This is a genomic window from Thiohalorhabdus sp. Cl-TMA, from assembly GCF_041821045.1.
Taxonomy (GTDB): domain Bacteria; phylum Pseudomonadota; class Gammaproteobacteria; order Thiohalorhabdales; family Thiohalorhabdaceae; genus Thiohalorhabdus; species Thiohalorhabdus methylotropha.
The window spans coordinates 109,390-166,220 of the sequence record NZ_JBGUAW010000004.1 but is presented as its reverse complement, the minus strand read 5'-3'; the positions used below and the strand labels follow the sequence as shown (position 1 = coordinate 166,220).

Genomic DNA, 56,831 nt, shown 5'->3' with positions numbered 1-56,831 from the left:
ATCAAGGACGCAGTGGTGGGCTACGACTTCGGTCCCGCCAATGTCCAGGTGGGTATGCGCAAGACCCCCATCGGCATGGACTTCAATACCTCCGGCAAGAAACTGGACATCATCAAGCGCGGTATGGAGAAGGACTATGTCCTTGAGCGTACCAATGGCGCTTATGTTTTCGGTAATGCTTCGGGGGTCGGTTACGCCGCCTTTATCGGGAATCCGGCCACCCGTAGTGGGGCTGTGGATGAAGACCGGTCCGTAAACGATGCGGGCAACTTCGGCGAGACTAATTCCTATGGTGGTCGCCTGGACTACAGCATGGGCAAGCTGCTGTATGCTGAGATCTCCTATGGGATGAGCGCAGCTACCGATACGGTTAATAATGCCGAGGACTACAGCGTCTTCGACATCGGCGTGAAGTCCATGCCGATGCCCGGCTTGACCCTGAAGGCCGAGTACTTGGATGCCTCTAACGTGGATAACGTGGACAGCCGCGACCAGACTGTGTGGTTTGCCCATGCCGGTTATGAGTTCACCCCGATGGTCGAGGGTGTGGTCCGGCACTATAACTCCGAGCATGACCCCGCTTCCGGAAGCTCCTCCACCGTGAGCGAAACCTGGATCGGCGCCAACTTCTTCCTGAATCCGGAAGTGCATCACGAGGCCCGGATCCAGCTGTTCTACGCCATGGCAGGCGGCGACACCAAGGATTCGGACTACGGTGGCGGAAACTCTGCAGGTGATTTCCACCGCATCAAGGGTGCCCAGTACAACGCCGACGACGGTGATTATGATGGTGCTATCTGGGCCATGTTCCAGACCAGCTTCTAAGTCCGCTTAGTAAGCGTTGGAATGAGAAAGGCCGGCCCTGCGGGGCCGGCCTTTTCTGTTGGCTGGTCCGTGGGTGGATTTCACGATTAGCCCGCTTTTCCCTCCGCCAGGACTGGTAGGATGGGAACCGGCTCGCAAACAAGTTTTTCTCATTCATTCCATGACTAGCCTTTGTCCTAAGCCTTCCGCCGTGTCGCTTCCCGTTTGAACGCACCGCGTAACCCGCCTGATTTTCACTCCTTTGGCTATGGTTTTGTCCGGACCGGTCGAGGCGCTCCGGCCAGTCAATTGCGTCGCAAATGATGGGGACAAGTGGCCACCGATCTGGCAGGATTGTCGGTCCTCGGTCCGGGAAAGCATCCTTTTTAATGAAAGTAAGCGCTTACAATGTATTGGTACGGCTGGCGGCGCTGCCGGCGGTCGGTTATACCCTGTGGCGGGCGAACCGGGACGGCGGTGGCCGGTATTTTCGGCAGCGCCTTGGCCGGGATGCACCCGAGGGGCCCTTCGATTACTGGCTGCATTGCGCTTCCGTGGGGGAGGTGCGGGCGGCGGCGCCCCTGGTACGGGCACTGGCGGAAGGAACGGCAAGCCTCCTGGTCTCCACGGCCACGCCCACCGGCGCGGATGCGGCCGAGAAGGCGTTCCCGGAGGGCGTGGTCCATGCCTATCTGCCCCTGGACCTCCCCGGCGGTGTTCGGCGCTTTCTGGATCAGGCCTGCCCCCGCCAGGCTTTGGTGGTGGAGACGGAGCTCTGGCCGAACCTGTTCGCCGCCTGCGAGCGGCGCGGAATCCCCCTGACGATCGTGAACGGACGCCTTTCCCCGCGGACCATGGAGGCGCCCGCCTGGCTTCGTCGGGCCTACCGTACGGCGCTCCGGTCCGTTGCGGAATGCCTGGCCCGTTCGGAGGAGGACGCCGAGCGGTTCCGGGGGCTGGGGATGCCGGACCAGCGGATCCGGGTGCTGGGGAACCTTAAATTCGCCCAGATGGCGGATCTGCAGCGGGAGGCCGAGGTGGATCGCCTGCTGGAACGGCCCTATGTGCTGGCCGGGTCCACCCGGGAGGGCGAGGAAGCGATGCTTTCCCGGCTATGGAAGCGGGTCGGGGATGCGGAGCGGCTGCTGGTTATCGCCCCCCGCCACCCGGAACGCCGGGAGGCGATTCTGCGGGAGCTCGCGGAGGTGACGGAAAAGGTGGCGGTGCGCAGTCGGGGCGAACCGGTTGCCCGCGATACCGAGGTCTATCTGGCCGATACGCTCGGTGAGCTCACCGGTTTCATGGCGCATGCGGATCTGGTGTTCCTGGGCGGCTCTCTGGTGCCGAAGGGCGGGCACAATCTCCTGGAGCCCGCGGCGCTGGGCAAGTTGGTGGTCGTGGGACCGTATATGGAGAATTTCGCCGAGGAGACCCGGCTGCTGCTCGAGGGGGGGGGTGCGGTTCAGGTGGCCGACGAGGCCGAGCTGGAGGTCGCTCTGGACAGGCTGCTTGCCAGCCCGGAGGCCCGGGAGCGGATCGGTGGGGCCGCCCGGGCGACGGTAACGGCCAATTCCGGCGTCCTGGCCGATTACGTGGCGGCGGTCACGGGCTCCCGGGAGACGATCGGTCAGTCCTCGTAGCCGTATCGCTGGGCCATCTCCCGGATCTCCTGGGCCAGGGCCTCGTCTTCCCGGTAGAGGTCGTCCCAGGTGAAATCCCCGTGCCGGCGGGTGTTGCGCTTGCCCATGTTGGGTATGGGCTGCTCGGGGATGCCGATCTGCCGGCAGAACTCCGGGAAGATGTCGCGCAGCTCCTCGAGCTGGTATCGCCAGTCCGCTTTTTCCTCGATCAGCTTGTTCCAGCCGATCCACGACCGCATGCACAGCTTCAGGGGCTGATTCTTGTGCACGGTCTCCTCGGGAATATCCACGTGCTTCTTGATGTGATCGATGGTCAGATCGAAGAGCGTGGTGGAGGAGGCGATGACCTTCAGCGGATGGCGGACCTGATGGATGACCTTCGCGAAATCCTGGTCCAGCTTCATCTTGCGGAAGTACCGGTATTCGAAGACCCCAGGCATGGCGTGCTTCCAGGAGGAAACGAAGCGGGTCTTGCGGCCCAGGCTGTGTCCTTCGTAGCTGGTGGGATACCCCATCCGCTTCAGCATCTTGGCGGTGAACTTGGTCCCCGACCTGGGGTGGCCGGTAATCAGAATGCGCTCGGGACTCTCCTGCAAGGGTCTTCTCTCCGATAACGTAAGGCGAAGCACCGGATTTTCCCGGAATCCGAAAGGAGCCGCAAGGGATTTCCCCTACATTCGAGGATGCCCCATGGGGCCAGGGCCTTTATAATTCCGGGCAGCCAAGGCTTGATCCTTTTCATGGAAAGTCCATCTCCTGACTACCTCCAGGCCCATGACCAATAGCCACACCGTCTCTTCCCCGCCGCGGAGCCTCTGCATCGTCCGCCTTTCGGCAATCGGCGATGTCACTCATGTGGTACCCGTAATCCGCACCCTTCAGCATTACTGGCCCGAAACGGCCCTGACGTGGGTGGTGGGCAAGGTGGAAGCCGGCCTGGTGGGCGACCTCCCCGGCGTGGAGGTGGTTCCCTACGAGAAGGGGGGCGGGCTCCGCGAGCTACGCAGGCTGCGCAGCCGCTTGAGCGACCGCCGCTTCGATTTGCTGCTCCAGATGCAGACGGCGCTGCGGGCCAATGTGGCCGGGCTGGGTGTCCGCGCGGATACCCGGCTCGGCTACGATCCGGGGCGCTCCAGGAACGGGCACGGCCTGTTCGTCAACCGCCGCATCGCGCCCAATCCCCGGCGCCACGTGCTGGACGGGCTCTTCGATTTCCTGCGGGCAATGGGGATCCGGGAACGGGACCTGCGGTGGGAGATCCCCGTGCCCGAGGAGGCGCGTGCCTTCGCCGCGGAGCACCTTCCGGGGACGGCGCCGGTGCTGGCCATCAACCCCTGCTCCAGCGTGCGGCCCCGGAACTGGCGGAACTGGTATCCGGAACGGTACGCGGCGGTGGCCGACTACGCGGTCCGGGAGCACGGCATGCAGGTGGTGCTCACCGGCGGACCGTCGCCCCAGGAGCAGGCCTACGGCCAGTCCGTGGCCGACGCCATGGCCCATCAGCCCGTCAATCTGGTGGGCCGCACCTCGCTTAAGCAGCTGCTGGCCGTGCTGGAGCGCTCCCGGGCGCTCGTGGCCCCCGATACTGGTCCGGCGCACATGGGAACGGCCGCCGGGATCCCGGTGATCGGTCTGTTCGGTACCTCCAATCCGTACCGGACCGGTCCGTATCTCAGTCAGCAATGGGCGGTGAACCGGTATCCCGAGAACCTGGCCCGGTTCGCGGACACCAGCGTGGAGCAGGCCGCCTGGGGGCAGCGGGTGCGGCATGCCGAGGCGATGGGAGCGATCGAGGTGACGGATGTGACCGCCAAGCTGGATGCGGTCATGGCGCATTCCGGGGAAGGGGCGGTGCAGCCGGCCTGTGGGCCGGGCAGCTCCGCCGCGCGGGAGAATGAGTAAGGGGTCGGAATCGATGAAGGTGGTGTATGTTACCGGGCTCGGGCGGAGCGGGACCACGCTGCTGGACGTCCTGCTCAACGCCCACAGCGGCATGGCCGGGGTTGGAGAGGTCCACAAGCTCCGCAAGTTTGCCAGGCTGCAGCGTCAGAAGAATCCGCAGAGCACGGACCGGATCGGCAATTCCTGCGCGTGCGGCGCGGAGGACATCTGGCAATGTCCCTTTTGGACGGCGGTCAACACCGAGCTGGAAAAGCGGTACGGCCGGAAGCTGGACGATCTGGATCTGGAAGCCGCCGATGCGGAAACGTTCCGGCGGGACAATCTGGAGCTGTTCTCCGCGGTGGCCGCCTCCAAGGATGTGGACTACGTGGTGGATTCCTCCAAGCGGGTTACCCGCCTGCGCCACCTGCTCAAGCACCCCGACCTGGAAGTATTGCCCATTCACGTGATGCGGAACCCCAAGGGCCGGGCCAATTCGGTGCGGCGGCGCAAGGGGCAGGTTTTCAGGCCGACCTTCCAGTACTCCTACCGCTCCCTGCGGCTATTCGGTCTCCTTTTCGATCGGCCCCACCTGGTGGTGCGCTATGAGCGGCTGGCCAGCGAGCCCGAGGCCGAGATGCGGCGGATAATGGAATACCTGGGGCTGGCGTTCGAGCCCGCGCAGGTCAGCGACTGGGCCAGCCAGGACAACCATAATCTGGCCGGAAACGGGGTGCGTACCGCCCAAAGCAGCGAGATCGCCCTGCGGGAGACCTGGCAGGAGGATCTGGGTCGGGGCAGTCGGCTGGGCATCGACCTGCTGGCGGTGCCCGGGCGGGTACTGAACTGGCTCAAGGAGCGGCGCTGGCGGGGGGTAACGAAAGGCGCCTCCTCCGCCTGACCTTTATTGGGGGCCAGGAGTCTGTTGCAGAAGGGTGGTATGTAGCTGGGACTACTGCAGACTCGGCATCCGTCGGGGCGGATCTTCACAACAGACCGAATCAAGAGACACCGGTTATCCCGAATACCCCTCCAATGTTGCTCAGCGGGAATCGTGGGAGCGGCCTCCGGCCGCGACATCGGGGGGGCGTACCCCCGGATGAAGGCTAACCCCCTACTGGGCGGAAGCCACAGTCCCGCTGCCTAAAGTGCCCATTCCCGCCTCTTCAATCGAAGGTATAGCCCAGGTTGTCGATGTCGGGCCGAAAGTGCTTATCGATGAGGCCGTACGCGTAATCGGTGTAGTAGGTCCGGTAGTCGGTGCGGTTCTTGGCCTGGCGCTTGTGGGGCAGCTCCGGGATCTTGGGCAGCCCGATGCGCCGGCACGCCTCGTAGTAGTCTTCCCCCAGGTTCTCGTACCGCCCCAGGAAGTCCACGATCTGGTTGCCGTTGAAGTCCATGAGCGAGTGCCATTGCGGCTCCGTGGAAGCGTCAACGATGTAGTGGTAGGGCCGCTTCGGATCTTCCAGCTTCCAATAGAGGAAGGCGTCGAAGTCGTCGATGCCCTCGAGCAGGTGCGGGCGCTCGCGGCTGATGTGGTACCAGGAGCTTACCTGCAGGTCCCAGGGGTTGCGCACGAAGGCGAACTTGAACAGGGACTCGAAGATGTCCTTGGGCAGCATCTCCTGGGCGGTGATGGCCTTTGCGTGGCGGGGTATGCGGACGCCGATGCGCCGCTTGGTGAGTCCGCTCAGCTTGCGGCAGAGAAACTGGGGATAGAAATAGGGGTCCCGCCACCGGTAGCCGTCCAGAGCGGTACGGACACTGGTGCCGCCCGTCTTGGCGAGGTGGACGAACAGGAAACGGTAGCGGTACGAGTACAGCATGGCGGGCGGTCTCCTTGGTGCGGTGCCCGAATGGCCAAGCGTGCTGTCCGGCCGGAAAGCGGTGAGCCTACCATGCCCGGGCCCGGTCTTCAGCCCGCGTCCGGGACGCCCAGCACCTCGAGGTAGCGACGGGCGCTTTCCGTATCCCGGTACCGGTCGCCTCCGCTGCGCAGGAATTCCGGGGAAAGGGGTGCCCGCAGCGTCTCGGCCATGGCCTCCGCCAGCGCCGGCGCATCCCCGACCGGAACCAGAGCCCCGTAACGCCCCTCCTCGAGGATCTCCCGGGGCCCGCTGGGGCAGTCCGTGGCCACCACCGGGGTACCCAGGGCCAGCGCCTCGGTAAGGGCATTGGGGGAGCCCTCCCAGGCAGAGGAGAGGGCGAAGAGGTCGGCGCGCTGCATATACGGATACGGATTGGCCGCGAAGCCGGGAAAGTCCACCAGCCCGGAGATGCCGAGCCGGGCCGCCATCCCCTCCAGCTCGGCCCGGTCCCGGCCCTCTCCCAGCACCACCAGCCGGGCGGACTGCTCCTCCGTGAGCCGGGCGAAGGCCCGGAGCAGTGTCGGGAAATCCTTCTGCCGGCTCAACCGGCCAACGCCCAGGATGAGCGGGGGATCCTTCTCGCCCTGGTCCCGGAGCCACGGGTGCTCCGGGATGGGGCGGGCGCGCTCCTCTAGGTCTGGTGTAACCACCGGGTTGGGCAGCACCTGGATGGCTCGGCGGGGAAGCCCGGTTATGGCCGCAGTGTCCTCGGCCACGCCCGCGGAGACGGCGATCACCGCATCCGCCTTGTGGTAGGCCCGGCGCATGGGCACCGTGCGTGCCCACTTGCGCAACCGGGAGCGTCCCTCCAGGGAGCGGGAGAGGTTGTTGCCCAGGCGCACCGCGATCCGGGTGGATACGCCGGCAATGCGGCGCGCCCGAAGGGCGATCCGGTTCGCCCGGTCCTTGGCGGCCAAGAGGGCCGCCGGGCGCTCCCGGCGCAGGTAGCGCACCAGCGCCGGGAGGCTGGACCAGGTATGCCGGGCTTTGAGGTCCACCACGCGCACGCCCTCCGGTATCCGGGTGGCGTGGCCGCCCTCGACGCGGATCCTGACCAGGTCCACGGGGAAACCCAGTCGGGCGATGGCGCCGGCGAGGTTAACCATCATGTGCTCGACTCCGCCGTCCCCGGAAAAGGACAGGAAGATAGCGATGCGTCGGGACGGGGCTCCGCTCACGGCGCGTAGCCGAATGCCTGGAGCCGGTCGGACCGGGCCTCCGCGAAGGCCCGCAGCTCCGGCGAGGAGCGGTAGGCGAAGGCACGCTCTGGATCCAGGTGGCCGGTGATTGCGCGTATCCGGTCCTCCCCGGCCTCCAGTCCGCAGAATTCGGCAACCCGGGCGAATTCACGGACAGGATCCTGGAGGAAGGATTCGTAGACCAGGGACAGGCCCTGGACCCCCAGGCTGGCCATCTGCGCCCGGCCCTCAGCGAGGTATTCCTCCCACAGCTCGAAGGCGCGCTCCCGGCTGGCCAGCCGGGGGGTGTCGAGCAGGTCCGTCTTCTTGGAAACGAACCGGTACAGGAATCGGCGCCGGCGGAAGTGCTCCTGGGTGCGCTTCTGCGATCGGGCGCGGCGTACCGCCAGGCTTTCGGCGATATCCACCCCGTGCCGCTCCATGTGGATCACCCGCGCTTCGGGGAACAGGTCCAGCCACAAGGGGAGGGTGAAGGTGCTGCGGGGATCCTTCCAGCCCCAGAGGCGCTTTCCGGCCGGTTGGAAGGGTAGGATCCCGGTCGCGCCCCAGTAGCCCAGGGACCGGGGGCCTTGGAGGCTGGCTTTCAGGTATTCGCGGGCAAGCTGCCGGGACGGTTCGTCCTCCAGGAGCTCATGGATCGGCTGGGGATGCGTCCAGGAGCCCCCGGCCTGGGCCAGGAGCCACCGGTTCAGGGTCCGGAAGTAGAGCGCCTCCTCGTTCTTGCCCAGATTGCGGCCGATGTACACCCCGGCCTTCCGGAGGAGTCCGGCCAGCATGCTGGTTCCGGAGCGGTGCATGCCGATTACGATTATGGGCCTGGAAGGGAGCATGAAAGCCTATTCGTCGGCAGAAGTGCGGGAAGAAACGGTTGCAGGAGAGGCGGGAGCGGCTACCTCGCCGAGGACCTCAAGGAGATGGTCGGTGGCGGCCTCCGCCTTGAAGCGGTCCGCGGCCTCTCGGAGTATCGCGGGGGGAGTAGGGCTGTCCAGGCCTTCCCCGATTGCCGTGGCCATTTCCTGGGCATCCCCCATGGGAACGAGGCGGCCGTATTGGCCTTCCCGGAGGATCTCCCGGGGCCCGCTGGGGCAGTCCGTGGCCACGCAGGGTGCGCCGCAGGCCAGGGCTTCGATCAGCACGTTCGGCAGGCCTTCCCAGCGCGAGGAAAGTACGAACAGGTCGGTCCTGGCCATATAGGCGTAGGAATTGTCGACGAATCCGGGGAAATCCACCGCGTCCGTGATGCCCAGCCGTTCGGCCAGAGCCCGCAAGTTTCCCCGCTCTGGGCCCTCGCCGAGCACCACGAGGCGGCAATCCCGGTGCATGCGGACTTCGGCCAGGGCGCGAAGCAGGGTGGGGAAGTCCTTTTGAGGGCTCAGGCGTCCGCATCCGAGCACCGTTGTGAAGTCGCGGCCGCCCTGGAGCCAGGGATGGTCCACCGGCTCCCGGCATCGATCGAGCAGATTGTCCGTCACCACCGGATTGAATACCACGCGGACCTTCTTCCCGGGCAGGCCGAAGGATTCCACGAGATCGTCGGCCACGCCTTGAGAGTTCGCGATAATCCGGTCGGCGAGCCGATAGAGGAGGCGTACCCCGAGGCGCCGGCCAAGCTTGGTCTCCGAAGTGCCCAGGGTGTTGCCGATTCCCAGGACGATCTTGGTATGGGCCCGGGAAAGCCTTCCCGCCACGATGCCGACTTTGGCCCCATGATCCTTGGCGGTGATCAGTACGTCCGGCTGCTCCGAGTCGAGATAGGCTTTGACCTTGGGTACGGCGGAATACTTATGCCTGGCCCCCAGGGGACGGACGTGGACCGATTCGTTCAGATAGTCCTGGTAGGGCGGGGTCTCCGAACGGGATAGAAGCATGTCCACCCGGATTCCGCGCCTGGCGAGCTCATTGGCGAAATGGACGTTCTTGCGCTCGATACCGCCCCAGCCGGCAGAGGGCATGAGGAATGCGACATGGGTGATTGGGCTCATCTTGGGGTATCCGGGTCCGGCCAGGACAAAGCGTTGTATGAGGTTAAGGTTGGATGTTCTGAAAACAGGGGGGCTTTCCCGAAAAGCTTGTACCTCAAAGGGTCAAGTATCGGCCCCGTATGGTGCCTTCCAGCTCCCAAAGTGCCATCAGAATATGCTTGCCGGTCAGACAGGCTCGGCAGCTCCATTTTAGGGGATGTTTTGCCACTTCTGAGGCCGTAATCCCACCTTGTGCCATCAAGCTTCAATCGGAAGCTAGATGATAAGGGGTTTGGAGAGGATTGCCCATACGTTGTGGGGGTATGTGTGAAGAAAGGCCGATCCAACGGGCGTTAGCTGATTCTCACCCTTTCCCCCTGGAGGCGGTCACGGCAGGAAGGGCGACCTTCCCTTCGGCTAGGGGTGGAGAGGTGGCCTGGGTCACTATGGGCGCGGTTGCGCCTCGTTCAGCGGCCCATGTAGACTTCGAACCTCGCCGGTCATGTGGCGATCCGGCAGAGTTCTTCCTCTGGTGTCCCGGCACTTGACTACAAGACGGTTTGAACGGGGTAGGAACGGTGAGCCGCACAAGGAGAGGAAAAGAACGGGCGTGATACAAGCGCAACCGGACATTGTGCTCTTCGGGAACTTGAAGATCGGTGGAGGGAAGGGGCGCTGTGTCGCGAACCTGATTCCCGTCTGGGACCGGTTAGGGATCAAAGTCCAGATCTTGGGCTACCGGGATGCCCAGCTTTTCCACCCCGAAGAATTTCCGGATTCGCTAGGCTTTCTCCATCTGGGCACCAGAGAGCGTTTGCCCACACTGTTCCGGCTCTGGCGGTATCTCCGGAAAGTCCAGCCGAAGGCGGTGCTGGCCAGACATCACGCCGATAACGTGCTGATCGCGGCCGCTGGCAGGCTCCCGGGGGTGCATTCCCGCATTGTCGTCGAGGCCAGGAACAACTATGTGGCCTCCGTGCGAGGCGGGAAAGGGAAACAGCGGAAAAAGATGGCACAGATCCGCCGCTTCTACCCTTGGGCGGATGCGCTTATCGGGGCCTCGCAAGGAGTGGCCCGGGACCTGCGGGAGGCGGCAAAGCTCTGGGAGCTTCCTGGCTACTCCATTCCCAATACCACGATCACTCCGAGCCTCTTCGAGCAAGGTCAGGAAGCCGTCGACCACCCCTGGCTCCAGGAAGGTGCCACTCCGGTAGTGCTCAGTGTCGCCCGCTTTGCCCCCCAAAAGGATCTGCCTACCCTCCTGAAGGCGGTGGCCAAGGCCAGGCAGAGCAGGCCGCTTCGGCTCATCATGCTGGGCAAGGGCCCCGAGAAAGAGGCCATTCAGCAGGAAGTGCGCAGGTTGGGGCTCGAGGAGGTAGTGGCCATGCCCGGCCATGTTTCCAACCCGTATGCCTGGATGGCTCGTGCCGATCTATTGGCCCTCTCTTCGGCGTGGGAGGGCTCCCCGAATGTCTTGATCGAGGCCCTGGCGTTGGGAACGCCCGTTGTATCCACCGACTGCCCCAGCGGGCCCGCGGAAATCCTTGAAAACGGCCGCTACGGCCGTTTGGTTCCGGTGGGCGACAGTAGTGCGTTGGCAGAGGCCATATGTCGCTCCCTGGACCATCCTCTGGATTTTGATCGTGATGAGGCCACTCGACCGTATACCGTAGAGCATGCGGCGCCCCGGTACCTGGATGTGCTGCTTCCCGGGAAAGAAAGGCCGGCATGAACGCGCAGCCCAGATCCTGGCCTGATGCTTCATTCGGTTCCCAGAATCCCGTTTTCTAAACAGGGATAGGACTTTTTTAACACGGGAGGTTCGTGTGTCTGAAATGGAATCCGGAGAGGAGATATGGCTGGGGCGGAAATGGATGCCTGAGGAGCCTTCCTGTGCCCGGGGACTCCTTTGATACCGCACTGGAATATTTTGAATGAACGGTTCCTGGGCTGGGTGGGAGGGATCGGCTTTTACTGGTTCCTGCTCACCGGGTTCTGGGGACAAGACGGTCATCTGGTCGCGCTCGGGCTGATATTCCTCTTTTTCCTCTACTGGATTGCACCCAACTGGCGGTTGATCCGAGCCAGCTCCCTGTTCTGGCTGGCCCTTTGCTATTCAGGCTACGTGGCGCTGCGTGCCGCGGCAGGTTATTGGGCGGATCCGGGCAGCCTTTCCTGGCAGCTACGGTTTGGCTGGGCCTTCATCGGCTTTGGTGGGCTTTTATCCGTATTCCTGCTTCCGTGGCTGATCGGTTCTTGGAGACAGAAGCGGCTCGATCGGGCCTTTGCACTGGTGCTGGTGAGCCTGTTTATCCAGGTATTGCTGGAGCTTCTGGTGCACTCGAACGGGATCAGCTTCAGCCAGCTCTTGAATAGTCGGCCCGGTTTTCAAATGGGGCCCAACTCCTTCGGCTACATTTGCGGAATCCTGTTGCTGGGTACAGTCGCCCTGGGGGTCCGTTGGCTCCGGGGCACGAAAGCGAAATTTCCTTGGCCTCGGACACTGGCCTATGGCGTTGTGCTGATGGTCGTCATGGGACTACTGACCGCCGGGCTGCTCCTCTCGCAATCCCGGGCAAGCTGGCTGGCCACGGCGGTGACCTTGCCGTTTGTAATTCTCGTGACCCTCTGGGTGCAGGGGGAGGGGTGGCGCAACCGGGGCTGGATCACCTCAGGGGTTCTAGGTGGGGCTCTGCTGATTGGGGGGGGCTTGATTTATTCCCAATGGGGTTTAGTGGAATACCGGGTCTTTAAGGAAAGCCATACCATCAGGAAGCTGCTCAGCTTTGATTTTTCCGAGCTGCCCCGGGGATCCATCGGAAACCGGATCCTGTTGTGGGAAACCGGAATTTCCGCTTTCCCCGAGCGTCCGGTTTCTGGTTGGTCCCCAGGTGGGGTGAAGGGATTAATCGAGGCGCGTACACCCTTTCACTATAAACATTTACACAATATGCCCCTGCAGATCGCCGTAGCGCTTGGTGGCGTCGGTTTTTTCCTGTTTTTCGGTATGGTCCTGATCTCTTCCCGAGAGGTATTCAAGGCCATCGGAACAGGGAGATTACCCTTGGAGTGGGGCATCTTCTGGCTGGGGGCCCTGGTTTTCCTGGCGGTGGAGGGCCTATTCGATTTTCCCATGCATGACAAGGAAGTCCGCTTCCTGCTCACTCTGCTCGGGGCCGTTGCAATGGGGGTACAGCTCGAGCGTTTACGCCAGGAACGGCCCGCTCATTGGATCTCTCGCGGCACCGAAAAGGTGACCGGTTCCAAAGCGCGGACTTTTGGCTCTATTCCGTTGAGGCCGAGATGGCTAAGCTCCTGATTGACCTTACGATGTGCTTCGGGAAAGGGCAGACCCTTTCCCATGGCGGTGGTGAATACGGAAAGGATGCCGCCCGCTTCTTGGCCGAACGGCTGCAAGCATTCGATGTGCTGGCCTTGATCCGGTCCGGGGATCGAGAGTCTGCGCAGGAGGAGCTCGGCCCCGAAGTGCCGCTGCGTGAGGTGGGGGATGGTCCCTTGCGGCAATTGCCGGAGGATCTCGATCATTCCGGCAACATCCTGTTCCTGGCGCTTGGCGCGAATTTTCTAGAAGGCCAGGGGGGGCGGACCCGGGCGCGGCTGGTGGTAGTGGAGCACGGGTTCCGGTATCAGGATAAGGCGTACAGCATCAGTGACCATCTCTGTCATCCCCTCCTGGGCAGAGGGTTCTGGAAGGGGGTGCTTTGCACCTATTCTGTCTATCTGCGCAAGAAACGGCTTCGGCACGCCATGTCCAGGGTTCGTCGCCGTTTCGAGGCCTTGAAGGACGGTGATCGGGTGGTTTGCCCTTCCCGGCATTCCCAGTATGCCCTGTACCTGGATCTTGGGTCGCTGGTGCCGGGGCGTGAAGAGCGTTTTCGTGACGAAGTGGGTCTGCTCCCGCCGCTGACGCCATTCGTCCCGGATGGTGGTCCCGACCGAGACAATGATCGGGGGGGCATTCTGCTGCTTTCGGCCAACCGCTTGGTCAAGAATGCCGAACGGTTCCTGGAAGGAATCGCCCGACACGAGCCGTCCCGGCAGGCCGCCAACCGAGAAGGAATTGATCTCGTGGGCGCGGACGAGGCCTGCCGTCGTCGCCTGCGGCGTCGATTTGGAAATGTCCTGAATCTCCGGTTTCACCCATACGTTCAATCCGAACAGCTGCAGGACTTCATACGCAACGCCCGCATTATGGCCTTTCCTACCCTGTCCGAAGGTTACGGCATTCCGCCCGTGGAGGCCTTCAAGTGGGGAACGCCGGTCCTTGCCTCCGCCGTTACCTCCGTCCCGGAGGTGGTCGGAGGTGCGGCCATGCTGGCCGATCCCCTCCAGCCCACGGAGATGGCCAACCGGCTTCTGCAGCTGCTGGCGGACCCCGAGCTCCGGAATGCCAAATCCGAAGAGGGCAGGAAACGTTACGAGCGCCTGAGGGAGGAAACCTTTTCCTGCTGGGACCGTTTCGTCCATGAGATCGATCAACCCTATCCCAGCTAGGTCCGGCGCATGATCATCTGCCATACGCACCGATTCATATTCATCAAAACCCGCAAGACGGCCGGAAGCAGCGTGGAGATTGCCCTATCCCGGGTTTGCGGCGAAGGGGATGTGGTCACTCCGCTTAGTGCCAGCCGTGGCGAGGAGGAGCTGCGCCGGAGGGAGGGTGGGTACGGACCCGCTAACCACCTCAAACCGGTTCTTGAGCACCGGGGGTTCAAGGAATGGCGGCGATTACTGGGCAGGCGGCAACGGACCAGTTTCGGGGAGCATATGACGGCCCCGGAAATTCGCAAATTGGTGGGCCAACGGATCTGGTCCCGATATTTCAAGTTCACGATTGAACGGAATCCTTGGGACAGGGCCCTGTCTCGCTACTGGTGGCAGCGGAAGCGCTGGGAGGAAAAAGGTCGTACGGGCTTCCCTTCCCTGAGCGAGTACCTGATCTGGCTGGAGCGGAACAAGCCGCACTGGCTCAGCAATTGGGGGCACTACACGATCGACGGGGAGATCGCCGTGGACCGTGTTCTGTTCTATGAAAACCTGAGCGAGGGACTGGCAGCGCTGGGAAGGGAGCTTGGGCTGGGGGACAAACTGCAATTGCCGAAGCAGCGGGCAAAGAGCGGATACAGGAAGGACCAGCGAGAATATGATCAGGTTCTCAGCCTTTCCGACCAGGCACATATCGAGCGCGTATGCCACAGGGAGATCGAGGCCTTCGCATATGGGTTCCTGCCGGAGGAGTCCAGGGCGGTTTCCCACGGGCACCCCGCGCTGGGCGGCGAATAAGGGGCCGGTAGATGATCATCTCCCATAAATTCGGTTTTATCTTTGTGAAGACCGGAAAGGTTGGCGGAACGTCCCTGGAAATGGCTCTGTCCCGGTTTCTGGGTCCCGAGGACATCATTACGCCGATTTCCGGAGACGATGAGCGCGACCGATTCCGGCGGGGCTACCGTACGGCCCAGAACTTCCAGAAATCCCTTTCGCAGCTGCACCCGTCGGAGCTTCCGCGCTGGGCGCAAGCGAGGATCCGCACGATGGCAGGCGCGGAAGAGAAACGGGCCCTGGCCACGTGCCAGTTCCCCAAGCGGTATTGGAATCATATGTCCGCCGCCGAGATTCGGGACCGGATCGGCACTGAAATCTGGGACCGCTATTACAAGTTCACCGTGGAGCGTAATCCCTGGGACAAAGTGGTCTCTGCCTATTACTGGGGGCTCAAGGGGGCGGAGAACGAGGAAGCCCTTTCCTTCAAGGATTATGTCCTTTCCGGAAGGCCTCTGAAGAGCAGTTTCGAGCGCTATACCGTTAATGGTCGGGTGGCAATGGACCGGGTGATCCGCTATGACCGCCTGTACCAGGAGCTGGGCGAGGTTTCCGAGCAGCTCGGGCTGCCGGAAAACGTCGGGGATACCATGCAAGCCCTGTCGGCCAAGGGGGGATATCGTCCCAAGCGGGGCACCGACGGTTATTACGACGCGCAGACCCGTGAGCTTGTAGAGATCTGTTTCGCCCGAGAGATCCGGCTGTTGGGATTTACACCGGAGGAGGAGAGCCCGGCCTGATCGGCTCCGAGGAATTGCTGGGATCTCGCCTGCGCCGTATGGCATTCCCTGTGCCGGGAAAGGGAAAACAAACGGCGAGGAAACCGGAAGCAGGGTGGGCAGAAGCGGGCCCGAGATCAGGAGTGGAAGGTATTCGGCTCTCCATAATAAAAGGAGAAATACGGATCGAGGCGCTCCGCTATCAGGCGGTTGATGTGGCCGATTTCCGGGGCGTCTAGATAGTCGACATAACCGCCGGACCGGCCTTCCCGTGTCTTGTAGGTGGTTTCGTCGGAGGAGTCCCTAGGCGTAAGCCGTTTGCTGTCCAGGCTGTTCGAGGACTCCATTTTCCGCATGTTTTCGAACCTGCAGAATTCCACCGCCATTTCCAGGGCTTCATTGGAGACTTCGCTCAGCCCCATGAAATCCATGACCCGGCGAAGCTCCTGGTGGGCATTTTCCTGCATGTTCTCGTAGGTAAGCAGTAGAAAGTCCCTGGGCACCTGCCGATTACGGGCCCAGATATTGTAGAAAGCAATATTGCTTTCTATGGAGCCTCTCGGTTCATAAACGTACTCTTCGAGGGTCCCATGGAAGTTGGGGTTGCGTTTGGTTTTCTGAAAATAGGCGGAAACGGTTACGTCCCGCGGATCCCGAACGAGGAAGATCACCTTTTTCTTTGAATAGGCGGATTTGTCGGTTTCCAGCTCCTCGGGCTCAAGGAACTCCGGTCCCCCGTCGTGATGCGGCAGAATTTTGGGAAGACGCCGTAATTTCCGCTTGTAACGGTGTGGCCGAAGCGGGTCGGATCCCTTCACCCCATAATGCTCCTCGATGGCCTTGGAGATCATGAGGACGAGCCAGGTTCGGCCGCATTTGGGAAACGAAATGATATGGGTATCGCAGCTGTGGTGGAGCCAGGAGCGGCGTAATTGTTTCTTTAGTTTCTTGAGCATCTTGCCCGTCCAGGAGAGAGGGTTCTTGACCGGATGCCATGTCGGTAAGGTTGTTTGGCGGAAGGGGTCAGCGAAAGCGGGACCGAGTCTATCAGGGCTTGCGCCCCCCTGAAACCCGCCTCCCAACGGGAAGTGAAGTCTAGGTCTGTGGCAGTTTGAATGGCGGGACTTCGGAAAACGGGCTGGGATGAACGGGAAAAAGGCCGGATCGGGAATTGCCGGGGGCTGTGCGGGAGGTTCTGAATTGGCTGGACTGCTAGATGGCGGATGATACGCGAATTGCTTTTTTGTTCGCGACTTCGGGGCATAGCGGAGTGGATAGGCTGCTGCGGAATCTCGTTCCAGCCATCGCGCGGCGGGGCTACTCCGTTGATGTCCTCCGGGTGCGGGGACACGGGCCGCAATTGGATGATGGGCCGAATGGCGTTCGGGTGGTGGATCTCGGGGGCCGTCATGCCTGGACGGCCTTCCCCGGACTGGTGCGCTATCTGCGCAGGGAAGCCCCGTCGGTCCTGGTTTCCGGAAAGGATCGCATCAACCGGACCGCGTTCCTTGCCAGAAAAGTCGCGCGAGTGCCCGTCCGTCAGATTTTCCGGTTCGGGACCACTGCCTCAACAGCGCTTTCCGGGCGCCCGCTAAAGGAGCGGATTCTGCAGCGTTGGTCCTTCCGTCATCTGTACCCCCTTGTTGACCGCGTTCTGGTGCCTTCAAGGGGGGTCGCCGCGGATTTGCATGAGGCGTTCGGCGTGCCTGCGGAAAAGGTGCGCGTGGTGCCCACGCCCGTAATTCCCGAGGAATTTTTCCGCCAAGCTCCGCCAAGACCGGAGCATCCTTGGTTTCAGCCCGGGGCCCCCCCGGTTGTTCTCGGCGTGGGGGAGCTCTCGGTCCGCAAGGATTTCCAGACTCTGGTTCGCGCTTTTGCGCGGCTACGCCGTCGGGTGGAGTGCAGATTGGTCCTCGTCGGGAAGGGGCGGCAAAGGGAGGTCTTGAGCACTCTGGCGGAGGAGCTGGGGGTGGCGGAAGATGTGGCTTTCTTGGGGTTTCAGTCGAATCCGTATGCCTTCATGGCATATTCCCACGTTCTGGCCTTGACCTCCCGTTGGGAGGGCCTGGGCTTCGTACTGATCGAGGCCATGGCCCTGGGAACGCCGGTGGTGTCCACGGACTGTCCCAGCGGTCCCAGGGAAACCCTGGGAGAGGGGCGGTACGGACCCCTTGTGGAAGTAGGGGACTGGCAAGGGCTGGCCGAGGCCCTTCGGGGTACGCTGCAAGATCCATTACCCGCTGAACAGCTGCAGGAAGCAGTTCGCGAATTCGAGATCGAGGCGGCGACCAGCCGGTATCTGGAGGAAATGGGCCTGGATCCCTTTCCCTGAAAGGGTGCGCAGACGGTCAATCCCCGTAGTGTGCGCTCTGCGGAAGGGCCAGGATAACTGTGATAGCCTACCCTGCGATTCCCGCCGATGGAACCATGCCTTTTATGCACCTGGAAAGATTTCATAAAGCCCGTCTCCTGGTTGCTGGAGACTTGATGCTGGACCGATACTGGTCCGGGGATACCGGTCGTATATCCCCGGAGGCACCGGTACCGGTGGTCCGCATCGAGGGCGAGGAGCTTCGCCCCGGCGGGGCCGCCAACGTGGCCCTCAATGCAGCCGCCCTGGGCTCTAGGGTGTCCGTCCTGGGCTTCACCGGCACGGATACGGAGGCCGATTCCCTGGAAGCCCGGTTGCGGGACTCCGGGGTGACCTGTCACCTGGTCCGGGATACCGGCATTGCCACGCTGGTCAAGCTGCGTATCGTTAGCAGGCATCAGCAGCTCATTCGGCTGGATTTCGAGGACGGCTTCCACGGGTGTGACAGCGAAGACCTGCTGGACCGGTTCCGTCAGGCCAGCGCCGATGTCGATGCGGTAGTGCTCTCCGATTACGGCAAGGGCACGCTCGCCGAGGTCGCGACCCTGATCGGGATGGCCCGGGAGGCGGGCAAGCCCGTCCTTGTGGACCCCAAAGGACGGGAATTCACGCGGTACCGGGGCGCAACCGCCATCACCCCCAACCGTGGCGAGTTCGAGGCGGTGGTCGGGGTCTGCCAGACCGAGGCGGAATTGGGTGATCGGGCGGAAGCCCTGCGCCGGGACCTCGAGCTGGAGGCGATTCTGGTGACCCGGGGGGAGCAGGGAATGACCCTCGTCCGGGCGGGTAAACCGCCTGCCCATTTCCCGACTCGGGCCCGGGACGTTTTCGATGTCACCGGGGCCGGAGACACCGTGATCGCCACACTGAGCGCGGCGTTGGCCTCGGGGGAGCCCTGGGAGGAGGCGGTCTCCATGGCCAATCTGGCCGCCGGCGTGGTGGTGGGCCGCCTTGGTACGGCGGTGGCATCTCCGGCGGATTTGCGACGTGCCCGCTTGCACGAAGATCACGGCGGACAGCGGGTGGTTGCGGAGGAGGAGCTGTACACCCTGGTGGAGGATGCCCGCTCCCACGGCGAGCGGGTGGTGATGACCAATGGCTGTTTCGACTTGCTGCACGCCGGCCATGTGGCCTACCTGGAAGAGGCGGCTGAGCGTGGGGATAGGCTGGTGGTGGCGGTGAACGATGACGATTCGGTTCGCCGGCTGAAGGGTGAAGGGCGGCCCATCAATACGTTGGCCCAGCGCATGGCGGTACTGGCCGGATTGGCCTCGGTGGATTGGGTGGTACCGTTCAGCGAGGATACCCCTGCCCGTCTCATGGAACGGGTTCTGCCGGATTGTCTGGTGAAGGGCGGGGATTATCGCCCCGAGGATATCGCCGGGTACGAGGCCGTAACCGGGGCCGGCGGCGAGGTGGTGGTGCTTTCCTTTCGGGAGGGCTGCTCCAGCTCCGCGATGATGGAGGCCATCCGCAAGGGCGGGCTGGACGAGGGGGGCCATGACTGAAGCGCGAATGCCGAATCGGCAGAATAGGGCCTGGACCTGGCTGGGTCTCCTTTTGGCCGCCGCGCTCCTCGTAGGGTGCGGGGCGAAGCACACGGTCGGGGACACGGTGGTCTATGATCCCCAGGCAAACGGCCCGGAGGGTCGCCAAGCGCCCGAGTCGTCGGACAACCAAAAGCCGGCCCCGGCGAAGAAGGACGAGTCGGTGGGGCAGTTCATGGAGGCCGACGAGACCTCCGTCGGGGGCCGGGAGTGGGTGGCCGAGATCCATGAGGAGGACGGCCGGTTCTGGCTCGAGGTGCCTTTCGAGGTGCCCACCACCTATGCGGGTGTGCGGGCCTCTACGCTCATGCAGGGCCTGACCCTGGCAAAAGAGCGCTTCGGCGCGCACCGCTTCGTGACCGAGCAAGCCTACTGGGCTTGGCATCCGGAGAGCGAATCGGGACTGGGGCTGTTCATGCGGGTGCTTACCAAGGGCTTCGGCAAGAACGCCCGCTACCGGTTCGAGGTCGCGGTCCAGGACCTTGCAAACGGTGGGAGCCGTGTGGAGGTACGGCAGCACCGTCAGATTATCGAAGGCAACGAGCGGCAGGACGTGGGGGATTGGGTGCCGGCGGATGAGCCGGATCCCGAGATAACCCGCAACTATCTGAGTGGCCTGCAGAAAGCCTTCGGGGAATGAGTGGTTATTGCCGGAAAGGGGGGCTGCATGGAGGTATTTTTTTCGGGAAGAAGCGAATTTTCAATATTTGGGTGTTCGGGGCTCCTCTATTCCAATCCGAAACCTTTAGGGTGCGGATTTGTCCCGCGGTATTATCCTTGTTCGGCCCCCGGATCCATAGCTTGTGCATGGTGAGTACTTGAGGTTTGACGGGCTGTTTCCTGGTATGAAATTCGCGAAAGGACGAATTTTTGAGTGCCCCTAAAATCGCCCTGATGGCCCCATCCATGGGAGGGGGTATAGGAAGGAATATGCTGAATCTGGCCCGCCAGTGGGTCCGGTTCGGCGTCGATGTGGAAGTGCTGCTTCAGGATTTCTCGGGCACGTTCGTTGGCCAGCTTCCGCCGGAGGTGGTCAAGGTTCCGCTCGGCACAACGAATTCCATTACCGGTGTTCCGGCGTTGGCTTATTACCTGTTCAGAAGCAAGCCCGATGTGCTGTTGACGACCAGCACCCGGCACACCGTAACGGCTGTTCGGGCACGGGCCTTGATCCGTAGCCGGACCCGAATCTTCGTGAATATTCATAATACCCTCAGCCGGGCCCTCGGGGAGCTGTCTTCGAAGAAGGCGAAAAGCAGGCTCAAGGCGATCAAGCGCAGTTACCCGGTGTGTGACGGAATCATTCCCGTCTCGGAGGGGGTAGAATCCGACTTCAGGGAAGTGACGCACATCCGGGATTCCTGCTACCGGGTTATATACAATCCGGTAGATTTTTCGCATCTTCAGGCGCTTTCCAGGAAGCCGGACCCCGAGCTTCATGCGTTCAGGAAGCCCGGCGTTCCCCTTCTGGCCACCGTGGCCCGCTTGGTGCCGCAGAAGAATATCCCGCTGTTGCTCGAGGCTTTCGCCCTTCTGCGCAGGAACCGGATGGCGCAGCTGGTTATCGTCGGCGATGGCAAGAATCGTGAGCAGCTCGAGGAAATGGCGGAGGAATCCCCCTTTGCGGAGGACATCCTCTTCATGGGGTCCAGGTTGAATCCGTTCAATATTATGGCGGCGAGTGACGCCGTTGTGCTCTCTTCTTCCTGGGAAGGCCTGGGCAACGTGCTGATCGAAGCCATGGTATTGGGGGTGCCGGTGGTGTCCACCGACTGTCCTCATGGGCCCGGTGAGGTTCTGGAATCCGGCCGCTGGGGCCCGCTCGTGGCCATGGATGATCCGGAAGCCCTGGCCGCGGGAATGATCTCGGTCCTTGATGACCCGCATAGTCCGGAATCGCTCAACGAGGCGGTAGCCCATATGGGTGCCGAAGCGATAGCCCGGGAATATTTGGCGGCTTTCGGGATCTGTGAAGTGGATCCCGAAGCGCGGCGGGACGTCAAAGGGCTGGAAGGGAACCTCGAAGCCGAGTGATTCCAGCCCCGGAGTCTTCCGGGGATACGGGGTATTGCCTGGACCAACGACCCGCTCCCGCCTGTTCCGGGTACGCCGGCAAGGCAGCGGCCCGGTTCGGAGGGCTTCCCGCAGGGCATGCTTCCGGCACCGGGGGCGCCCTCCCTACAGCGCCTGATTGGCGAAATCCGCCAGCCTGGACCGCTCGCCCTGGATCAGCGTGATGTGGCCGGCGTGCTCCCACTCCTTGAAGCTGTCCACCACGTAGGTGAGCCCGGAGTTGGCCTCGGTTAGGTAGGGCGTGTCGATCTGGTTGATGTTGCCGAGGCACACCATCTTGGTGCCCGGTCCGGCGCGGGTGATCAGGGTCTTCATCTGCTTGGGCGAGAGGTTCTGGGCCTCGTCCAAGATGATCAGACGGTTGAGGAAGGTGCGTCCGCGCATGAAGTTCAGCGACTTGATGCGGATGCGGTGGCGCAGGAGGTCCTGGCTGACCTGGGCGGCCCAGGTGCCGCCCTCCGAGCCGTTGCCGCCCTTGCCGCCCTTGCCGCCGCCGTTGTTGGAGCCGGTTAGCAGCTCCAGGTTGTCCTCCACCGCGCCCATCCAGGGCGCCATCTTCTCCTCCTCGGTGCCCGGCAGGAAGCCGATGTCCTCGCCCACGGGGACGGTGGCCCGGGTGACGATGGCCTCGGAGAAGCGCCGCTCCTCGATGACTTGGTGCAGGGTGGCCGCCAGGGTCAGCAGGGTCTTCCCGGTGCCGGCCAGGCCAAGCAGGGTCACGAAGTCCACCTCCGGATCCATGAGGAGGTTCAGGGCGTAGTTCTGCTCGCGGTTCAGGGCGTTGATGCCCCAGACGGCGTTATTGGGCTTGGAGTAGTCCCGGATCGGCTCGATGAAGTAGGTGGCGGGGTCCAGGCGGCGGCGCACCCGGTAGGAGAGCCCTTCGTCCTCGCCGTGCCCCTCGGAGTAGACGAATTCGTTGGGCCACCAGTTGCGCTCCACTTCTTCAAGCCGGTAGATGGTCCGGCCTTCCTCCGCCTCGTAGTCGGCGATGGTCAGGGGATGGTTCTCCCAGAAGTCGTTGGCCACCGGATTGTGCCCGGTATACAGGAGATCCGGATCCTCCACCGTATGGTCGCTGGTGTAGTCCTCAATGTGGAGGCCGAAGGCGCGACCCTTGATGCGGAGGTTGATATCGTTGGTGATGAGGGAGACCTGCCGCTCGGGAAAGCGATGCTCCAGGCCCAGCACCACGCCGAGGATCTGGTTGTCCGCCTTGCCCTGGGAGAGGTCGTAGGGCAGGGGATGCTCGATGGCGTCCATCTGGAAGAATAGGTGGCCGTCCGTTCCGGGCAGCGGAATGCCGCTGGAGAAGTCGGTAACCCCTTCACACAGACCGTCGAGGTACCGGGAAACCTGCCGTACGTTGCGCGCCACCTCCGACATGCCCTTCTTGCCGGCATCGAGCTCCTCGAGGACCACCATGGGCAGGTAGAGATCGTGCTCCTCGAAACGGAAGAGGCAGCTGGGATCGTGCATCAGCACGTTGGTGTCGAGTACGAACAGCCGTTTGGTTTCGGGCATCAACTCCGCCTTATGGCCGCAAGGGACGTAAATTAGACCCAACAAGCCGCGTCAGTATCCATGATACCTGCGCAGAATTCCCGCTCACAGGGCAGGTTGCCCGAATGCGCCGGTGGCGGCTAGTATGAGCCGATCCGTTCGCGGGTCGGGAAGATAACGAACAGGTACAGGCCAAGAGGACAGTCATGTTCCACGGAAGCATTGTGGCCCTGGTGACCCCCATGCTGGAAGACGGGGCCGTCGACTGGGACGCCCTGGGCAATCTGGTGGATTTCCACCTCGACCAGGGCACCGACGCCATCGTCGCGGTGGGCACCACCGGTGAATCCGCGACGCTGGATTACGACGAGCACCGCCAGGTGATCCGCTTCGTGGTGGATCGGGTTCACAATCGGATCCCCGTGATCGCCGGCACCGGCTCCAACTCCACCCGGGAGACCCTGGAGCTGACCCGCCATGCCCGGGAGGTGGGCGCCGATGCGGCCCTGCTGGTGGCGCCGTACTACAACAAGCCCACCCAGGAGGGCCTGTACCAGCATTTCCGCCAGGTGGCCGAAGAGGTCCACATCCCGCAGATCCTCTACAACGTGCCCGGCCGCACCGGTTGCCAGATCGCCCTGGAAACCGTGGAGCGGCTGTCTCACCTGTCCACCGTGGTCGCCATCAAGGATGCTACCGGGGACATCGGCCGCGCCCAGGCCCTGGTCCGGAGCTGCGGCGCTCGCATGGACGTACTTTCCGGCGAGGACGGGATCGTGCTGCCCTTCATCCTGTCCGGCGGCAAGGGGGTGATCTCCGTGACCGCCAACGCGGCCCCTGCCGAGATGGCGGCCATGTGCCAGGCCGCACTAAGCGGGGACGTGGCGCAGGCACGGGCCCTGGACGACGACCTGGCGCCGCTGCACAAAGCCCTGTTCTTGGAAGCCAACCCCATTCCCGTGAAGTGGGCCCTGCATGAGATGGGCTGGATGGGCCCCGGGATCCGGTTGCCGTTGACCCCGCTTTCCGAGGTGCACCGTGTGGAGCTCCGCCAGGCGCTGGAGCGCCTGGGCCTGCTCGGGGCCTGAGCTCCGCTGGAGCCCGTATTCGCAATAGGAGTGGCCATGAAGTCTCCGATCTGGAAGGTTGCCGTTCTGTGCATGCTGATGGTGGCTGCCGGTTCCGCCTGGGCGGAAACCCATGAGGTGGAGGTCCGCAACCTGGGCAGCGACGGCAAGCGCATGGTGTTCGAGCCCGCCCTGGTGGAGGCGGCGCCCGGCGATACCGTGCGCTTCGTATGGAAGGATATGGGCCACAATGCCGCTACCTACCACCCGGACAACCGCGGCAAGCCGGCGCTGGTGCCGAGCGGCGCCAAGGTGTGGGACAGCGGTTTCAAACAGCCCGGCGACACTTTCGAGGTCACTCTGGAAACCGAGGGGGCCCACCATTACTTCTGCCTGCCCCATGAGGGCATGGGCATGGTGGGCATCATCGCGGTTGGCGACGCAGGCAAGGGGCCGGGCCTGGAGGCCGTGGAGCGGGCCGACCTCCCGGATCGCGCCAAGGTCCGCTTCCGTGCCCTCCACGACCAGCTGGGGAACTAGGAAGAGTGCCTTGATCATCGGCAGAGGACGGCTCAGGACGGGGGCGCTCCTGCTGTGCGCCGCCATGCTGGCCTCCCCCGTCCGGGCCCAGAGCGGCGACGGCGAGGGGAAAGAACAGGGGCAGGAGGAATCCTTCATTCCCCCGGAGGTGCACGTCTGCCTCGGTTGCCACACCATCGATCGGGCGGGCCGGCAGGGGACCGACGCCGCGCCGCCCCTGTGGAATGTCATGGATCGGTCACCCTCCGTTGAAGGGGTGGAGGTGGAGCGCTGGACCGCCGAAAGCCTTCAGCGCTGGCTGGCCAACCCAAGGGCCATGGCGCCCCGGACCAGCAGCCGTTTCCCCGGTTACGCCGATCCCGCGGTGCGCGAGCGCGTCATCGAATTCCTCCAGGAGCGCAATTGACCGGAGCCGCGTTGCCGCTGTTTTCGCCGCCGTGCTAAAGTCCTGCGCTCGACCGGTTATTCTGGACGGCCCGGGCCGCGTGCCCTGTCGAAGGCAGCCAAGCCCCGACAGGACACGGAGGCATCGGGCCGCCTTCATTTGAAAGGGTGGCCACCCCCATGAAGTCGATCCGCAATGGCTGCATCCATCCGCGACTCGACGCTTTTTCCCCCGCCGTCGTACCGCTGGTGCTGAGCGCGCTGCTCCTGGCCGGCTGCGGCCCCAATCGCGGCCCGGAGTACGGTGCCGATCCCGTGGAGCGCGAGGCCTTGGCCATTCCGCCGGATCTCGCGGCGGAGCCCCTGGCGGCCCAGAACCCCTATCCGAATCTCCCGGATATCAGCCAGTTCCGTCCGGGACCGAGGCCCGCCGAGCGGGAGGGGCAATGGGCGGCCCAGGTGAACGGCAATACGCTGAATACCGGGGTACCCGCGGGCTGGGCTCTGGGTACTGTCCGCGCCGCGCTGCTGATGCAGGGCGCGGCCATCGCCGAGGAGCGCACCGGGGTTCTGCGCACCGCTTGGCTGGGAAGCGAGGCGCTAGGAAGCCTGGGTGTTCCCGCGCCGGAGTCCGGAAACATCCGCTTCACCGTCAAGAGTCGCGGGCTTTCGGGGGGTGGGTCCCGGGTGGTGGTCCAGGGCGCCCATCGCGAGGATGACAACGTACGGGCGGTCGCGGACAAGGTCCTGCAGGAATTCCTGCGGGCGGTGCAGCCCGCCTTCGGCAAGCGTCGCTGACGAGAAAAGGGGGAGCCCCATGATCGGCAACATCGTGCTGGCCCTGGTGGTGCTGTTGGTTTTCTGGTCCTTATCCCGCTCCATGCCGGTGGTGCTTGGCGGGTGGGTGGGCCGGCTGGCCGGCAAGACCGCCACCCGCCTGGATGATCATCTGGTGGCCGAGCTCGACGGCGCCACGGGCCGGGTGGTGATGGCGGTGGGCCTCTGGCTGGCCTGGGAAGTACTCCTGTTGGAGGGCCTGATCGGGGCCGTGGTGGCCACGGTTCTCCTGCTGGGGGTGGTCTTTACCACCTCGGTGCTGGCCTTCGAGGCGGCCAGCGCGGCTTTCACCTTCTTCGCCGACCCCCACGAGGAACGGGGCCGGGAGATGGTCCGGGCCTTCGAGACGCGCTTCCAGCGCATGGTGGGAACGCTCGTGGCCCTGGCCGGCACCGCCTTTGGCCTGGCCGTGCTCGGGGCGGACCCGTTGCTGGTGGGGGCCGTCTTCCTGACCGTGGGGCTGGTTGGCGCTCTGGCCGTGCAGCCAGCGCTGCAGGAGCTGAATGCCGGCCTGGACCTGATCCGAAGCGCGGGCTGGCGGCCCGGGATGCGGATCATCATCGGGGAGTTCTCGGGTAAGCTGTTGGAAATCTCCCCCGCGGCCATCGCGCTGGAAACGCACGAAGGGCGCGGTTACGTGTCCAACACCCGGGCCCTGGGGGCCGCCTTGGTGCAGGACGCCGAACAGGAGGGATGAGCCCCATGGAGAAGGGCGCGCTGCTGTATGAGGGAAAGGGCAAACGGGTCTATCGCACGGAAGACCCGCAGAGCTTGATCCTGGAGTTCAAGGACACCGCCACCGCCTTCGACGGCAAGAAGCGGGAGGAGCTGGACGCCAAGGGGCGCATCAACAACCGGATCAACGCTTTCCTCATGGAAAAGCTGGCCGCCGCGGGCATCCCCGTCCACCATCGCCGCATGCTCTCGGAAACGGAGAGCGCGGTGAAGGCCCTCGATATGGTCCCTGTCGAGGCCGTGGTGCGGAACGTGGTGGCCGGCAGCCTGGCTCGGCGTCTCGGCATGGAGGAAGGCACCGCGCTGGAGCGGCCGGTGTTCGAGTTCTTTTACAAGAGCGACGAGCTCGGCGACCCCATGGTCAACCAGTTCCACATCCTCGCCTTTGGCTGGGCCAGCCGGGAAGAGGTGGATCGCATGATCGAGCTCTCCTTCCGGGTCAACGACGTGCTGGTCCCGCTTTTCAAGGCGGGCGGCATGCAGCTCGTGGACTACAAGCTGGAATTCGGGCGCTTTGAGGGCGGCCTGGTGGTAGGGGACGAGTTTACCCCGGATGGCTGCCGGCTTTGGGATCTGAGCTCCGGGGAGAAGCTGGACAAGGACCGCTTCCGCCGCGATCTGGGCGATGTGCTGGAAGGCTATCGCGAGATCGGCCGCCGTCTCGGGGTGGAGCTTTAGTCGGGCGTAATCCGGGAATAAGCTCGGCCAAGCGTGAATCATTGAAAATCCCCTTCGCCCCGGCCCTTCCTCGCCGGGGCGCTCGCGTCCTCCTATAGATAAAAGGAAACCGTCGGTCATGGAGCTTTTCCCCGGACCCGCCGTCTTTTCCGAATTCCGCCGCGCCGGCCTGCTGGAGCGCATTCGCGCGCAGGTTCCCGTGATCCGCGATCTGGGGACGGCCTTCGTCCATTTCGTCGAGCCCGAAGGGGCATTGACGAATGGGGACCGGGCCGGACTGCAGCGTCTGCTGGATTACGGCGAGGCGCCGGGGAACGATCGGGCCCTCTCCAATCCCGATCTGGTGGTGGTGCCGCGGCCCGGAACCGTGTCCGCCTGGTCCTCCCGGGCCACGGAGATCGCCCAGCGCTGCGGCCTGTCGGGGGTCCGGCGGCTGGAGCGCGGCATGGCCGTTTGCCTGGTGACCGGGGAGGGTGCCGGCCTGACGGAGGCCGACCGCGAAGCGGCCGCCGCTTTCCTGCATGACCGCATGACGGAGACGGTCCTGGCGACGCTGGATGCGGCTGATACCCTGTTCGACCACCCGAAGCCCGGACCCCTGGAGGGGCTGGATATCCTGGGGAAGGGGCGGGCGGCGCTCGAGGAGGCGGACAGCCGGCTGGGGCTGGCGCTCTCCCCGGACGAGATCGACTATCTGGTGGAAGGCTTCACCGGGCTGGAGCGCAATCCCACGGACGTGGAAGTAATGATGTTCGCCCAGGCGAACAGTGAGCACTGCCGGCACAAGATCTTCAACGCCGACTGGGTGGTGGACGGCGAGCCCCAGGACGATTCCCTGTTCGCCATGATCCGCCGCACCCATGAGAACAATCCCCGCCGCACCCTCTCCGCCTACAAGGACAACGGTGCGGTCATCGAGGGTGCCTGGACCGGCCGCTTCTTCCCGGACCCCGAGCAGCGCCGCTACGACTACCACCGGGACGAAGCGCTGCCCATCGTCATGAAAGTGGAGACCCACAACCACCCCACCGCCATCGCTCCGTTCCCGGGCGCCGCCACCGGCTCCGGCGGGGAGATCCGCGACGAGGCGGCCACCGGGCGGGGCGCCAAGCCCAAGGCGGGTCTGACGGGCTTCACCACTTCCAACCTGCGCATCCCCGGCGCCGAGCGGGACTGGGAGCGGTACGACGGCCGGCCGGAGCGCTTCGCCTCGGCGCTCGACATCATGCTGGAGGGCCCCATCGGGGCGGCGCGCTTCAACAACGAGTACGGGCGTCCGGGCATCGCCGGCTATTTCCGCACCTTCCAGGAGGAGGTGGAGGGGCCCGAGGGTCGGGAGCTGCGCGGCTACCACAAGCCGCTCATGCTTGCCGGCGGTCTCGGCAACGTGCGCCGGCGCCACGCCATCAAGGCCAACAAGGCCTATGTCCGGCCCGATACTCCCGTGGTGGTACTGGGCGGGCCGGCCCTGCGCATTGGCCTCGGCGGCGGCGCCGCCTCCAGCCAGACGGGGGGAACCGCCGATGCCGAGCTGGACTACGCCTCCGTGCAGCGCGCCAACCCGGAAATGCAGCGGCGCGCCCAGGAGGTGATCGACGCCTGCTGGGCCCTCGGTGAGGAGAACCCCATCCTTTCCATCCACGACGTGGGTGCGGGTGGCCTCTCCAACGCCCTGCCGGAGCTGGTGGACGACGCGGAGCGGGGCGGCCGCTTCGATCTGGCCAGGGTGCCGCGCCTGGACACCAGCCTGTCGCCCGCCGAGCTGTGGTCCAACGAGGCGCAGGAGCGCTACGTGCTGGCCGTCTACCCCCACTTCCTGGAGCGCTTCCAGGCGCTGTGCGAGCGGGAGCGCTGCCCCTACGCCGTGGTGGGAGAGGCCACCGAGGAAACGCATCTGTACGTTGCCGATTCGGAAAGCGGGCAGGTGGCCGTGGACATGGATCTGGAGCTGCTGCTCGGCAAGCCGCCCAAGAAGACCATGGACGCGCGCCGCTACCGGCGCCGGGGCGACCCCCTGGAAACGGGCGGCCTCGACGTGGCCGAGGCCGCCCGCCGGGTCCTGCAATTCCCCGCGGTGGCCGACAAGACCTTCCTGATCACCATCGGTGACCGCACCATCACCGGGCAGGTGGCCCGTGACCAGATGGTGGGGCCCTGGCAGGTGCCCGTGGCGGACGTGGGCGTGACCACCGCCGGGCTCGATACCTATCGAGGCGAGGCCATGGCCATGGGCGAGCGCCCCCCGGTGGCCCTGCTGGACGCACCGGCGAGCGGGCGCATGGCGGTGGGCGAAGCGGTCACCAACATCGCCGCGGCGCGCATCGGCCGGCTGGAAGAGGTGAAGTTGTCGGCCAACTGGATGGCCGCCTCGGGCCATCCCGGCGAGGACGCCGCCCTGTTCGATACCGTGGAGGCGGTCTCCGACTTCTGCACCGCCCTCAACATCGCCATCCCCGTGGGTAAGGATTCGCTTTCCATGAAGGCGGTGTGGGCCGACGGCGAAGGCCGGAAGGCCATGACCTCCCCCGTGTCCCTGGTGGTCTCCGCCTTCGCCCCGGTGCGCGACGCCCGCGGGACCCTTACCCCGCAGCTTCGCACCGACGCCGGGGAAAGCGAGCTGCTGCTGGTGGACCTCGGCGGGGGGCGCAATCGGTTGGGCGGTTCGGTGCTGGCCCAGGTGCACAACCGCCTGGGGGAGGCGGCACCCGATGTGGAGGACCCGGCCCTCCTCGCCGGTTTTTTCGACGCCGTCCAGCGGCTGGCGAAGGAGGGCCTCCTGCTCGCCTACCACGACCGCTCCGATGGAGGCCTGCTGGCTACCGTCGCCGAGATGGCGTTTGCCGGCCATTGCGGTGTGGAGGCGGATCTGGCGGGTCCGGCGGGAGAGGGCGACCCCTTGGCCGCCCTGTTCGCCGAGGAGCTGGGCGCCGTGCTCCAGATCCCGGCGGGTGCGCGGGAACGGGTGCTGAAGCTCCTCGGGGAGGCCGGCATCGGCGGCATGTGTCATGTTCTGGGGCGGCCGCGCACGGATGATCGCTTGGTGCTCACGGCGGGGGAGCGGGTCCTGCTGGATGCCGACCGGGTAGATCTGCACCGGGCCTGGTCGGAGACCAGTCACCGCATGCAGGCGCTGCGCGACGACCCCGACTGCGCCCGCGAGGAGTACGACCGGCTGCTGGACCGCGAGGATCCCGGCCTGCACGCCGAGCTGACCTTCGATCCCGCCGAGGACGTGGCCGCACCGTATGTGGGCACCGGCGCGGCGCCGCGCATGGCGGTCCTGCGCGAGCAGGGCGTGAACGGCCAGGTGGAGATGGCGGCCGCCTTCCACCGCGCCGGATTCGAGGCGGTGGACGTGCACATGACCGACCTGCAGGGGGGCGACGCTACGCTTTCCGGCTTCCAGGGGCTGGTGGCCTGTGGCGGCTTTTCCTACGGCGACGTGCTGGGCGCCGGCGGTGGCTGGGCGAAATCCATCCTTGCCGATTCCACCCTCCGCGAGCAGTTCGCCGCCTTCTTCGAGCGCGGGGATACCCTGGCCCTGGGGGTCTGTAACGGCTGCCAGATGCTGAGTCAGCTCTCCGAGCTGATCCCGGGCGCGGAGCACTGGCCCGCCTTTCGGCGCAACCGCTCGGAGCAGTTCGAGGGTCGCCTGGTTATGGCGGAGGTGCCGGAAAGTCCCTCCCTCCTGTTCCGGGGCATGGCCGGTTCCCGGATCCCCATCGCGGTGGCTCACGGTGAGGGCCGTCCGCAGTTCGCCCCGGGCGGATTGGAAACGGCCCGGGAATCCGGCACCGTGGCCTTGCGCTACGTGGACAATCGGGGACGTACCGCCACGACGTATCCGGCCAATCCCAACGGGGCGCCCGACGGCATCGCCGGTATGACCACTCCGGACGGCCGGTTCACGGTGCTCATGCCCCATCCCGAGCGTCTGTTCCGGACCGTACAGTATTCCTGGCATCCCGAAGACTGGCCCGAGGACGGCCCCTGGCTGCGTCTGTTCTGCAACGCCCGCAGCTGGCTGGGCTGAGCTTTCCCGGATCCTTGTGGTCCAACCCCCGGACAACGGGCATCCGGAATCCGGGGAGCTCCCGCCGGCACCGGTGCGATTCCGGGCGGCGCGTCCGGGATTTTCCCGTCCGGTCCCGCTGGGGCGGGGCCGGATGTCGAAATTTTTTTCTTGTCCCCCGCTTTACGGTCGAGGCAATTTGATCGGAGAGGTCCATGGCCATTCCCACACGGACCAAGGAAATCCAGCTGCTCCAGCAGGTGGCGGAGCTGGAGCGGTTCTACACCGAGGAAGAGCTCGACGAGATCGAGGAAACGGATCCCGACCGGGCCTATGAGCTGGCGCGGGCGCAGTCCCTGGCCGAGCAGTACGGACTGCAGCCGGGGCAGCGTCCCGCCGCTGACGAGGATCTGACCATCGATCCGGAGCGGGTGCGGGCCGCGCTGGAGGAGGCCGCCCAGCTTCTGCGCGGCGACGGCGGCGATCTGGAACTGGTGGGGATCGATGGCTCCCGGGTACGTGTCCGCATGCTCGGGGCCTGCTCCGGCTGCCCCAGCTCCACCATGGATCTGAAGACCATCGTGGAGCGCAAGGTGAAACAGCGTGTACCGGGAGTAAGCGAGGTGGTTAATACCATCTGAATAGCTGGGCTTTTCCTCCGTGTCATGCTGCGTATAATTGTCTACGGGTCCATCCGTTCGGGGATCCCCGGGGCAGGGACACATCTGTCCGCGCCTCGCAAAACGGAGTGCGCAAGGTATCCGTTATCAGCCTGCAATAATGGGCGGGTAAGCTTTCGAAGTATTGTGCCTAATCGGGAAAGGACGGGCATGTTTCCACACTTGTTTGAACTGCCTTGGTGGGGATACGTTCTCTTCACACTGGTAGCGACCCAGATCACCATCGCCTGCGTGACCCTGTACCTCCATCGGGCCATGTCCCATGGATCGGTCACCCTGCATCCGGTGGTCAGTCATTTCATGCGGTTCTGGCTCTGGCTCACCACCGGAATGAATACCAAGGAATGGGTGGCCACGCACCGTAAGCACCATGCCTACGCCGATCGCGAAGGCGACCCCCACAGCCCGCTCCAAGAGGGCATCTGGCGGATGCTGTTCCTCGGCGCCTGGGTCTACACCAAGGCGACCAAGGATGAGGCCATGCTGGAGAAGTACGGCAAGCATTGCCCCGACGACTGGATCGAGCGGAACCTGTATTCGCGCTTCAAGAACCTGGGCGTGGTCCTCATGCTGGTTCTGGACGTGGCCATGTTCGGGCTCGGTATCGGCGTCGCCATCTGGGCCGTGCAGATGGCCTGGATCCCCTTCTGGGCGGCGGGCGTCATCAACGGCGCGGCGCACTACATCGGCTACGCCAATTACAAGGTCAAGGACAACAGCCGCAACCTCGTTCCCTGGGGGCTGTTCATCGGCGGCGAGGAGCTGCACAACAACCATCACCGCTATTTGTCCTCGGCCCGCTTCGCGTCCCGCTCCTGGGAGATCGATATCGGCTGGATCTATATCCGGATCCTGTCCTGGCTCCGGCTGGCCAAGGTCCGGTTCGTGGCGCCGAAATACAAGCCCTCGGAGGCGGAGACCTAGAGCGGCCCGCGGCGCTGCCCGTACCAGGCCCACCCGGCTACCGGGTGGGCCTTTTTGCGCCGTGCCATCAAGTTCGGCTGAGAGCGGACCGTCCGCAGTGGGGGCGGTAAGGCAATCCCGGCTGTTGTCGTGCGAAGGCCCCGGCGGTAGGGTTTCCGGGAGGAGCCGGCCGATGAGGTTGCCATGAGCGCACCGGATTGGGATGCCCGCTACCGGGATCGGAGCGTCGCGGAAAGCGCACCCGTCGCCGTTCTCAGCGAGAATCAGCACCTGCTTCCGCAGGGCGGCATGGCCCTGGACCTGGCCTCCGGGCTGGGAGCCAACGCTGTGCTCCTCGCTCAGCAGGGGCTGAAGACGTTCGCCTGGGACAGCTCCCCGGTGGCCGTGGAGAAGCTGCAGGCATGGAGCCGCGAGAACCTCCTGCCCATTACCGCCGAGGTTCGGGATGTGGCGGCCTGGCCCCCGGAGCCGGAACGGTTCGATGTGATCGTGGTCGGCCACTTTCTGGAGCGGCCTCTAGCCGGCGCGCTCATGGATGCCCTGTGCCCGGACGGGCTACTTTTCTATCAGACCTTCACCCGAACCCGGGTCAGCGATCGCGGGCCCGGCACGGACCGGTTCCGGCTCGCCGACAACGAGCTCCTGCACATGTTCGATGCCCTGCGGATCCTGGTGTACCGGGAAGAGGGGCGGGTAGGGGATCGCGCCCGGGGGTTCCGGGACGAGGCGCAGCTGGTGGCCCACAAGCCCGGCTAGGGGGCGGGCCAGCTAGGTGCGGATTTCCGGATCGAGTCCCTGCGGAGTCCGCGCTTCAAGCAGGTCCTCCAGGGAAAATGCAGCGCCCAGATAGCGCAGATGGCTGCCGCATCCCGATCGGCAATCGGAGGCACCCAGCCCGGCGCATACGATTCGCCCGCCGGTGGCGGCGTTGAGGTTGCACTCCGGGACCTGGGAGCCGGAGATATACAGGATCCGGCAGGCGGCCAAGGCCAGAAAGTAATCGATGTGCCAGCGCAGGCGCTTATCGGCGTCGCTGCGGCAATGTCGCCGCAGCCGCGCGGCCATGTTGCGGCGGGCGCTTCCGGTATAGACGTACCAGCCCCGCGGGAAGGCGCAGCTTCCCAAACGCCCCACCGGGATCTCCCCGGGCCGTTCCAGCCACATCCAGAGCTGATACGTGGTGCACCCGGGAGTCATGGGTCCGCCCCGTTTCCCGGAATGCGCCATGGCGGATAGAAAGGCTGCAGCACCACCGTGTCCATCGATGTCCTGCTCAATTCCTTCGTGGTCCTGTTCGTCGTGGTAGACCCGATCGGCAACGCCCCCATATTCGCGGCGCTGACTCGCGGGGCGAGCGAGGCGGAGCGCCGGGCCCTCGCCGTGAAGGGGATCACGCTGTCCGCCGCCATCCTGCTGGTGTTTTTCCTGGTGGGCAACGGCCTGCTTTCCGCCCTGGGCATCGGTGTGCCGGCCTTCCGCATCGCGGGAGGCGTGCTGCTGTTCCTGGTGGCCATCGACATGGTCTTCGCCCGTCAATCGGGGCTGCGCGGCGCCACGGCGAGCGAGCGGGAGGAGGCGCAGGAGCGGGAGGACATCTCCGTGTTCCCGCTCGCCTTCCCCTTGATTGCCGGACCGGGCGCTATCACCACGGTCCTGCTCATGGCCTCACATGGGGGAAGCTGGGCGGCGTACCTGGTCCGGTTCGGCATCATCGTGGTGGTGCTGGGGGTGACCCTCGCCAGTTTGCTGCTGACCGCCCGCATCATGCAGGTGCTCGGCGAGACCGGCACCAACGTCATCGACCGGCTGCTGGGCCTCATGCTGGCCGCCATCGCCGTTCAGTTCGTGGTGGACGGTATCAGCGGCGCGTTCGGCGTGTGATAGCGTGCGCGTGCGCTGTCCGTCGGTCCGTGTCATAGTGGCGGGATATCGATGCGGGGGGTGAGCCATGAGCGAAGACCAGCAATCGCAGTCGGGCAAGGATCGGCGCAATTTCTACCGGGTAACCACCCGCTTGCGCTTCCGTTTCCTGCCCGCCAGCCTGTCCGATCGTCCCTGGCTCCATCTCGAGCCGGGTCCCGCGCCGTTCCTTCACCGGCCCGACGACAAGACCCTGCATCAGGCCCGCTCCCTGCTGGAGGAGGTGCCGCGCCGGACCATCAACCTCAGCGAAGGGGGAATGCGTGTCCGGCTCCCGGGTCAGGTCACGGACAGGACGGCTCTAGGGGACGGCAAGGCGGTTCGGCCCCGCGAGCTGCTGGTGCTGCTGGAATTCCCGGAGGACAAGGGCCGGGCGGTATTCGGCCTGCCCGCCCGACTGGTCCGGGTGGATAGCCTTCCCTGGGCCATTTTCCCGGCCTTGACGTTCAAGGACCTTCCCGAGCCCATGCGGCGTCGTCTCGCAGGGTTCGTGGTAACCGTCGGCCGGCAGCGGCGGCGCAGCAAGCTCCACGGCGCCGGTGCCGAGGAGGGTGGTGACATGGCCCGGAGGCTGGCACGCCTGGAGTCCGCCGAGACGTCCGCCCGCCATGCCCGGCTTCAGGCCCGGCCGCGCCGCAGGAACCGTTTCTTCCCCTGATTCATACGGAATCTCCGGGCATCACCACTCTCCCGGGAGGGGCGGACGCTCCTCGGTGCCGCGTTGTAGAATCGTCTCCCGGAATGGTCCCTCCGGAACGACTATCCACGAACCCAGAATCGGAGCGCGAGAAAATGGCCCAGCATTACGATTTCCTGGTCCTCGGCGGCGGAAGCGGCGGCTTGGCGGCGGCCAAGCAGGCCTCGGCGCACGGAGCCCGGACCGCCCTGGTGGAGCCGAATCCCCTGGGCGGCACGTGCGTCAATGTCGGCTGCGTGCCGAAGAAGGTCATGTGGAATGCCGCCGAGATCGCCGAATCCCTGGAGGATGCCCCCGGGTACGGATTCGGGGTCGAGGGGACGAGCTTCGATTGGGGCAGCCTGCGCGCCGCCCGCGCGGCCTACGTGGAGCGGTTGAACGGCATCCACCGCCGGAACCTGGAGGTGGCGGAGGTGGAGCACATCCAGGGGAAGGGTCGGTTCCTGGAGCCGGGCAAGGTGGCGGTGAATGGGGATACCGTAACCGCCGACCACATCCTTATCGCCACCGGTGGACGGCCCCGGATACCGGATATCCCCGGCGCCGAGCACGGCATTACCTCCGACGGATTCTTCGAGCTGACCGAGCAGCCCGGGCGGGTGGCCATCATCGGCTCCGGCTACATCGCGGTGGAGCTGGCGGGTGTGCTGAACGCGCTGGGCACGGAGGTGACCATGCTGCTGCGGCGGGAGCACCTGCTTGGCAGCTTCGACTCCCTGGTTCGGGAATCCCTCATGGACGCCATGAGCACCGCGGGCGTGAATTTCCTCACCGGCGTTCACATGGATTCCGTGGAGCGTACGGCCGGCGGCTATCTGCTGTCCTCGCAGGACGGCCAGCAGAGCGGTGCGTTCGATCAGGTCATCTGGGCCGTGGGCCGCGAGGCCAGCACGGCGGATCTGGGCCTGGAGACCGTCGGGGTGGAGACCGGTCCGGAGGGTATCGTTCCCGTCGATGCGCTGCAGAACACCAATGTGTCCGGTATCTACGCGGTGGGCGACGTTACCGGGCGTACGCCCCTCACTCCGGTGGCCATCGCCGCCGGCCGCCGGCTGGCCGACCGGCTGTTCGGTGGGCGGCCGGAAGCCCGGATGGACTACGAGGACGTCCCCTCGGTGGTCTTCAGCCACCCCCCCATAGGCACCGTGGGCCTGACCGAGGAGGAAGTGGAGGAGCGCTACGGGCAGGGCGGGTACCAGTGCCATACCACCACCTTCAAGGACATGTACTACGCCCCGCTGGAACGGAAGGTCCCCTCCGCCATGAAGGTGCTCACGGTGGGCCCCCATGAGAAGCTGGTGGGGATTCACGTCATCGGCCGGGGCGCGGACGAGATGATCCAGGGCTTCGCGGTGGCCCTGAAGGCCGGCGGTACCCTGCAGGATCTGCGCAACACCGTGCCCATCCATCCAACCGCCTCCGAGGAGCTGGTGCTGATCGGCTGAAGGACCGGCGTCCGGGGGATAGGATCCCGCCGGGCGGGTTCAATGGGGTAAGAGTGAGAGGTCCGGCATGAGCGCACCGGAGCTGCATTGCGAGGGGCTTCCCGCGCCCGTGGTTACCCTGCTTCAGGAAATCGCGGTGCACCTGGATCGTCTGGTCCGGGAAGGGGTGGGCGGGGCGGTCGATCTGCGCGGTCTGTCCGCCCTGACCCGGGAAGACCTGGAACGGCTCCGGCAGGTGCTCGAAGTGGGGGAGGTACAGGCCACCGTGGAATCCCTGGGAAAGACGGTGGTCCAGGAGACGGGCCTGCCCGGCGTATGGTGGGTGCGCTATCAGGACCGGGATGGCGCGCGGGCGGCGGAGCGCATCGAGGTGGCCCGGGTGCCGGATATCCTGGTGGCCCAGAGCCCGGATATCAGCGCCGGCCTGCATGCGCTGGTGGCGCAGCTTCCGGACGGTTCCGGGGCGCCGGAGGATACCGCGCCCCCCTCCATCAGCTGGCGGGACGACTAGGCCCGGAACCCAGCTTCGCTCCCAATGTTTCGCCCGCCGTAACGAGAACGGCCCGCTCCCCCTACGGAGCGGGCCGTTCTCGCTCGGCACCTTCCCGCGTTCAGCGGTCCGTCTGGAATTTCTCCAGCGCTTCCCGCAGGTGGTTGGCCATGGTCCCGAGCTGATCGGCCGCCTGCTCGATCTGCCCGGCGCTTCCCGCCACCGATTCCACGTTGCCGGAGATCTCGTCCATGTTGTCCGTGGTCTCGTTCATGGTGGCGGCGAGCTCCTCGGCCGCCGCGGCGATCTGGTTGGCGGTCTGATCGGTGTGCTCGATCATCTCCAGGATCTCTTCCATGTGCGTGTGCACCTGGTTCATGGCCTGCACCGAGGCCTCCGACTTGCTTCCCAGCTCCGCCACGATGCCGTTTACCTGCTCGGTGGCCTGGGAGGTCTGCTCGGCCAGCTTGCGGACCTCGTCGGCCACCACGGCGAAGCCCTTGCCCTGCTCGCCGGCGTTGGCGGCTTCGATGGCGGCGTTGAGGGCCAGCAGGTCGGTCTTCTTGGCGATGGCCTGGATGGAATCCATCACCTCGCCGACGCGCTGCCCGGACTGGGAAAGCTCCCGGATCTGGCCTGAGGCCTGCTCGACGGCCTCGTTGCCCGTCTGCGTGGTGCTTTTGGTGCGCGAGGCGGAATCGGAGACGGCGGTGATGTTGTTGGCCACGTCCTGGACCACATTGTTCACCTCCCGCGCCGACTGGGTGACATCCTCCACGCGCTGGGAAGAGGCACGGGTGTTGTTGTTGAGCTCGTGACCGGTGGCGGATAGCTCCTCGCTGGCGGAGGCTAGCTGTCCGCTTTCCTCCCGCCACCCCCGGAACAGATCCGCAAGCTGCTCCATGAAGCGGTTGAAGCCGCGGCCGAGCTCGGCGGCGCCGCCCCAGCCGTCCTCCTTCATCCGGACGGTGAGGTCGCCCCGGTCCACCACTTCGTTCATGGAGGCCACGGCGGTCTGCAGCGGCTGGTCGATGCTTCGGCGCATGGCCCAGAGGATGATGCCGAGTCCGGCCAGCAGCATGAACAGCCCCAGGCCGCCGCCTGTCCACAGGGCCTTGGCGGCGTGGGCATCGGCCTTATCCAGCGGCAGCGTCACCTGGAAGGCGCCGTGCAGGTCGCCCGTTTCCTTGTTCTCCATGCGGTGCCCGGTGATGTCCTTGCCGTCGCTCCGGCCCCAGAGCTCTTCCGAGCGGGCCGGGTCGCCGTGACAGACCAGGCAGGTCTCGCCGAGACGCACCGGACGGAAGTACCGGACGGCGTTGGCCTGCTCGTCCACGAAATGGAATTCCTCGGCCTCCGGATTGTTCCGGAAGTACTGAATGGCACGCATACCCTTGGCATCGGCCTTGTGCTCGGGCTCGCGCGGATCCTCGCGAATGGGCGTGAACTGGAAGCCGCCCTCCTCGGCCTTGGCCTGGGCGGTGGACCAGGCGTTGAATACCGGCACGGCATCGAGGATCCGCTTTTTCCGCGCCTCTTCGCTGTCCGCCTCCTGGGCCCACCGGAGGAGCTTGTCCGTGGTGTAGACGCCGTAGTCCCATTTCTTGGCCACGCGCTCCCGCACGGACTCGGCCATGAGCACCAGGGCACGGGCCTTCTCCACCGCGCCCCGGGTGGCCGTCTGCTGCTGGGTGAATGCGTAGGCGGTGAACAGCACCGCCGCGAATACCACCAGAATGCCCCCGGAAAGCAGGCTCGCCCGGGCGCCGATAGAATTGAATCGTTCCCCTAGGTACGCCACTCGTCTTTTCCCCGTCTTCGGGCCTCGGCCCGGTCGCGGCGTCCCCCCCCGTGTTCTCAAAAACCTGCGAAAGGAGGTCTTTGAAAGCTAATCGCCGGATGTTTCCATAAAAATGAAAAATATATATTGTTAGAACGGTTCCGATTTTACAGTACGGACAATAAAAACCCCAAGAGAAATGGCGTGTTGACAGCTCCGGATTGCCGTAATCCATAGGTGGAGCCACTGAGAGAAAAGGCAATTCGAGAATGATTTCCAGTCCGGAGTCCGGAAACTATTCTAAACGGGGTAGATCCGGTGGCGGCGCGGGGGAGATCAGCGCTCCTGCCGGAAGGCAGCCAATGCCTCCCCGCGGAGGGCATCGATCTCCCCCTCGTGGCGGGAGGAGAAATGGAAGGGGACAATCTCCCGGACCCCCGCCCGGGCGCCGAGGCCGCCCGCCTGCCCGGCGGTCAGGTGGCGGGTGGCCGCCGCCCGTTCCGCCTCCCGGTTCCGGAAGGGCGCCTCGATGTACAGTCGATCCGCGCCGCGCACCAGCGCAATGATGCGGTCGGCATTGGCGGGGCTGTGCACCGCATCCACCACGTAGCCCACCTTCTGACCCCGCTCCCGGGAGAGCACGGTGTCCCGGAGGTCGCCGAGGGGCAGGGTGGCCGGCCGGCCTTGGGGCGCGGACCAGACTACCCGGATGGGGGTGTGGGCCGGATCGCCCCGGCGCACCGCCGCCTTGAGCGCGGACAGCCAGGGCCCCGGTTTCAGACCACGCTCCGCCAGCCGGTTCCGCCAGACATTGAGGTGCTCGGGCTCCTCCAGGCTGAAGGCCAGGCAGGGCGTGCGGTGATCCAGCTCGGCGGTCCGCACGCGGAACGCGGGCTCGTCCACCAGTATCCCGTCGGGGAAGGCGGGCGGGTCCAGCTCCTCCCGCCGGAATCCGGTCCGCACGCGGAACTGGGCGTGGCGCCACGGGCTCGTGTGGGCGTATTCCGCCACCTCCAGGGTCAGGTCGTTGGTGTAGTTTCCCACCAGATTCCAGGTATAGCCGCCGAGCTTGCTTGCCACCCGGTCGATGAAGCCGGGCGGACCGAATAGCCGCAGGAACATATCCCGCCCTAGGCAGATGCGCAGCAACCGGTCGAATCCGGCGAAATGGTCCATGTGGGCATGGGAGACGAAGACGTGCGTCAGGCGCAGGATCTTTCGCGGTGCGAGGTCGGAGATCTCGCCCAGGTCGAACATAAGGGCCGGCCGCCGGTCCAGGAATTCCACGTACAGGGCCGGGTCCCCGAAGGGGCCGTTCACCAGGGTCGGATGGAAGGTGGGGCGCATCGGCGGACCTCCCGAAGCCATATTCCCGGTGGATGAAGCTGAAATTGCCGTTACGCTCCAGATAGGCGCCCCGCGCCCGGCTCAGGTCGTCGGAGCCGGCGTCCTCCCGAAGCGCTTCCCGCCCAGACGGACCAGCAGCACCGTGAAAAGAAAGATGATCACGGCCCGGTTGATCATCTGCCACCAGGTGATGGCCCGGTTGTGGGGTCCGACGATGGTATGGAGCCAGTCCTGGGTCTGGCCCGCCGCCTGCATCCAATCCATGGGGCGCTCCGCTGGGCCGTTCCGGGTCGGAGCCTCCATCATGGCGCCCCGTCCGCCGGGAAACAAACCGGGCGGAACGTGGCCTGCCGGGATCAGGCGAAGCGCTCGCGCCAGTCCACCCCGGAGCAGGGCTCCCCGAGGTGGAAGCCCTGGGCGCGGTCGCAATTCCAGCCCAGGAGCAGGTCCAGGGCCCGCGGAGATTCCACGCCCTCTGCCACTACCTGCAGGTCCAGGCTGTGGCCGAGATCGATGGTGGATCGGACGATGGCCTGGTTTCTGGGCTCTTCGGAAAGCCCGGTCATGAAGGACTTGTCGATCTTCAGGATGTCCACAGGAAGCTCCTTCAGATAGCCCAGCGACGAGTACCCTGTGCCGTAGTCATCTACGGCTACCCGAATACCCAGATCCCGGAGCTCGCCCAGGGTTCGCTTGGCCCGTTCGGTATCGGCCACCACGGCGTTCTCGGTGATCTCCAGCTCCAGGCGCGAAGCGGGCAGGTCCCAGGCCGTCAGATGGGTCCGGATATCGTCCACCAGCCCGCCGGCCTGGAGGTCGTTCACCGTGAGGTTGATGGCGATCCGCAGGTCCTTGCCGGTATTCCTCCAGCCGGCGCATTCCCGCACGGCGGCGTTGAACACGCGCTGGGTGAGCGCATGGAAGACCCCCGCCCGCTCGGCCATGCCGAACACGTCGGGCGGGGGCAGGGGATTTGTGCCGGGCGGCCCCCAGCGAAGCAGCGCCTCCGCGCCAACCACCCGGCTGGTGGCCAGATCCACCTGCGGTTGGAAATGCAGCTCCACCCGGTCGTGGAGGATATCCGCGTAGAGGTCGCCAACCCGCGTGAGGCGCTCCACGGTGTCCGGGAGGTGGTCCGAATGGAATTCCACGAACCCCTGCCGGAGCCTTTTGGCCTCGTACATGGCGAGATCGGCCCGGCGGATGAGCGTCTCGGGGTCCTCCCCGTGCTCGGGGAACAGTGCGATACCCATGCTGCCGCCGATATGCAGGTCGCCGTTGCCCGAACGCAGGGGGGCCTGCAGACGGGACAACAGCTTTCCGGCAACGTGCTTGGCGGCGTCGCCGTCCGTGTCCGGCAGCAGGATGCCGAATTCGTCGCCTCCGAAGCGGGCCGCGGTATCGGTCTCCCGCAGGACCTCGCGGAGCCGTTGGGCCACTTCCACCAGTACCTTGTCGCCAGTGGGGTGGCCGAAGGTGTCGTTGATCTCCTTGAAGAAATCCAGGTCCAGCATGACCAGGGCCCCGCTGGTGCCCTGCCTTCGGCTTTTGCGGACGGCCTGGCTCAGTCGGTCCTCCAAGAGAGTCCGATTGGGCAGGTCGGTCAGGGGATCGTGGAAAGCCTGGTGCTGCAGCTCGGACTCCCGGGACCGCACCTCCTGGCGCATGGTGCCGAAGGCATTGGTCAGGTCCTCGATCTCCCGCGGTCCCCCGGGAAGTGCGGGGAGCTCCGTCTCGCCCTCGGCCTCGCCCTTGATGGCGGTCGCCACCCGGGCCAGGGGGGAGAGAATTCCCCGATGCAGGATGGTGTAGCCCAGCACCAGCACGCCCAGGTGGATCACCAGCAAGCTCCATAGTATGGCGGTCAGATTCCCGGCCACGGTGGCCATGGAATCCGCCTCCCGGGTGGCGGCCTCCTTGATGCGCTTGTCCAGCCGGATCAGGGCCCCCTGGATGGAGCGGTACAGGGGGTGGAGTGACCCGGTGATCAGCGGGAAGTCCTCCCGCCAGTTGTGGGTGGTGTAGAGCTTGCGTACTTGCTGGTAAGCGTCGTGCCAATGCTCGGATTGCTCCTCCATGGTGCGCAGCGCGCGACGCTGCGCCAGGGACAGGAGACCGCGGCGGTCCAGGGCATCGAGCCGGGAAAGATTGTCCTGCACGGCGCTGAAGTAGGTTTCCAGATTGGCGATGCGGGTATGGTCTTGGGCGCCGCCCAGCATCCCGATGCGCGCCGTTACGTAGAGCCGGAATTCACCGATCATGCGGCTCCATTGATATCGGGTTTCCCGGAAAAGATGGTCTATACGGGCTCCGGGCTGAGCCGCCGGGATCGGATCCGCGGCCAGCGCCAGCTGGGCGGCGTTGAGGAAGGCGGTGCCGGCCGGTGCCAGATTCTCGCGCATGATGCGCAGGGCCGGGTACAGCCGGTCCGGGGAGCTCCGGAGGGCAAGCAGCTTGCGGGCCTTGTCCTCCAGTTGCCGGAAATCCTTCAGCAGGCCGGCCGCCAAGGACTGCTGGTCGTTGCTGCGTACCCAGGCCAGCTTGCGGAGGTGCTGGGCGCCCTTGTGGGCCCGTCGGATGGCGGCCAGGGCCTTCCGGCGGCTCTGCGGCCCCGGGGTGAGCACGAAGGCCTGGAGCTGGTGCTCCGCCTCCCAGAAGGCGTCCCGGATCACCCGGCTGGCCTCGAGGGCCTGCTGGCGCTGCTGGAAATGGCGGGTGCGCTCCTCCTGCTCGTAACGGAGATAGCTCTCGGCGGACCAGCTGCTGACGAGCAGAATGGCGAGCACCAGGAAGGCGCCCAAAAGATAGCGCCCTCGCAGGCTGTTCAGCAGCCTCCAGGGAAGAGGGACGGAGGATTTTCGGGCCAAACCGCAGGTCTCCCGGGCTGGCTCCAGGCTTCCCCGGGACGGCTCACAATTCGGCCCCGGGATGCAGGAGGAACCCGATTCTGCTTTACCCGACCCCCATGCTCAAGTGACGCCTGACACAGATGAGCCATTTTGTCCAGCATTGTCCCTGCCGCGCAGGTGCTTCGAAATTTCAACCAGCAGGAAGACCAATGCGGCGGCCGCGACACTCTGTCCCCAGCTTTCCCAGGAAAGGGGTCGAGTGCCGAACAGGTATTGCATGAAGGGCGCATAGGTGAACAGGAGCTGGCCTCCCGCCACCGTCCCCGCAGCGGCCAGTACGTAGCCGTTGCCCAGGAGGTCCCGGGGGCCTCGGATCGGGTCACGGATCCGGCGGGTGCTGAAAAGGTAGAAGGCTTCCACCAGGACCAGGGTGTTCACCGCCAGGGTACGCGCCTCTTCCACCTCCGTGCCGTGCACCCGCTCCCACAGGAAGAGGCCGAAGGTGACGGCCACGGCGGCCAGGGACACCAGGACGATTCGGGCGATCATGAAGGCAGAGAGCAGGCTGGCCCCCGGCTCCCGGGGCGGGCGGCGCATGACGCCGGGCTCTGAGGCTTCGAAGGCGAGCGCCAGTCCGAGCGTCACGGCGGTGATCATGTTGACCCACAGGATCTGCACCGGCGTGATGGGCAGCTCCCGGCCCAGCAGGACCGCCGCCAGGATGGTGAGGGCCTCGCCGCCGTTGGTGGGCAGGATGAACAGGATGGATTTCTTGATATTGTCGTAGACGGTGCGGCCTTCCCGGACCGCGGCGGTGATGGAGGCGAAATTGTCGTCGGCGAGCACCATCTCTGCCGCCTCCTTGGCCACCTCCGTTCCCTTAACGCCCATGGCCACCCCCACGTCCGCCCGTTTGAGCGCCGGAGCGTCGTTGACCCCGTCCCCGGTCATGGCGACCACCTCGCCGTCGGACTGCAGGGCCTCCACCAGGCGCAGCTTGTGCTCGGGGCTCACCCGGGCGAACACGTCCACCGCCCGGACATCGCCCCGGAGCCCGGCATCGTCCAGGGCGTCCAGCTCGTCTCCGGTGCGCGTCCGGACGCCGTCGCCGATTCCCAGCCGCTCACCCACGGCCCGCGCCGTAACGGCATGGTCGCCGGTGATCATTTTCACGCGGATGCCCGCCTGCCGGCACTCGTGCACCGCCTCAATGGCCTCGCTCCGGGGCGGGTCCATCATGCCCACCAGCCCCAGGAGGGTGAGTCCTTCCTCCACGTCCGCGAACCGCAGCTCGCCGTGGTCCGGCGTCATGGCGCCGAAGGCCAGGGCCAGCACCCGCTGGCCCTGGGCGGCGAGCCCCTCGGCGTGCGCGTGCCAGTACGCGGAATCCAAAGGGACGTCCTCGCCCCCGTGGCGCTGGTGGCTGCACATGGCCAAGACCCGCTCCGGGGCGCCCTTCAGATAGACGAAGGCATGGCCGAAGTGGTCGTGATGCAGGGTGGCCATGAAACGGTGCTCGGACTCGAAGGGGATGAGGTCCTGGCGGGGCCGTTCCTCGCTTTCCAGAACGGGGTCCAGGCCCGCCTTGCGGGCCAGGGTGACCAGGGCGCCCTCGGTGGGATCGCCGTCCACGGCCCAGCGTCCGCCATCGTCTCGGTACAGGCCGGCATCGTTGCACAGCAGCCCCGCCCGGATGATCTCCGTAAGACCCGGATGGCTGGCGGCATCAACCTCCGTACCGTCCAGGGTGACGCCGCCGTGGGGATCGTAGCCGTCGCCGGTCACTCCGAAGGTTCGGCCGGATTCGGCCACCGAGGCCACCGTCATCTCGTTGCGGGTGAGCGTTCCGGTCTTGTCGGAGCAGATCACGGTCACGGAGCCCAGGGTCTCCACCGCCGGCAGCCGCCGGACGATGGCGCGCCGGGCGGCCATGGTCTGTACCCCCACCGCCAGGGTGATGGTGATGATGGCGGGAAGTCCTTCCGGGATGGCGGCCACCGCGAGGCCCACCGCGGCCATGAACATCTCCACGGCACTGTATCCGCGCACCAGGACCCCGAAGGAGAAAAGGGCCGCGGCCAGACCGCCAATGGCCAGGCTCAGAACGCGGCCGAAGCGGCCCATCTCCCGCAGAAGCGGGGTGGTCAGCGGATTGACCTCGGCAAGCAGGGTGCTGATCCGGCCCAGCTCGGTGCTGTCCCCCGTGGCCACCACCACGCCGCGTCCCTGGCCGTAGCGCACCATGGTTCCGGAATAGGCCATGTCCGGGCGGTCCGCCAGAGCGGCACGCTCCGCGACCGCTTCCGTCCCCTTGCGTACGGGCATGGACTCCCCGGTCAGGGCCGCCTCGTCGATCGTCAGGTTGTGGACCTTGAGCAGCCGCAGGTCGGCGGGCACCCTGTCCCCTGACTGGAGCAGGACCACGTCTCCGGGAACGAGCTGTTCGGCGGGAAGCGTGGTCCGCTGGCCGTTCCGGACCGCCACCGCCCGTGGCGATAGCAGGTCGCGTATGGCATCCAGGGCCCGTTCCGCCTTGCCCTCCTGAAGGAATCCGATCACCGCATTGGCCATCACCACGCCGAGGATCACCCCGGTATCCACCCAGTGGGCCAGAGCGGCGGTTGTCACGGCGGAGAGCAGCAGGACGTAGATCAGGACGTTGTGGAACTGGACCAGGAAGCGGCGCACGGGGCCCCGGCGGCGGGGCGGGGTCAGCCGGTTGGGGCCGTAACGGTCCAGCCGTTCCAGGGCCTCGCCCCGCGGCAAGCCTTCCCGGGTGGTGCCCAGTCGTGCCAGCGTGTCCTCCGGGGAGCGGGCGTGCCAGGAGTCCGCGCGGATGCCGGCGGGCGAGGCCGGGGGGCGTTCGGTTGGACGAGCGGTCAAGGTATACTCCCTCGGAAACCCACCAGAGCAGGGGACGCGCTAATGAAACGGATCCTCCTCATGCGGCACGCCAAGTCGAGCCGGGAGGAGGCCGGCCTGGCGGATTACGATCGCCCCCTGAACGAGCGCGGCCAGAAGGTGGCCCCGCGCATGGGGGGCTATCTGCGGGACGCCGGTTTGGTCCCGGACCGTATACTGTGCTCTTCCGCCCGCCGCACCCGGGAAACCCTGGAGCAGTTGTGGTCGGAATGGGAGACGCTGCCCAATGTGGCCTTCGAGGACGGTCTCTACACCGCCACCGCGGCCTCGCTCCTGGAGCGCCTGCATGCCCTGAGCGCGGACACCGGCACGGTACTGGTCGTCGGCCATAATCCGGCCATCCAGGAAGCGGCCGTGGATCTGGCCGGAGGCGGCCCGCCGGCGGCGTATGGCCGCATGAAGGCCAAGTTCCCCACCGGGGCCGTGGCCGTACTGGTCCTGGAGGGCGATAGCTGGGCCGGGGTGGGCCGGGGACGCGCCGACCTGGAGCGCTTCGTGGCCCCGGCGGACCTGGAGCCGGCCTAGCGCCACCCCCTTCCCGAAGTCTGTCAGAAGCTCCGGAGAGCGCCCAAGCGCCGGATTACGCTTTTTTCTCCCCGGACGCCCGGGTATGGTTGGCCTGTCCGTCGGCAGCCACCCGAGGAGCCCGTTTGTCCATCCTGCCCGACCACGCCCGGAACTGGCCGCTTTGGGCCCGCCTTCTGCACGCCCTGATCCGTGCCTACTGCCGGATCTTCCATCGCATGCGGGCCGAGGCGAGCACGCTCCCCGAAGCGGGACCGGCCCTGCTGGCGGCCAACCATCATGCCGGCCCCGACCCGCTGTTTCTGATCGCCAGCAACCGGCGGATCATCTCCTTCATGATCGCCGTGGAATACTACCGCGTGCGCTCACTGACCTGGGTGTACGAGCGGACCGGCTGCATACCGGTGAAGCGCATGCGTCCCACCGCCACCAGCCTGCGCGGCGTCCTGGCGCGCCTCGAGGAGGGCCGCGTGGTGGGGATCTTCCCGGAAGGCGGAATCCACGCCCCCGAGGAGCGGGTGCACCCCAAGGCGGGGGTGGCCATGCTCGCCCTGGAGAGCGGGGCTCCGGTTTTCCCGGCCCGCATCAGCGGCATTCGCCAGCTTCCGGGAAGCGACCTCAAGACCTTCCTCCGGCCTCGCCGGGTCCGGGTCCGCTACGGCCCGGAAGTGGACCTGGCGGATCTGCGCCGCCGCTACAGCGGCGACCGCGACCGTTCCCTGCTGAACGAGGCGGCCAAACGTATCGTGGACGCCATCTATGCCCTCCCCGAATGAGCGCCCGCCGCGTACGGCCTGGGCCGGCCGCGGCGAGATCCTGGCCTGGGCCTTCTACGATTTCGCCAATTCCGGCTATACCACGGTGGTCATCACGGCGGTGTTCAACGCCTATTTCGTCGGCGCCGTGGCCGGGGGCGGCCCCGGGGCCTGGCTGCTGTGGACCGTGGCCCTGTCCCTTTCCCATGCGGTCGTGCTGCTGATCGGTCCCTGGGTGGGCCAGACGGCCGACGAGACCGGCCGCCTGAAGCCGTGGCTGGGCGCCTCCACCGCCCTGTGCATAGCCGGGACCGCCGCTCTGGGTCTGGTGGGGCCCGGCGAGCTGGCCCTCGGCATGGCCCTGATCCTGGTTTCCAATACCGCCTTCGGCCTGGGCGAGAATCTCATCGCCGCCTTCCTGCCCCGTCTGGTGCCCCCCGAGCGCCTCGGCCGCACCTCCGCCTTCGGCTGGACCATTGGCTATATCGGCGGCCTGCTCACCCTGCTGGTGTGTCTGGCCTACGTCCGCTGGTCCCAGGCCCAGGGTGGCGATGCCGCCGATTTCATTCCCGTGACCATGCTTATCGTGGCCGGCCTGTTCGCCCTGACCGCGCTGCCCACCTTTCTTTGGGTGCGGGAGCGCCCGGGCCCCCTGGCCCGCGGGGGCTACCGCACCAATCCCTGGCGCCGCACCCTGCAGGCTTGGCGCGATGCCCGTCAGCTTCCCGATCTCGCCCGGTTCCTGGTGTGTCTGGCGATCTTCTATTGCGGCATCCAGACCGTGGTGGCCCTGGCGGCCATCTACGCCGAGCAGGTCATGGGCTTCTCCAAGGACCAGACCATCACCCTCATCCTGGTGGTCAACCTGGCCGCGGCTGCGGGCGCCTGGCTGCTGGGCCGGGTCCATGACCGCATCGGCGCCGTGCGCACGGTGGCCGTGACCCTGGTGGGCTGGCTGGTGGCCATCCTGCTCGCCTATTTCGCCCGCGGCGAGGGCATGTTCTGGGTGGCCGCCTTCCTGGTCGGGGCCTGCATGGGCTCCAGCCAGTCGAGCGGGCGCGCCCTGGTGGCCATGCTCTCCCCCGCCGGGCACGAGGGGGCGTTCTTCGGGCTCTGGGGGGTGGCGGTCAAGGTGGCGGCCATTGTCGGCCCCCTTTCCTACGGCCTGCTCAGCTATTTCTCTGCGGGAAACTACCGGGGCGCGCTGCTGGCCACCGCGGGGTTTTTCGTGGTGGGGCTGGTGCTCCTGGTCGGGGTGGATGAGCGGCGGGGCCGCGAGCGCCGGATGCGCTTCACGCCCGGTCTGGACGGTCCGGCCTAGAATACCCGGGTCGTCGGGTCCTTGAAGGTATCGGGGGGCACCCCCATATATTCTGGAGACAAAGGGGTTGCATCCCCTCGACGGCTAACCTAGATTCTTAGTTTAGACTGAGTCTAATCATCCATCCGCCCAACGGAGGAGGAGCCACCATGGCTGATCTGAAGGGCACCAAGACCCATGAAAATCTGAAAGAAGCCTTCGGCGGGGAGTCCATGGCCAATCGGCGGTATCTCTATTTCGCCCAGAAGGCCGACGTGGAAGGAGAGAACGAGGTTTCGGCCCTGTTCCGCTCCACCGCCGAGGGTGAGACCGGCCATGCCCATGGTCACCTGGAGTTCCTGGAAGCCGCCGGCGACCCGGCTACCGATGAGCCCATCGGCGACACCAGCACCAACCTGAAGTCCGCCATCGCCGGGGAAACCTACGAATACACCGACATGTATCCCGGCATGGCCAAGACCGCCCGGGATGAGGGCTTCGACGAGGTGGCGGACTGGTTCGAGACCCTGGCGAAGGCCGAGCGGTCCCATGCCAACCGTTTCCAGAAGGCCCTGGACAACATGGAGTAGCCCGGGCGGATCCGCCCGGAATTCTCCCGGTGCGCTGGGGCGTCCTGGCATGGGCCCTCAGCGCCTGATTTTTCGGCCCGCGTAACGAGCGGAACGCCCGACCCCGCACCTCGGCAGGCGCTCGGCACGGCGCATGCCGGCCCAATCCAAGGAGACGCGGATGGCGGAAGAGGGAGCCTCCAAGGCGCCGCAGCGGCACTCCCTGAAGTGGGAGGAAGCATCCTTCTGGGACACGGATGCCCTCCATCAGGAGATGGACCGGATATTCGACATCTGCCACACCTGCCGGCGGTGCCTCTCGCTGTGCAAGGCCTTCCCCACCCTGTTCGATCTCATCGATGAGTCGGAGACCATGGAGGTGGACAGCCTCACCCGGGAAGACCATTTCCAGGTGGTGGATCGCTGCTATCTCTGCGACATGTGCTTCATGGCCAAGTGTCCCTATGTGCCGCCGCACGAGTGGGAGGTGGACTTCCCCCACCTCATGCTGCGGGCCAAGGCCATCCAGTACCGGAACGGCGAGCCTTCCCTCCGCGACAAGATCCTGACCCAGACCGACACTCTCGGCCGCGTGGCGGCCCGGCCCGGGGTGGCGCCGCTGGTGAACTGGGCCAACCGCCAGAAGCCGCTGCGGGCGGGCCTGGAGAAGGCGCTCGGCGTGCACCGGGACCGCGAGCTGCCCGAGTACGCCTCCCGGACCTTCACGAGCTGGCGGAAGCGCTATCGGGGGCCGAATCCAGAACCGGTCCCGGGCGCGGAGACCACCGGCAAGGTGGCGGTTTTCGGCACCTGCTACGTGAACTACCAGATCCCGCAGCTGGGCCGGGACCTGGTGGCCGTTCTCGAGCACAACGGCATCCCCGTGCGCTTCGTGGACGGCGAGCGGTGCTGCGGCATGCCCCGCCTGGAGCTGGGGGACTTCGAATCGGTCACCGCCGCCAAGGACGCCAACCTGCCCAAGCTGGAGGCCCTCGTGGACGAGGGCTGGGACATCCTCGCCCCGGTCCCTTCCTGCGCCCTGATGTTCCGCCAGGAGTACGGCAACGTGGCGCCCGGGGACGAGCGGGTCCAGAAGGTGGCGAAACGGGTCTTCGACCCCTTCGAGTACTTCATGCAGCGCCATCGTGAAGGGCTGCTGAGCACCGATTTCCAAGAGGGGCTGGGCAAGGTGGCCTACCACCGGCCCTGCCACCAGCACGTCCAGAACATCGGCCCCCAGACCCAGCGCATGCTGGAGCTGATTCCGGATACGGAGGTGGCCGCGTTCGAGCGCTGCTCCGGCCACGACGGTACCTGGGGCGTGAAGGTGGAGTGGTTCGAGAAGTCCATGGAGATCGGCAAGCCGCTGTTCCGGCGGGTGCGGGAGGCGGAGGCGGATTTCTACGCCAGCGATTGCCCCATCGCCGGCACCCAGATCAAGCAGGGCCTGGAGACCGAGGAGCCGCCCACCCACCCCCTAACCCTGCTGCGGATGGCCTACGGCTTGGAGGAGAAAGCCTAGTGCGCCGGGGCGGAAATTCCCGGCCTGCTGAAGGATCCGGGAGGCGGGGCAAGGTCTCCGGGCTCCAAGGGGACCCTGTCCTCCGGACATCCCTTCAGTCGCCCTGCGACCTTGCCCCGCCTCCCGGATTCCTGATGAAAACCTGGAATAGGATTTCCGCCCCGGCGCACTAGGGCGGAGCCCGCTGCCTTGGCTGCCGGGCGGTTCTGTACTGAGTCGTCCCGACGGGGCGAAACCGGACATGGAGGATTCCCATGCAGGCAATCACCCAGCAGGAGCTGTTGTCCCTGGAGGACTACGAAAAGCAGCGCAAGGAGATCCAGGGCCGGATCCAGGACCACAAGGCCGGTAGACGCCTGGATCTGGACGGCCACATCACTCTATTCTTCGAGGATCGCGACACCATGTGGTATCAGGTCCAGGAGATGGCCCGGGCCGAGCGGCTGTTCAAGCCCGAGGAGCTCCAGGACGAGCTGGACGTCTACAATCCGCTGATACCGGACGGCTCCAACCTCAAGGCCACCCTGATGATCCAGTACGATGACCGGGCCGAGCGCCAGGAGCGCCTGGCGGAGCTGGTGGGGGTCGAGCACCAGGTATGGGTACGGGTGGACGGCCACGACAAGGCGTACGCCCATGCCGACGAGGATCTGGACCGCTCCACCCCGGACAAGACCTCCACGGTCCACTTCATGCGCTTCGAGCTGGCCCCGGAGATGGTGGATGCCTGGAAATCGGGCAGCCCCGTCCACATGGGGATCGACCATGAAAAGCGTCAGATCGAGGTGACCGTGCCCGAGCTCCTGCACGAGAAGCTGGCCAACGATTTCGATTGAGACGGCGTGAGAAAACGCCGAGAAGCCAAGAACGCCAAGCAAAAAGAACAGGGACTAGGCCGGCCCTATAATCCGGGAAAAATGGCGCAGTCCCGCCTGCTATAGGCAATAAGCGGCTACAGGATTTTTCCACGTTAATCTTGGCGTTCTTGGCGCCCCTGGCGGTTCAAATCAGTTCTTTTCCTTCAGGGCCTCGCTCCGGATCCGGCCCCGGGAGTCCACTAGCCTCCGCAGGCTCCCCAGCACCGCGCCCACCGTACCCAGCGCCGTTCCCGCGGCGACCAGGAAGAAGATCATGATCTGGTATTTCACCGCCTCCACGGGCGGCGTCCCGGACAGGATCTGGCCGGTCATCATGCCGGGGAGGCTGACCACCCCGGCCACCGACATGCCGTTGATGATGGGGGTGGTGCCGACCCGCACGGCCTCCCGGGCCAGGTCCCGGATAGCCTCCCGGCGGGTGGCGCCCAGCGCGAGGAGCAGCTCGATGTGGTCCTGCTCGCGGCGCAGCCCGGTGAGGACCCGGTCCATCCCCAGGGCGATGCCGTTCAGGGTGTTGCCCAGGATCATGCCCAGCAGGGGGATGGCGTACTGCGGCCGGAACCAGGGGTCCACGGAAACGATGCCCGCCAGGGCCACCGCCGTCACCATGAAGGACGATCCGACCATGATCCCCCAGCCCAGGGGATAGATTCCCGAGAAGCGGAACTTCTGCCGGGCCACGGCCTCGCGGCCGGCGAGCACGGCCATGAGCAGCCCCAGACCCACCACGGCCATGGGATGGCGCAGGCCGAAGACCCATTCCAGCACCATGCCCACCGCCAGCAGCTGCACGATCATCCGCCCGGCGGCCACCAATATGAAGCGGCCCATGCCCAGGCTCATGGCCAGGGAAATGCCGGCGTTGAGCAGGATCAAAGAGGCGGCGACGGTCAGGTCCACCGCCGTGAGCGCGACCGGGCCCTCACCCTCCATGCGCGCCTCCCCGTTCCGGAACTGCAGTCTGGAAACGCTGCATGATTGGTCCGAATCTCGCCCGGTCCCGCTCGGGCCCCTTAAGGGCGGCGCCCTCCAGGTGATAGAGCGCTTCTCCCGCGCGCTCGGCCTGCTCGGGGTCGTGGGTCACCCACAATACGGCGGTTCCGGCGTCCGCACGCTCGCGTATGACCGACTCCACCAGGGCGGTGGCGCCGGGGTCCAGGGCCCCGGTGGGCTCGTCCAGGAGCAGGATCCGGGGGTTGCCGCTGACCAGCAGGGCCAGCGCCGCCCGGAGGGATTCCCCCGTGGACAGGGCGGCGGCCTGGCGGTCGAGTAGGCCCGGATCCAGGCCCACCGCCTTCAGGGCGTTTTCCAGGTCGGCCACCTGCGAGCCCTTGCCGAACCGCTCGAGCTGGCCTGTCAGGTGGCGCAGGGTGCCCGGGCCGAAGGCGGGCGTGGCTGGGAGGTAGCCTACGGCACGGCGGTAGGCCGGTGCCGGATAGCTCTCCGCGGGTCGGCCCTCGAGCTCCACCCGGCCGTGCTCGGGACGGTCCAGGTCGGCGAGGAGGCGGAGCAGGCAGCTCTTCCCGGAGCCGCTGGGACCCGCCAGCAGGGTCACCGAACCGGCCGGGAGGTCCAGGTCCAGGGGGCCCAGGGCGGGCTCGCTCAGCTCCAGGCTCCGGGCTGTGAGCAAGGGCGGCTCCTTGATGGCATGCTCCTTGTGGGGTTGTGGCGCGCGGTCGGGCGCCCCGGCTACAATGACCGATGCCGCCCGGGGCGGCCCAAGGATAGCGCATTGACAGGGCGGGCTCACGCCCGGGAGAGCGATGGTGTTTCTGTTTCAACGGCTGGCGGAAGAACGGATCCAGGAGGCCATGGAGGAGGGCGTCTTCGACGACCTTCCCGGGGAAGGGGAGCCCCTGGAGCTCGAGGACGACTCCATGGTTCCAGAGGAGCTGCGCACGGCCTACCGGATGCTCAAGAATTCGGGGCACCTTCCGCCGGAGCTCGCGCCCAACCAGGAGATCAAGCAATTGGAGGATCTCCTCGAGGTGGTGGAGGATCCCGCCGAGGCCAGCAAGGCCCGCGCCCGGCTGCGGGTGCTGGCGGAGCGTGTGCGGCTGGGCCGGGGCCGCAGCACTTCCCTGAAGACCGAGCAGATCTACAAGGAGAAGCTGCTGCGCCGGTTTGCCTCCGATGGTGAGTGAGCCCGGGGCGGTCGGCGGGGACAGTGCCTAGCTCAGTGTCCGCCGAGTCGGACAGGGAAGTCCGCAATCCACTCAGGGAAATTTTTTCGCCGGGTTTTTCCTGGTAGGCTCTGGTCCGTAAAGGGTGGGGCGAAGCGTCTTCTCACTCCCCTGGAACGCCAGGAGCCACCTCCCCGGTCCCCATGAAATCCATCAAGGGCTTCATCCTCATAGCGGCTCTGGCCGTTTCCATCCTCCTCTATTTCGGGGTGTACGGCGTGGCCTCCCGGATCTACCACCAGGAGGTGGAGGAGAACGCGAGCCGCTTCTCGGAGCTTCTGGCGCGGCAGACTTTCCAGTCCATGTTCCAGATCATGCGCCGCGGCTGGGACCGGGAGCAGGTGAAGGATTTCCTGGCGGCCAACCGGGAAGCCTTCGCGGGGAGCGCCTTCTCGCTGACCATCTTCCGCGGGCCCCTGGTGACCCGGCGATTCGGACCCATCGAGCAGCCCGCCATCGAGGGACCCGTGGACCGCGCCCTGCGCACCGGGGAGGAGCAGCGGCTTCGCTCCGGCCGGCGGGTCTCGCACGTGTTCCCGCTGAAGGCCCGCCCGGAGTGTCTGCGCTGTCACACCAACGCGGAAAAGGGGGCCGTGCTGGGCGCCATCAAGGTGGACCAGGACCTCACGCCCATTCTGGAACGGGCCGACGACAACTTCAGCCTCGCCTTCCTGGCCATCGCGCCGCTGCCCCTGGTGGTGGCCTGGGGCGTGGCCACCCTCCTGAGCCGGCGCATCAATCGATCGGTGGACCATCTCGACGGCGATATCGAGCGTGTGCGTAGCGTGGCGGACCTCCGGGACGTCCGGGTGCCCGAGCACCAGCTCGGCTTCGACGAGCTCAACGAGCTGGCCGGCAAGGTCCGCGAGCTGGCGGACAAGATGCGCACCATCGCCGTGGACAAGGACCTGCTGGAGTTCGAGATCCGGCTCCTGGAGAAGTTCGTGATCACCTCCGACGTGGTGCAGGACTGGCAGGAGTACATCAAGACCCTGCTGTCCGAGATCAATGGCGTGATGGAGGTCTATTTCCTGTTCTCCCTGTTCAAGGTGGAGGAGGAAACCTACGACATCGAGCTGTTCTGGCTGCGCCGGCCCTCGGATACCTCCCGGGATACCGTCACGCGCTGCATCCACGGCGCGCTCAAGGGCAACCCGCATTTCGGGGAGGCCGCCGCCGTGGAGATCCACCACCACGTAGTGGACCCAGAGAGCGAGCTGCCCGAGATCCCCGAGGCGGAAGTGGAGCTCCAGACCAAGACCCTGCTCCTGGAGACGCCCAAGATCGGCGGTGTGGTGGGTATCGGGGTGCACACCAGCACGGCGCAGGATCCCACCCGGCTTCTGGTGACCGAGAGCATCCTGTCCACGCTGCTGAACGTAGTGGGCTCGGTGCGGGCTATCTCCAAGTACACCCGGGATCTGGAGTACTACGCCAGCCGTGATCCCCTGACGGACCTCTACAACCAGCGCACCTTCCGGGAGTTCCTGAGCTACGAGGTGGGCCGGGCCCAGCGCCACGACTACGCCTTCGGCCTGCTGCTCATCGACCTGGACAACTTCAAGAACATCAACGACCGCTTCGGTCACCAGGTTGGGGATCAGTTCCTGCAGCAGTTCTCGTCGGCGCTTCACGAGGCCCTGCGGCGCGGCGACGTCCTGGCCCGCTACGGCGGGGACGAGTTCTTGGCCCTTCTGCCCGAGACCGGCTCGGAACAGGCCTACATGGTCGCCCAGCGGCTGCTGGAGGCCACCGACGGTTTGGTCCTGGACACGCCGGAAGGCGCCCGGGTCCGGGCCACCGTTTCCATCGGCATCGCCATGTATCCCGACCATGCCGACGAGGGCCAGGACCTGTTCCTGTTCGCGGACAACATGATGTACCGGGCCAAGGCCGAAGGTAAGCACCGTATCGGCATGCCCACCGAGGAGGACGTGGTGGAGGTCTTCCGGGAGCTGGGCGAGAAGAGCCATCTGGTGCAGGAGGCCTTCGACAACAAGGAGGTGATTCCCTACTACCAGCCCATCCGCCAGGTGGAGGGGGGAGACGCGGTGGCCCACGAGGTGCTGAGCCGCATCCACACCGAGGGGATGGTGCTGGGGGCGGGAGAGTTCATCGAGCACGCCGAGCGCATGGGTGTGGTGCACAAGCTCGACTTCCTGGTCATGGAGCGGGCCTTCGCCGATGCGCGGGCTGCCGGCTACGCGGGCATGCTGTTCATCAACCTCTCGCCGCGGGCGCTGGTGCTGCAGGAGTTCCTGACCCGGACCCGGACCCTGGTGCGCCAGTACGGCATCGAGCCCACTTCCGTGGTCTTCGAGCTCACCGAGCGCGAGACGGTGCGCAACCTTACCCTGCTGGAGAAGTTCATCACCGACCTGAAGCTGGACGGCTTCCAGTTCGCGGTGGACGACTTCGGCAGCGGCTTCGCCTCCTTCCACTACCTGAAGCGTCTGCCCATCGACTACGTCAAGATCGACGGCGACTTCGTGGTCAATATGGCCCGGGACCCCCGCGACCACGCCTTCGTGAAGAGCATGGCCACCCTGGCGTCGGAGCTGGGCATACGGACCATCGCCGAGTTCATCGAGGACGAGGAGATCCTCGGTGCGGTTCGGGCGGTGGATATCCCCCTGGCCCAGGGCTTCCATCTGGGCCACCCGGCTCCGAAGCTGGATTGATATCGGGCCGGTCACTCCGTGATCCCACCAATTCCCGAGCCCGCCCACCAATGATAGAAAATCGGAAATATCCCCGGTACGGGCGTTCGGGAGGAGAAGGCCGTGTACCGCGACAGAGCGCAGGCCGGCGAGCGGCTGGCGGCCCTGCTTGGCGAGCGGGGCATACAGGGCGATATCGTACTGGCGGTTCCGCGCGGCGGAC

51 protein-coding genes (2 of these 51 only partly in view) are annotated in these 56,831 nt (G+C 65.7%); 36 read left to right on the top strand and 15 right to left on the bottom strand.

The features are described 5' to 3' along the window. Positions 1-825, top strand: the 3' portion of a protein-coding gene (locus ACERLL_RS06945) for a porin family protein (protein ID WP_373655348.1). It extends 306 nt beyond the left edge of the window; the window shows 825 of its 1,131 coding nt (coding positions 307-1,131); its start codon lies off the left edge, out of view; the stop codon is at positions 823-825. Between the two features lie 368 nt (positions 826-1,193). Beyond that, positions 1,194-2,444 carry a 3-deoxy-D-manno-octulosonic acid transferase gene (locus ACERLL_RS06940; protein WP_373655347.1) on the top strand — a complete coding sequence of 417 codons (1,251 nt, stop codon included), beginning with the start codon at positions 1,194-1,196 and terminating at the stop codon, positions 2,442-2,444. Here ACERLL_RS06940 and ACERLL_RS06935 read toward each other — a convergent pair. Further along, positions 2,432-3,040 (bottom strand): hypothetical protein, encoded by a 609-nt coding sequence (locus tag ACERLL_RS06935; protein WP_373655346.1) that lies wholly within the window; start codon positions 3,038-3,040, stop codon positions 2,432-2,434. The genes ACERLL_RS06940 and ACERLL_RS06935 overlap by 13 nt on opposite strands. A 178-nt stretch (positions 3,041-3,218) precedes the next feature. On the opposite strand from ACERLL_RS06935, the gene ACERLL_RS06930 reads away from it, so the two are divergent. Continuing rightward, positions 3,219-4,346 (top strand): glycosyltransferase family 9 protein, encoded by a 1,128-nt coding sequence (locus ACERLL_RS06930; protein ID WP_373655345.1) that lies wholly within the window; start codon positions 3,219-3,221, stop codon positions 4,344-4,346. A 13-nt stretch (positions 4,347-4,359) separates the two neighbouring features. Next, the gene (locus ACERLL_RS06925; protein WP_373655344.1) at positions 4,360-5,226 is read left to right on the top strand and encodes a sulfotransferase family protein; all 867 of its coding nucleotides are present in this window, start codon (positions 4,360-4,362) and stop codon (positions 5,224-5,226) included. A gap of 265 nt (positions 5,227-5,491) precedes the next feature. Here the strand turns inward: ACERLL_RS06925 and ACERLL_RS06920 are convergent, their stop codons facing one another. From ACERLL_RS06920 to ACERLL_RS06905, 4 genes are all read right to left on the bottom strand, one after another. Beyond that, positions 5,492-6,151, bottom strand: a complete 660-nt coding sequence (locus ACERLL_RS06920; protein ID WP_373655343.1) for a sulfotransferase family 2 domain-containing protein — start codon at positions 6,149-6,151, stop codon at positions 5,492-5,494. 89 nt (positions 6,152-6,240) lie between these two features. Next, the gene (locus tag ACERLL_RS06915; RefSeq protein ID WP_373655342.1) at positions 6,241-7,371 is read right to left on the bottom strand and encodes a glycosyltransferase; all 1,131 of its coding nucleotides are present in this window, start codon (positions 7,369-7,371) and stop codon (positions 6,241-6,243) included. Continuing rightward, entirely contained in the window at positions 7,368-8,222 is an 855-nt protein-coding gene (locus ACERLL_RS06910; RefSeq protein ID WP_373655341.1) for a sulfotransferase, read from the bottom strand. Before ACERLL_RS06910 ends, ACERLL_RS06915 begins: the two co-directional genes overlap by 4 nt. Before the next feature lie 6 nt (positions 8,223-8,228). After that, positions 8,229-9,374, bottom strand: coding sequence for a glycosyltransferase (locus tag ACERLL_RS06905; RefSeq protein ID WP_373655340.1), 1,146 nt, complete (start codon positions 9,372-9,374; stop codon positions 8,229-8,231). Between the two features lie 481 nt (positions 9,375-9,855). On the opposite strand from ACERLL_RS06905, the gene ACERLL_RS06900 reads away from it, so the two are divergent. From ACERLL_RS06900 to ACERLL_RS06880, 5 genes are all read left to right on the top strand, one after another. Continuing rightward, a complete protein-coding gene (locus tag ACERLL_RS06900; RefSeq protein WP_373655339.1) occupies positions 9,856-11,085 on the top strand; it encodes a glycosyltransferase in 1,230 nt (409 codons plus the stop codon). A gap of 177 nt (positions 11,086-11,262) precedes the next feature. Further along, complete coding sequence (locus ACERLL_RS06895) at positions 11,263-12,672, top strand: O-antigen ligase family protein (RefSeq protein ID WP_373655338.1); 1,410 nt, start codon at positions 11,263-11,265, stop codon at positions 12,670-12,672. An 80-nt stretch (positions 12,673-12,752) separates the two neighbouring features. After that, the gene (locus tag ACERLL_RS06890; RefSeq protein ID WP_373655337.1) at positions 12,753-13,868 is read left to right on the top strand and encodes a glycosyltransferase family 4 protein; all 1,116 of its coding nucleotides are present in this window, start codon (positions 12,753-12,755) and stop codon (positions 13,866-13,868) included. Positions 13,869-13,877: 9 nt separating this feature from the next. Further along, positions 13,878-14,657: a sulfotransferase family 2 domain-containing protein gene (locus ACERLL_RS06885; RefSeq protein ID WP_373655336.1), complete on the top strand. Its 780-nt coding sequence runs from the start codon at positions 13,878-13,880 to the stop codon at positions 14,655-14,657. 251 nt (positions 14,658-14,908) lie between these two features. Next, on the top strand, positions 14,909-15,436 hold the full coding sequence (locus tag ACERLL_RS06880) for a hypothetical protein (RefSeq protein WP_373655335.1): 528 nt from the start codon (positions 14,909-14,911) through the stop codon (positions 15,434-15,436). 116 nt (positions 15,437-15,552) lie between these two features. Here the strand turns inward: ACERLL_RS06880 and ACERLL_RS06875 are convergent, their stop codons facing one another. Beyond that, positions 15,553-16,371 carry a sulfotransferase domain-containing protein gene (locus ACERLL_RS06875; protein WP_373655334.1) on the bottom strand — a complete coding sequence of 273 codons (819 nt, stop codon included), beginning with the start codon at positions 16,369-16,371 and terminating at the stop codon, positions 15,553-15,555. Positions 16,372-16,631: 260 nt separating this feature from the next. Here ACERLL_RS06875 and ACERLL_RS06870 point away from each other — a divergent pair, with 260 nt between their 5' ends. From ACERLL_RS06870 to ACERLL_RS06855, 4 genes are all read left to right on the top strand, one after another. Further along, positions 16,632-17,747, top strand: a complete 1,116-nt coding sequence (locus ACERLL_RS06870) for a glycosyltransferase (protein WP_373655333.1) — start codon at positions 16,632-16,634, stop codon at positions 17,745-17,747. A gap of 104 nt (positions 17,748-17,851) precedes the next feature. Beyond that, entirely contained in the window at positions 17,852-19,294 is a 1,443-nt protein-coding gene (hldE, locus tag ACERLL_RS06865; RefSeq protein ID WP_373655332.1) for a bifunctional D-glycero-beta-D-manno-heptose-7-phosphate kinase/D-glycero-beta-D-manno-heptose 1-phosphate adenylyltransferase HldE, read from the top strand. Then, positions 19,287-19,973, top strand: a complete 687-nt coding sequence (locus tag ACERLL_RS06860; RefSeq protein ID WP_373655331.1) for a hypothetical protein — start codon at positions 19,287-19,289, stop codon at positions 19,971-19,973. Before hldE ends, ACERLL_RS06860 begins: the two co-directional genes overlap by 8 nt. 254 nt (positions 19,974-20,227) lie before the next feature. Continuing rightward, complete coding sequence (locus ACERLL_RS06855) at positions 20,228-21,367, top strand: glycosyltransferase (protein WP_373655516.1); 1,140 nt, start codon at positions 20,228-20,230, stop codon at positions 21,365-21,367. Between the two features lie 144 nt (positions 21,368-21,511). Here ACERLL_RS06855 and ACERLL_RS06850 read toward each other — a convergent pair whose 3' ends face one another. Continuing rightward, positions 21,512-22,930 carry a PhoH family protein gene (locus ACERLL_RS06850; protein WP_373655330.1) on the bottom strand — a complete coding sequence of 473 codons (1,419 nt, stop codon included), beginning with the start codon at positions 22,928-22,930 and terminating at the stop codon, positions 21,512-21,514. 185 nt (positions 22,931-23,115) lie between these two features. Here ACERLL_RS06850 and dapA point away from each other — a divergent pair, with 185 nt between their 5' ends. The 10 genes from dapA to ACERLL_RS06800 all read left to right on the top strand — a co-directional run bounded on the left by dapA (position 23,116) and on the right by ACERLL_RS06800 (position 33,522). Then, positions 23,116-23,997, top strand: a complete 882-nt coding sequence (dapA, locus tag ACERLL_RS06845) for a 4-hydroxy-tetrahydrodipicolinate synthase (protein ID WP_373655329.1) — start codon at positions 23,116-23,118, stop codon at positions 23,995-23,997. A gap of 36 nt (positions 23,998-24,033) precedes the next feature. Continuing rightward, on the top strand, positions 24,034-24,516 hold the full coding sequence (locus ACERLL_RS06840; RefSeq protein WP_373655328.1) for a plastocyanin/azurin family copper-binding protein: 483 nt from the start codon (positions 24,034-24,036) through the stop codon (positions 24,514-24,516). Between the two features lie 10 nt (positions 24,517-24,526). Continuing rightward, on the top strand, positions 24,527-24,922 hold the full coding sequence (locus tag ACERLL_RS06835; RefSeq protein WP_373655327.1) for a c-type cytochrome: 396 nt from the start codon (positions 24,527-24,529) through the stop codon (positions 24,920-24,922). A 158-nt stretch (positions 24,923-25,080) separates the two neighbouring features. Beyond that, positions 25,081-25,698 carry a hypothetical protein gene (locus tag ACERLL_RS06830; RefSeq protein WP_373655326.1) on the top strand — a complete coding sequence of 206 codons (618 nt, stop codon included), beginning with the start codon at positions 25,081-25,083 and terminating at the stop codon, positions 25,696-25,698. 19 nt (positions 25,699-25,717) lie between these two features. Continuing rightward, the gene (locus tag ACERLL_RS06825; protein ID WP_373655325.1) at positions 25,718-26,434 is read left to right on the top strand and encodes a hypothetical protein; all 717 of its coding nucleotides are present in this window, start codon (positions 25,718-25,720) and stop codon (positions 26,432-26,434) included. A 5-nt stretch (positions 26,435-26,439) separates the two neighbouring features. Continuing rightward, positions 26,440-27,150: a phosphoribosylaminoimidazolesuccinocarboxamide synthase gene (gene purC, locus ACERLL_RS06820; protein WP_373655324.1), complete on the top strand. Its 711-nt coding sequence runs from the start codon at positions 26,440-26,442 to the stop codon at positions 27,148-27,150. Between the two features lie 118 nt (positions 27,151-27,268). Continuing rightward, positions 27,269-31,183, top strand: a complete 3,915-nt coding sequence (purL, locus tag ACERLL_RS06815; RefSeq protein ID WP_373655323.1) for a phosphoribosylformylglycinamidine synthase — start codon at positions 27,269-27,271, stop codon at positions 31,181-31,183. A 194-nt stretch (positions 31,184-31,377) separates the two neighbouring features. Next, positions 31,378-31,803 carry a NifU family protein gene (locus tag ACERLL_RS06810; protein ID WP_373655322.1) on the top strand — a complete coding sequence of 142 codons (426 nt, stop codon included), beginning with the start codon at positions 31,378-31,380 and terminating at the stop codon, positions 31,801-31,803. A gap of 189 nt (positions 31,804-31,992) precedes the next feature. Beyond that, the gene (locus ACERLL_RS06805; protein ID WP_373655321.1) at positions 31,993-32,766 is read left to right on the top strand and encodes a DesA family fatty acid desaturase; all 774 of its coding nucleotides are present in this window, start codon (positions 31,993-31,995) and stop codon (positions 32,764-32,766) included. Positions 32,767-32,949: 183 nt separating this feature from the next. Then, positions 32,950-33,522 (top strand): class I SAM-dependent methyltransferase, encoded by a 573-nt coding sequence (locus ACERLL_RS06800; protein WP_373655320.1) that lies wholly within the window; start codon positions 32,950-32,952, stop codon positions 33,520-33,522. A gap of 12 nt (positions 33,523-33,534) precedes the next feature. On the opposite strand, the gene ACERLL_RS06795 is transcribed toward ACERLL_RS06800, so the two are convergent. Next, on the bottom strand, positions 33,535-33,963 hold the full coding sequence (locus ACERLL_RS06795; protein WP_373655319.1) for a GIY-YIG nuclease family protein: 429 nt from the start codon (positions 33,961-33,963) through the stop codon (positions 33,535-33,537). Positions 33,964-34,020: 57 nt separating this feature from the next. Here ACERLL_RS06795 and ACERLL_RS06790 point away from each other — a divergent pair, with 57 nt between their 5' ends. From ACERLL_RS06790 to ACERLL_RS06775, 4 genes are all read left to right on the top strand, one after another. Further along, complete coding sequence (locus tag ACERLL_RS06790) at positions 34,021-34,647, top strand: MarC family protein (RefSeq protein ID WP_373655318.1); 627 nt, start codon at positions 34,021-34,023, stop codon at positions 34,645-34,647. A gap of 67 nt (positions 34,648-34,714) precedes the next feature. Next, entirely contained in the window at positions 34,715-35,344 is a 630-nt protein-coding gene (locus ACERLL_RS06785) for a PilZ domain-containing protein (protein WP_373655317.1), read from the top strand. 134 nt (positions 35,345-35,478) lie between these two features. Then, positions 35,479-36,828, top strand: a complete 1,350-nt coding sequence (gene gorA / locus ACERLL_RS06780) for a glutathione-disulfide reductase (protein WP_373655316.1) — start codon at positions 35,479-35,481, stop codon at positions 36,826-36,828. A gap of 67 nt (positions 36,829-36,895) precedes the next feature. Beyond that, positions 36,896-37,339, top strand: coding sequence for a hydrogenase expression/formation C-terminal domain-containing protein (locus ACERLL_RS06775; RefSeq protein ID WP_373655315.1), 444 nt, complete (start codon positions 36,896-36,898; stop codon positions 37,337-37,339). Between the two features lie 100 nt (positions 37,340-37,439). Here the strand turns inward: ACERLL_RS06775 and ACERLL_RS06770 are convergent, their stop codons facing one another. The 5 genes from ACERLL_RS06770 to ACERLL_RS06750 form a co-directional block, all read right to left on the bottom strand. Continuing rightward, positions 37,440-39,119, bottom strand: coding sequence for a methyl-accepting chemotaxis protein (locus ACERLL_RS06770; RefSeq protein ID WP_373655314.1), 1,680 nt, complete (start codon positions 39,117-39,119; stop codon positions 37,440-37,442). A 315-nt stretch (positions 39,120-39,434) separates the two neighbouring features. Then, positions 39,435-40,445 (bottom strand): ribonuclease Z, encoded by a 1,011-nt coding sequence (locus tag ACERLL_RS06765; protein ID WP_373655313.1) that lies wholly within the window; start codon positions 40,443-40,445, stop codon positions 39,435-39,437. A gap of 81 nt (positions 40,446-40,526) precedes the next feature. Continuing rightward, positions 40,527-40,709, bottom strand: coding sequence for a hypothetical protein (locus tag ACERLL_RS06760; RefSeq protein ID WP_373655312.1), 183 nt, complete (start codon positions 40,707-40,709; stop codon positions 40,527-40,529). A gap of 92 nt (positions 40,710-40,801) precedes the next feature. Beyond that, complete coding sequence (locus ACERLL_RS06755; RefSeq protein ID WP_373655311.1) at positions 40,802-43,312, bottom strand: putative bifunctional diguanylate cyclase/phosphodiesterase; 2,511 nt, start codon at positions 43,310-43,312, stop codon at positions 40,802-40,804. 102 nt (positions 43,313-43,414) lie between these two features. Then, complete coding sequence (locus ACERLL_RS06750; RefSeq protein ID WP_373655310.1) at positions 43,415-46,177, bottom strand: cation-transporting P-type ATPase; 2,763 nt, start codon at positions 46,175-46,177, stop codon at positions 43,415-43,417. A 42-nt stretch (positions 46,178-46,219) separates the two neighbouring features. On the opposite strand from ACERLL_RS06750, the gene ACERLL_RS06745 reads away from it, so the two are divergent. The 6 genes from ACERLL_RS06745 (at position 46,220) to ACERLL_RS06720 (ending at position 51,723) form a co-directional block, all read left to right on the top strand. Continuing rightward, positions 46,220-46,741: a SixA phosphatase family protein gene (locus tag ACERLL_RS06745; RefSeq protein ID WP_373655309.1), complete on the top strand. Its 522-nt coding sequence runs from the start codon at positions 46,220-46,222 to the stop codon at positions 46,739-46,741. Between the two features lie 125 nt (positions 46,742-46,866). After that, a complete protein-coding gene (locus ACERLL_RS06740; protein WP_373655308.1) occupies positions 46,867-47,517 on the top strand; it encodes a lysophospholipid acyltransferase family protein in 651 nt (216 codons plus the stop codon). Beyond that, the gene (locus ACERLL_RS06735) at positions 47,501-48,817 is read left to right on the top strand and encodes an MFS transporter (protein ID WP_373655307.1); all 1,317 of its coding nucleotides are present in this window, start codon (positions 47,501-47,503) and stop codon (positions 48,815-48,817) included. The genes ACERLL_RS06740 and ACERLL_RS06735 overlap by 17 nt, the downstream gene beginning before the upstream one ends. Before the next feature lie 149 nt (positions 48,818-48,966). Continuing rightward, the gene (locus ACERLL_RS06730) at positions 48,967-49,386 is read left to right on the top strand and encodes a rubrerythrin family protein (RefSeq protein ID WP_373655306.1); all 420 of its coding nucleotides are present in this window, start codon (positions 48,967-48,969) and stop codon (positions 49,384-49,386) included. 160 nt (positions 49,387-49,546) lie between these two features. Beyond that, positions 49,547-50,887 (top strand): heterodisulfide reductase-related iron-sulfur binding cluster, encoded by a 1,341-nt coding sequence (locus ACERLL_RS06725; protein WP_373655305.1) that lies wholly within the window; start codon positions 49,547-49,549, stop codon positions 50,885-50,887. 254 nt (positions 50,888-51,141) lie between these two features. After that, the gene (locus ACERLL_RS06720; protein WP_373655304.1) at positions 51,142-51,723 is read left to right on the top strand and encodes a DUF3501 family protein; all 582 of its coding nucleotides are present in this window, start codon (positions 51,142-51,144) and stop codon (positions 51,721-51,723) included. A gap of 171 nt (positions 51,724-51,894) precedes the next feature. Here the strand turns inward: ACERLL_RS06720 and ACERLL_RS06715 are convergent, their stop codons facing one another. After that, the gene (locus tag ACERLL_RS06715) at positions 51,895-52,698 is read right to left on the bottom strand and encodes an ABC transporter permease (protein ID WP_373655303.1); all 804 of its coding nucleotides are present in this window, start codon (positions 52,696-52,698) and stop codon (positions 51,895-51,897) included. Beyond that, positions 52,688-53,395, bottom strand: a complete 708-nt coding sequence (locus tag ACERLL_RS06710) for an ABC transporter ATP-binding protein (protein WP_373655302.1) — start codon at positions 53,393-53,395, stop codon at positions 52,688-52,690. The genes ACERLL_RS06715 and ACERLL_RS06710 overlap by 11 nt, the downstream gene beginning before the upstream one ends. Positions 53,396-53,528: 133 nt before the next feature. On the opposite strand from ACERLL_RS06710, the gene ACERLL_RS06705 reads away from it, so the two are divergent. From ACERLL_RS06705 to ACERLL_RS06695, 3 genes are all read left to right on the top strand, one after another. After that, positions 53,529-53,909, top strand: coding sequence for a DnaJ family domain-containing protein (locus ACERLL_RS06705; protein WP_373655301.1), 381 nt, complete (start codon positions 53,529-53,531; stop codon positions 53,907-53,909). Positions 53,910-54,091: 182 nt separating this feature from the next. After that, positions 54,092-56,629: a putative bifunctional diguanylate cyclase/phosphodiesterase gene (locus ACERLL_RS06700; protein ID WP_373655300.1), complete on the top strand. Its 2,538-nt coding sequence runs from the start codon at positions 54,092-54,094 to the stop codon at positions 56,627-56,629. 102 nt (positions 56,630-56,731) lie between these two features. Beyond that, positions 56,732-56,831 carry the beginning of a phosphoribosyltransferase gene (locus ACERLL_RS06695; protein ID WP_373655299.1) on the top strand. 533 nt of this gene lie beyond the right edge of the window, so only the first 100 of its 633 coding nucleotides appear in the window; its start codon is at positions 56,732-56,734; the stop codon falls past the right edge of the window.

What these genes read in the sequence shown, in the direction of transcription:
- ACERLL_RS06880 (WP_373655335.1), top strand. Translation starts at nt 14,909, where the DNA reads ATGGCAGGCGCGGAAGAGAAACGGGCCCTGGCCACGTGCCAGTTCCCC.
- dapA (WP_373655329.1), top strand. Translation starts at nt 23,116, where the DNA reads ATGTTCCACGGAAGCATTGTGGCCCTGGTGACCCCCATGCTGGAAGAC.
- purL (WP_373655323.1), top strand. Translation starts at nt 27,269, where the DNA reads ATGGAGCTTTTCCCCGGACCCGCCGTCTTTTCCGAATTCCGCCGCGCC.
- ACERLL_RS06910 (WP_373655341.1), bottom strand. Translation starts at nt 8,222, where the DNA reads ATGCTCCCTTCCAGGCCCATAATCGTAATCGGCATGCACCGCTCCGGA.
- ACERLL_RS06760 (WP_373655312.1), bottom strand. Translation starts at nt 40,709, where the DNA reads ATGGATTGGATGCAGGCGGCGGGCCAGACCCAGGACTGGCTCCATACC.
- ACERLL_RS06855 (WP_373655516.1), top strand. Translation starts at nt 20,228, where the DNA reads ATGGCCCCATCCATGGGAGGGGGTATAGGAAGGAATATGCTGAATCTG.
- purC (WP_373655324.1), top strand. Translation starts at nt 26,440, where the DNA reads ATGGAGAAGGGCGCGCTGCTGTATGAGGGAAAGGGCAAACGGGTCTAT.
- ACERLL_RS06860 (WP_373655331.1), top strand. Translation starts at nt 19,287, where the DNA reads ATGACTGAAGCGCGAATGCCGAATCGGCAGAATAGGGCCTGGACCTGG.
- ACERLL_RS06885 (WP_373655336.1), top strand. Translation starts at nt 13,878, where the DNA reads ATGATCATCTGCCATACGCACCGATTCATATTCATCAAAACCCGCAAG.
- ACERLL_RS06775 (WP_373655315.1), top strand. Translation starts at nt 36,896, where the DNA reads ATGAGCGCACCGGAGCTGCATTGCGAGGGGCTTCCCGCGCCCGTGGTT.
- ACERLL_RS06850 (WP_373655330.1), bottom strand. Translation starts at nt 22,930, where the DNA reads ATGCCCGAAACCAAACGGCTGTTCGTACTCGACACCAACGTGCTGATG.
- ACERLL_RS06730 (WP_373655306.1), top strand. Translation starts at nt 48,967, where the DNA reads ATGGCTGATCTGAAGGGCACCAAGACCCATGAAAATCTGAAAGAAGCC.
- ACERLL_RS06715 (WP_373655303.1), bottom strand. Translation starts at nt 52,698, where the DNA reads ATGGAGGGTGAGGGCCCGGTCGCGCTCACGGCGGTGGACCTGACCGTC.
- ACERLL_RS06705 (WP_373655301.1), top strand. Translation starts at nt 53,529, where the DNA reads ATGGTGTTTCTGTTTCAACGGCTGGCGGAAGAACGGATCCAGGAGGCC.
- ACERLL_RS06905 (WP_373655340.1), bottom strand. Translation starts at nt 9,374, where the DNA reads ATGAGCCCAATCACCCATGTCGCATTCCTCATGCCCTCTGCCGGCTGG.
- ACERLL_RS06725 (WP_373655305.1), top strand. Translation starts at nt 49,547, where the DNA reads ATGGCGGAAGAGGGAGCCTCCAAGGCGCCGCAGCGGCACTCCCTGAAG.
- ACERLL_RS06930 (WP_373655345.1), top strand. Translation starts at nt 3,219, where the DNA reads ATGACCAATAGCCACACCGTCTCTTCCCCGCCGCGGAGCCTCTGCATC.
- ACERLL_RS06920 (WP_373655343.1), bottom strand. Translation starts at nt 6,151, where the DNA reads ATGCTGTACTCGTACCGCTACCGTTTCCTGTTCGTCCACCTCGCCAAG.
- hldE (WP_373655332.1), top strand. Translation starts at nt 17,852, where the DNA reads ATGCACCTGGAAAGATTTCATAAAGCCCGTCTCCTGGTTGCTGGAGAC.
- ACERLL_RS06795 (WP_373655319.1), bottom strand. Translation starts at nt 33,963, where the DNA reads ATGACTCCCGGGTGCACCACGTATCAGCTCTGGATGTGGCTGGAACGG.
- ACERLL_RS06700 (WP_373655300.1), top strand. Translation starts at nt 54,092, where the DNA reads ATGAAATCCATCAAGGGCTTCATCCTCATAGCGGCTCTGGCCGTTTCC.
- ACERLL_RS06785 (WP_373655317.1), top strand. Translation starts at nt 34,715, where the DNA reads ATGAGCGAAGACCAGCAATCGCAGTCGGGCAAGGATCGGCGCAATTTC.
- ACERLL_RS06805 (WP_373655321.1), top strand. Translation starts at nt 31,993, where the DNA reads ATGTTTCCACACTTGTTTGAACTGCCTTGGTGGGGATACGTTCTCTTC.
- ACERLL_RS06840 (WP_373655328.1), top strand. Translation starts at nt 24,034, where the DNA reads ATGAAGTCTCCGATCTGGAAGGTTGCCGTTCTGTGCATGCTGATGGTG.
- ACERLL_RS06735 (WP_373655307.1), top strand. Translation starts at nt 47,501, where the DNA reads ATGCCCTCCCCGAATGAGCGCCCGCCGCGTACGGCCTGGGCCGGCCGC.
- ACERLL_RS06900 (WP_373655339.1), top strand. Translation starts at nt 9,856, where the DNA reads ATGTGGCGATCCGGCAGAGTTCTTCCTCTGGTGTCCCGGCACTTGACT.
- ACERLL_RS06925 (WP_373655344.1), top strand. Translation starts at nt 4,360, where the DNA reads ATGAAGGTGGTGTATGTTACCGGGCTCGGGCGGAGCGGGACCACGCTG.
- ACERLL_RS06830 (WP_373655326.1), top strand. Translation starts at nt 25,081, where the DNA reads ATGAAGTCGATCCGCAATGGCTGCATCCATCCGCGACTCGACGCTTTT.
- ACERLL_RS06745 (WP_373655309.1), top strand. Translation starts at nt 46,220, where the DNA reads ATGAAACGGATCCTCCTCATGCGGCACGCCAAGTCGAGCCGGGAGGAG.
- ACERLL_RS06765 (WP_373655313.1), bottom strand. Translation starts at nt 40,445, where the DNA reads ATGCGCCCCACCTTCCATCCGACCCTGGTGAACGGCCCCTTCGGGGAC.
- ACERLL_RS06875 (WP_373655334.1), bottom strand. Translation starts at nt 16,371, where the DNA reads ATGCTCAAGAAACTAAAGAAACAATTACGCCGCTCCTGGCTCCACCAC.
- ACERLL_RS06825 (WP_373655325.1), top strand. Translation starts at nt 25,718, where the DNA reads ATGATCGGCAACATCGTGCTGGCCCTGGTGGTGCTGTTGGTTTTCTGG.
- ACERLL_RS06810 (WP_373655322.1), top strand. Translation starts at nt 31,378, where the DNA reads ATGGCCATTCCCACACGGACCAAGGAAATCCAGCTGCTCCAGCAGGTG.
- ACERLL_RS06940 (WP_373655347.1), top strand. Translation starts at nt 1,194, where the DNA reads ATGAAAGTAAGCGCTTACAATGTATTGGTACGGCTGGCGGCGCTGCCG.
- ACERLL_RS06870 (WP_373655333.1), top strand. Translation starts at nt 16,632, where the DNA reads ATGGCGGATGATACGCGAATTGCTTTTTTGTTCGCGACTTCGGGGCAT.
- ACERLL_RS06800 (WP_373655320.1), top strand. Translation starts at nt 32,950, where the DNA reads ATGAGCGCACCGGATTGGGATGCCCGCTACCGGGATCGGAGCGTCGCG.
- ACERLL_RS06720 (WP_373655304.1), top strand. Translation starts at nt 51,142, where the DNA reads ATGCAGGCAATCACCCAGCAGGAGCTGTTGTCCCTGGAGGACTACGAA.
- gorA (WP_373655316.1), top strand. Translation starts at nt 35,479, where the DNA reads ATGGCCCAGCATTACGATTTCCTGGTCCTCGGCGGCGGAAGCGGCGGC.